53 protein-coding genes (1 of these 53 running past the window's edge) are annotated in these 56900 nt (G+C 71.3%); 25 read left to right on the top strand and 28 right to left on the bottom strand.

All coding sequences use genetic code 11. The annotated features are described in order from the left end of the window. From ADK66_RS09115 to ADK66_RS09130, 4 genes are all read right to left on the bottom strand, one after another. The coding region (locus ADK66_RS09115; RefSeq protein WP_197281467.1) for a lytic polysaccharide monooxygenase at positions 1 to 740 on the bottom strand (740 nt) is incomplete at its 3' end. Positions 741 to 862: 122 nt separating this feature from the next. Then, a complete protein-coding gene (locus ADK66_RS09120) occupies positions 863 to 1318 on the bottom strand; it encodes a GNAT family N-acetyltransferase (protein ID WP_053653493.1) in 456 nt (151 codons plus the stop codon). Between the two features lie 34 nt (positions 1319 to 1352). Next, positions 1353 to 2291, bottom strand: coding sequence for a DMT family transporter (locus ADK66_RS09125; protein ID WP_053653494.1), 939 nt, complete (start codon positions 2289 to 2291; stop codon positions 1353 to 1355). A 213-nt stretch (positions 2292 to 2504) separates the two neighbouring features. Continuing rightward, positions 2505 to 2765, bottom strand: coding sequence for a hypothetical protein (locus tag ADK66_RS09130; RefSeq protein ID WP_053653495.1), 261 nt, complete (start codon positions 2763 to 2765; stop codon positions 2505 to 2507). Between the two features lie 170 nt (positions 2766 to 2935). Here ADK66_RS09130 and ADK66_RS09135 point away from each other — a divergent pair, with 170 nt between their 5' ends. From ADK66_RS09135 to ADK66_RS09145, 3 genes are all read left to right on the top strand, one after another. Further along, positions 2936 to 3211 carry an isoamylase early set domain-containing protein gene (locus tag ADK66_RS09135; RefSeq protein WP_053653496.1) on the top strand — a complete coding sequence of 92 codons (276 nt, stop codon included), beginning with the start codon at positions 2936 to 2938 and terminating at the stop codon, positions 3209 to 3211. Positions 3212 to 3320: 109 nt separating this feature from the next. Continuing rightward, a complete protein-coding gene (locus ADK66_RS09140) occupies positions 3321 to 4067 on the top strand; it encodes a lytic polysaccharide monooxygenase (RefSeq protein ID WP_053653497.1) in 747 nt (248 codons plus the stop codon). A gap of 62 nt (positions 4068 to 4129) precedes the next feature. Then, a complete protein-coding gene (locus ADK66_RS09145; protein WP_053653498.1) occupies positions 4130 to 4738 on the top strand; it encodes a DUF305 domain-containing protein in 609 nt (202 codons plus the stop codon). On the opposite strand, the gene msrB is transcribed toward ADK66_RS09145, so the two are convergent. Continuing rightward, complete coding sequence (gene msrB, locus ADK66_RS09150; RefSeq protein WP_053653499.1) at positions 4704 to 5108, bottom strand: peptide-methionine (R)-S-oxide reductase MsrB; 405 nt, start codon at positions 5106 to 5108, stop codon at positions 4704 to 4706. The two genes, ADK66_RS09145 and msrB, sit on opposite strands and share 35 nt — an antisense overlap. Before the next feature lie 47 nt (positions 5109 to 5155). On the opposite strand from msrB, the gene ligD reads away from it, so the two are divergent. Beyond that, positions 5156 to 6190 (top strand): non-homologous end-joining DNA ligase, encoded by a 1035-nt coding sequence (gene ligD, locus ADK66_RS09155; protein ID WP_053653500.1) that lies wholly within the window; start codon positions 5156 to 5158, stop codon positions 6188 to 6190. 345 nt (positions 6191 to 6535) lie between these two features. Here the strand turns inward: ligD and ADK66_RS09160 are convergent, their stop codons facing one another. Next, complete coding sequence (locus ADK66_RS09160; protein WP_053653501.1) at positions 6536 to 7276, bottom strand: SDR family oxidoreductase; 741 nt, start codon at positions 7274 to 7276, stop codon at positions 6536 to 6538. A gap of 59 nt (positions 7277 to 7335) precedes the next feature. On the opposite strand from ADK66_RS09160, the gene ADK66_RS09165 reads away from it, so the two are divergent. After that, a complete protein-coding gene (locus ADK66_RS09165; protein ID WP_053653502.1) occupies positions 7336 to 7905 on the top strand; it encodes a TetR/AcrR family transcriptional regulator in 570 nt (189 codons plus the stop codon). A gap of 134 nt (positions 7906 to 8039) precedes the next feature. On the opposite strand, the gene ADK66_RS09170 is transcribed toward ADK66_RS09165, so the two are convergent. Together ADK66_RS09170 and ADK66_RS09175 are read right to left on the bottom strand one after the other, a co-directional pair. Continuing rightward, positions 8040 to 9122, bottom strand: coding sequence for a hypothetical protein (locus tag ADK66_RS09170; protein WP_053653503.1), 1083 nt, complete (start codon positions 9120 to 9122; stop codon positions 8040 to 8042). Next, on the bottom strand, positions 9122 to 9685 hold the full coding sequence (locus ADK66_RS09175) for an RNA polymerase sigma factor (protein ID WP_053653504.1): 564 nt from the start codon (positions 9683 to 9685) through the stop codon (positions 9122 to 9124). The genes ADK66_RS09170 and ADK66_RS09175 overlap by 1 nt, the downstream gene beginning before the upstream one ends. A 133-nt stretch (positions 9686 to 9818) precedes the next feature. Here ADK66_RS09175 and ADK66_RS09180 point away from each other — a divergent pair, with 133 nt between their 5' ends. The 7 genes from ADK66_RS09180 to ADK66_RS09210 all read left to right on the top strand — a co-directional run bounded on the left by ADK66_RS09180 (position 9819) and on the right by ADK66_RS09210 (position 18429). Next, complete coding sequence (locus ADK66_RS09180) at positions 9819 to 10298, top strand: DUF2975 domain-containing protein (RefSeq protein ID WP_053653505.1); 480 nt, start codon at positions 9819 to 9821, stop codon at positions 10296 to 10298. Then, a complete protein-coding gene (locus ADK66_RS09185) occupies positions 10298 to 10504 on the top strand; it encodes a helix-turn-helix transcriptional regulator (RefSeq protein WP_053653506.1) in 207 nt (68 codons plus the stop codon). Before ADK66_RS09180 ends, ADK66_RS09185 begins: the two co-directional genes overlap by 1 nt. Next, a complete protein-coding gene (locus tag ADK66_RS31825; protein WP_167945325.1) occupies positions 10501 to 10677 on the top strand; it encodes a hypothetical protein in 177 nt (58 codons plus the stop codon). The genes ADK66_RS09185 and ADK66_RS31825 overlap by 4 nt, the downstream gene beginning before the upstream one ends. Positions 10678 to 10804: 127 nt before the next feature. Continuing rightward, positions 10805 to 13990, top strand: coding sequence for an ABC transporter permease (locus ADK66_RS09195; RefSeq protein WP_053653508.1), 3186 nt, complete (start codon positions 10805 to 10807; stop codon positions 13988 to 13990). Beyond that, positions 13987 to 16695 carry an FtsX-like permease family protein gene (locus ADK66_RS09200; RefSeq protein WP_053653509.1) on the top strand — a complete coding sequence of 903 codons (2709 nt, stop codon included), beginning with the start codon at positions 13987 to 13989 and terminating at the stop codon, positions 16693 to 16695. Before ADK66_RS09195 ends, ADK66_RS09200 begins: the two co-directional genes overlap by 4 nt. Before the next feature lies 1 nt (position 16696). Beyond that, a complete protein-coding gene (locus ADK66_RS09205) occupies positions 16697 to 17692 on the top strand; it encodes an ABC transporter ATP-binding protein (RefSeq protein WP_053653510.1) in 996 nt (331 codons plus the stop codon). Between the two features lie 14 nt (positions 17693 to 17706). After that, positions 17707 to 18429 carry an ABC transporter ATP-binding protein gene (locus tag ADK66_RS09210; protein WP_157552369.1) on the top strand — a complete coding sequence of 241 codons (723 nt, stop codon included), beginning with the start codon at positions 17707 to 17709 and terminating at the stop codon, positions 18427 to 18429. 27 nt (positions 18430 to 18456) lie between these two features. Here the strand turns inward: ADK66_RS09210 and ADK66_RS09215 are convergent, their stop codons facing one another. The 3 genes from ADK66_RS09215 to ADK66_RS09225 form a co-directional block, all read right to left on the bottom strand. After that, positions 18457 to 18909, bottom strand: a complete 453-nt coding sequence (locus ADK66_RS09215; protein WP_053653511.1) for a GNAT family N-acetyltransferase — start codon at positions 18907 to 18909, stop codon at positions 18457 to 18459. Positions 18910 to 18931: 22 nt separating this feature from the next. Further along, on the bottom strand, positions 18932 to 20458 hold the full coding sequence (locus tag ADK66_RS09220) for an alpha/beta hydrolase (protein ID WP_157552371.1): 1527 nt from the start codon (positions 20456 to 20458) through the stop codon (positions 18932 to 18934). A gap of 103 nt (positions 20459 to 20561) precedes the next feature. After that, positions 20562 to 21677 carry an ATP-dependent DNA ligase gene (locus ADK66_RS09225; protein WP_053653513.1) on the bottom strand — a complete coding sequence of 372 codons (1116 nt, stop codon included), beginning with the start codon at positions 21675 to 21677 and terminating at the stop codon, positions 20562 to 20564. 135 nt (positions 21678 to 21812) lie between these two features. Between ADK66_RS09225 and ADK66_RS09230 the strand changes: the two genes are divergently transcribed. After that, positions 21813 to 22025 carry a hypothetical protein gene (locus ADK66_RS09230; protein WP_053653514.1) on the top strand — a complete coding sequence of 71 codons (213 nt, stop codon included), beginning with the start codon at positions 21813 to 21815 and terminating at the stop codon, positions 22023 to 22025. 112 nt (positions 22026 to 22137) lie between these two features. Then, positions 22138 to 22560, top strand: coding sequence for an SRPBCC family protein (locus tag ADK66_RS09235; RefSeq protein WP_053653515.1), 423 nt, complete (start codon positions 22138 to 22140; stop codon positions 22558 to 22560). Between the two features lie 25 nt (positions 22561 to 22585). Here the strand turns inward: ADK66_RS09235 and ADK66_RS09240 are convergent, their stop codons facing one another. The 10 genes from ADK66_RS09240 to ADK66_RS09285 all read right to left on the bottom strand — a co-directional run bounded on the left by ADK66_RS09240 (position 22586) and on the right by ADK66_RS09285 (position 34265). Continuing rightward, on the bottom strand, positions 22586 to 23506 hold the full coding sequence (locus ADK66_RS09240) for a DNA-3-methyladenine glycosylase (protein WP_053653516.1): 921 nt from the start codon (positions 23504 to 23506) through the stop codon (positions 22586 to 22588). Between the two features lie 129 nt (positions 23507 to 23635). After that, positions 23636 to 24283, bottom strand: a complete 648-nt coding sequence (locus ADK66_RS09245) for a hypothetical protein (protein ID WP_053653517.1) — start codon at positions 24281 to 24283, stop codon at positions 23636 to 23638. Positions 24284 to 24488: 205 nt separating this feature from the next. Further along, entirely contained in the window at positions 24489 to 25271 is a 783-nt protein-coding gene (locus ADK66_RS09250) for an anti-sigma factor (protein WP_053653518.1), read from the bottom strand. Beyond that, positions 25268 to 25960 carry a sigma-70 family RNA polymerase sigma factor gene (locus tag ADK66_RS09255; protein ID WP_053653658.1) on the bottom strand — a complete coding sequence of 231 codons (693 nt, stop codon included), beginning with the start codon at positions 25958 to 25960 and terminating at the stop codon, positions 25268 to 25270. Before ADK66_RS09255 ends, ADK66_RS09250 begins: the two co-directional genes overlap by 4 nt. Positions 25961 to 26074: 114 nt before the next feature. After that, positions 26075 to 26932, bottom strand: a complete 858-nt coding sequence (locus ADK66_RS09260) for a spermidine synthase (protein WP_053653519.1) — start codon at positions 26930 to 26932, stop codon at positions 26075 to 26077. Positions 26933 to 26947: 15 nt separating this feature from the next. Then, the gene (locus ADK66_RS09265) at positions 26948 to 27907 is read right to left on the bottom strand and encodes a hypothetical protein (protein WP_053653520.1); all 960 of its coding nucleotides are present in this window, start codon (positions 27905 to 27907) and stop codon (positions 26948 to 26950) included. 55 nt (positions 27908 to 27962) lie between these two features. Further along, positions 27963 to 30437, bottom strand: a complete 2475-nt coding sequence (locus ADK66_RS09270; RefSeq protein WP_053653521.1) for an AAA family ATPase — start codon at positions 30435 to 30437, stop codon at positions 27963 to 27965. Further along, the gene (locus tag ADK66_RS09275; RefSeq protein ID WP_053653522.1) at positions 30437 to 31585 is read right to left on the bottom strand and encodes an exonuclease SbcCD subunit D; all 1149 of its coding nucleotides are present in this window, start codon (positions 31583 to 31585) and stop codon (positions 30437 to 30439) included. The genes ADK66_RS09270 and ADK66_RS09275 overlap by 1 nt, the downstream gene beginning before the upstream one ends. 17 nt (positions 31586 to 31602) lie before the next feature. After that, complete coding sequence (locus ADK66_RS09280) at positions 31603 to 33354, bottom strand: ATP-binding protein (protein WP_053653523.1); 1752 nt, start codon at positions 33352 to 33354, stop codon at positions 31603 to 31605. Between the two features lie 164 nt (positions 33355 to 33518). Beyond that, a complete protein-coding gene (locus tag ADK66_RS09285; RefSeq protein ID WP_053653524.1) occupies positions 33519 to 34265 on the bottom strand; it encodes a pyrimidine reductase family protein in 747 nt (248 codons plus the stop codon). Positions 34266 to 34415: 150 nt separating this feature from the next. Between ADK66_RS09285 and ADK66_RS09290 the strand changes: the two genes are divergently transcribed. The 6 genes from ADK66_RS09290 (at position 34416) to ADK66_RS09315 (ending at position 41018) form a co-directional block, all read left to right on the top strand. Then, positions 34416 to 34961 (top strand): plasmid pRiA4b ORF-3 family protein, encoded by a 546-nt coding sequence (locus ADK66_RS09290; RefSeq protein WP_053653525.1) that lies wholly within the window; start codon positions 34416 to 34418, stop codon positions 34959 to 34961. A gap of 271 nt (positions 34962 to 35232) precedes the next feature. Beyond that, complete coding sequence (locus ADK66_RS09295) at positions 35233 to 36522, top strand: ABC transporter substrate-binding protein (protein WP_053653526.1); 1290 nt, start codon at positions 35233 to 35235, stop codon at positions 36520 to 36522. A 109-nt stretch (positions 36523 to 36631) separates the two neighbouring features. Beyond that, positions 36632 to 37606: a carbohydrate ABC transporter permease gene (locus tag ADK66_RS09300; protein WP_053653527.1), complete on the top strand. Its 975-nt coding sequence runs from the start codon at positions 36632 to 36634 to the stop codon at positions 37604 to 37606. 10 nt (positions 37607 to 37616) lie between these two features. Continuing rightward, entirely contained in the window at positions 37617 to 38459 is an 843-nt protein-coding gene (locus ADK66_RS09305; RefSeq protein ID WP_053653528.1) for a carbohydrate ABC transporter permease, read from the top strand. After that, on the top strand, positions 38456 to 39889 hold the full coding sequence (locus ADK66_RS09310) for a GH1 family beta-glucosidase (RefSeq protein ID WP_053653529.1): 1434 nt from the start codon (positions 38456 to 38458) through the stop codon (positions 39887 to 39889). The genes ADK66_RS09305 and ADK66_RS09310 overlap by 4 nt, the downstream gene beginning before the upstream one ends. A gap of 82 nt (positions 39890 to 39971) precedes the next feature. After that, a complete protein-coding gene (locus ADK66_RS09315; protein ID WP_053653530.1) occupies positions 39972 to 41018 on the top strand; it encodes a LacI family DNA-binding transcriptional regulator in 1047 nt (348 codons plus the stop codon). A 383-nt stretch (positions 41019 to 41401) separates the two neighbouring features. Here the strand turns inward: ADK66_RS09315 and ADK66_RS09320 are convergent, their stop codons facing one another. Both ADK66_RS09320 and ADK66_RS09325 read right to left on the bottom strand, forming a co-directional pair. After that, positions 41402 to 42622 (bottom strand): acyl-CoA dehydrogenase family protein, encoded by a 1221-nt coding sequence (locus ADK66_RS09320; protein ID WP_053653531.1) that lies wholly within the window; start codon positions 42620 to 42622, stop codon positions 41402 to 41404. After that, the gene (locus ADK66_RS09325) at positions 42622 to 43701 is read right to left on the bottom strand and encodes a phosphotransferase family protein (RefSeq protein WP_053653532.1); all 1080 of its coding nucleotides are present in this window, start codon (positions 43699 to 43701) and stop codon (positions 42622 to 42624) included. Before ADK66_RS09325 ends, ADK66_RS09320 begins: the two co-directional genes overlap by 1 nt. Before the next feature lie 144 nt (positions 43702 to 43845). On the opposite strand from ADK66_RS09325, the gene ADK66_RS09330 reads away from it, so the two are divergent. Both ADK66_RS09330 and ADK66_RS09335 read left to right on the top strand, forming a co-directional pair. Further along, positions 43846 to 44547 carry an amino acid-binding protein gene (locus ADK66_RS09330; RefSeq protein WP_053653660.1) on the top strand — a complete coding sequence of 234 codons (702 nt, stop codon included), beginning with the start codon at positions 43846 to 43848 and terminating at the stop codon, positions 44545 to 44547. Between the two features lie 88 nt (positions 44548 to 44635). Then, positions 44636 to 45700, top strand: coding sequence for a GNAT family N-acetyltransferase (locus ADK66_RS09335; protein WP_053653533.1), 1065 nt, complete (start codon positions 44636 to 44638; stop codon positions 45698 to 45700). A 41-nt stretch (positions 45701 to 45741) separates the two neighbouring features. On the opposite strand, the gene ADK66_RS09340 is transcribed toward ADK66_RS09335, so the two are convergent. Both ADK66_RS09340 and ADK66_RS09345 read right to left on the bottom strand, forming a co-directional pair. After that, on the bottom strand, positions 45742 to 46134 hold the full coding sequence (locus ADK66_RS09340) for a VOC family protein (RefSeq protein ID WP_053653662.1): 393 nt from the start codon (positions 46132 to 46134) through the stop codon (positions 45742 to 45744). A 94-nt stretch (positions 46135 to 46228) separates the two neighbouring features. Then, positions 46229 to 47794, bottom strand: coding sequence for an aldehyde dehydrogenase family protein (locus ADK66_RS09345; protein WP_053653534.1), 1566 nt, complete (start codon positions 47792 to 47794; stop codon positions 46229 to 46231). Positions 47795 to 48216: 422 nt separating this feature from the next. Between ADK66_RS09345 and ADK66_RS09350 the strand changes: the two genes are divergently transcribed. Both ADK66_RS09350 and ADK66_RS09355 read left to right on the top strand, forming a co-directional pair. Then, positions 48217 to 51114 carry a glycoside hydrolase family 9 protein gene (locus tag ADK66_RS09350; RefSeq protein WP_082377342.1) on the top strand — a complete coding sequence of 966 codons (2898 nt, stop codon included), beginning with the start codon at positions 48217 to 48219 and terminating at the stop codon, positions 51112 to 51114. A 198-nt stretch (positions 51115 to 51312) separates the two neighbouring features. After that, positions 51313 to 53778 carry a non-reducing end alpha-L-arabinofuranosidase family hydrolase gene (locus tag ADK66_RS09355; protein WP_053653535.1) on the top strand — a complete coding sequence of 822 codons (2466 nt, stop codon included), beginning with the start codon at positions 51313 to 51315 and terminating at the stop codon, positions 53776 to 53778. A gap of 193 nt (positions 53779 to 53971) precedes the next feature. Here ADK66_RS09355 and ADK66_RS09360 read toward each other — a convergent pair whose 3' ends face one another. Genes ADK66_RS09360 through bioB form a run of 3 tightly spaced genes read right to left on the bottom strand, consistent with a single transcriptional unit; the run spans position 53972 to position 55710 of the window. Then, positions 53972 to 54478 carry a GNAT family N-acetyltransferase gene (locus ADK66_RS09360; protein ID WP_053653536.1) on the bottom strand — a complete coding sequence of 169 codons (507 nt, stop codon included), beginning with the start codon at positions 54476 to 54478 and terminating at the stop codon, positions 53972 to 53974. 3 nt (positions 54479 to 54481) lie between these two features. Then, positions 54482 to 54691 carry a hypothetical protein gene (locus ADK66_RS09365; protein ID WP_053653537.1) on the bottom strand — a complete coding sequence of 70 codons (210 nt, stop codon included), beginning with the start codon at positions 54689 to 54691 and terminating at the stop codon, positions 54482 to 54484. 23 nt (positions 54692 to 54714) lie between these two features. Beyond that, positions 54715 to 55710 carry a biotin synthase BioB gene (gene bioB / locus ADK66_RS09370; protein WP_053653538.1) on the bottom strand — a complete coding sequence of 332 codons (996 nt, stop codon included), beginning with the start codon at positions 55708 to 55710 and terminating at the stop codon, positions 54715 to 54717. 197 nt (positions 55711 to 55907) lie between these two features. On the opposite strand from bioB, the gene ADK66_RS09375 reads away from it, so the two are divergent. Beyond that, positions 55908 to 56900, top strand: partial view of an 8-amino-7-oxononanoate synthase gene (locus tag ADK66_RS09375; protein WP_053653665.1) — the 5' portion only. It continues 144 nt past the right edge of the window; the window shows 993 of its 1137 coding nt (coding positions 1-993); its start codon is at positions 55908 to 55910; its stop codon lies beyond the right edge, outside the window.

Here is a 56900-nt window from a genome sequence, read left to right on the forward strand (position 1 = left end):
GTCGTGGGGGGCGGGGTCGTGGGGGGCGGGGTGCCGTTGCCTCCGCCGAAGTCGACGTCACTGCACAGGTAGTACGACTGGTCCAGGTGGCTGGCCTGCCAGATGGTGTAGACGATGTGGCGACCCGTACGTCCCGGCGCGCTCACCGGAATCTGGATGGAGACGCCACCGGTGTCCGGATTCCACTGCGAGGCAGGGGTGTTGCCGATCTGGCCGGCCAACTCAAGGTCGCTCCAGCCGAGCGGCTGCGTGGACGAGTTGAAGCCCTGCTTGGTCACGTACACCCGGATGTAGTCGGCGCCGTGACTGGCCTGGTCGAAGAAGCGGAGCCGGAAGTTGTTCGCCACCGAGGTGGTCTTCCACGCGCCGACGGTGTCCATTGCGTTGTAGCGACCGCTCTGGGTACGCCCGCCGCTGCACAGTTGCCCGTTGGGGATGGCGCCCTGGTGGTTACCGGCCACGCCCTCGCGGAACAGGCCGTTCCAGTTCCACATGGCGTTCGGGTCGGCCTGCCAGGCCTGCCAGCACATCGGGTCCTCGGTGGCCATCCGTGGGTTCTGGAAGTCGCCGCCCCAGCGCTGCCAGCAGCTGTAGCTGCGGGAGGGCGGGTCGACGACCGAGCCGTGCGCGGAGGCGGACCGGACCAGCATCGTGGTCAGGGCGGTGGTCAACAGGAGCGTGCAGGCAGTCGCGATGGCGAACAACCAGAGCACACGTCGTGATCGGGTGAGAGTGGACATGGAGCCCCCGGGGGGATGAGGTCGGACGGACGACGACACCCGGACTGCCGGGAGTTGCCCACTCCCGTGCCTATTCGCTGGCTCCCGCGATGGCTCTACCCGGCACAATGCCAGGCAAATCGTCAGGCGTCAATGGCAGCGCGGCGCATCGGGGTGTGCGGGATGCCGTCCTCGAGGTACTCCGGGCCGTTGACCTCGAAGCCGTGCCGGGCGTAGAAACCCACAAGGTGTGACTGGGCTTCCAGCACGCACGGCTGGTTGCCCACCACCTCAAGCGCCGCGGTCATCAGCCGGCCGGCGTGCCCGCCGCCGCGCGCCGTCGGGGCCACCACCACCCGACCGATCCGCGCGAGGCCGCCCGGGTCGGCGAGGATCCGCAGGTACGCCAGGGGGGCGTCGCCGTCGGTGAGCCAGAGGTGCCGGGTGCCGGGCTCCACGTCCCGCCCGTCGATGTCCGGGTACGGGCAGTTCTGCTCCACCACGAACACGTCGACGCGGAGCTTGAGCAGGTCGTGGAGGGTCCGGGCGTCCAGGTCGGCGAAGGAGGCCGTCCGAAGTTCGGTGGTCTGCTGTGGCACGGCACCGATGGTAGGCCCTCCCGAGCCGGGCCGGTCAGCGTGTCTCCGGTGGGCGGAGGTAGGTGGCGGCCACGGCGGTGAGCAGCAGCGCGCCGCCGACGAGCACCGGCAGTGGAAGCGGCTCGTGCAGCAGCGCTACTGCCAGCGCCGCAGCGGTCAGCGGTTCGAGCAGGGTCAGCACGGCGGCGACGCTGCCGGGGGTGGTGCGCAGCCCGGCGTAGAACAGCGCGTACGCCACGGCGGTGGTGACGACGCCGAGGTGCAGCAGCAGCGCCACTGTGGAGACGCGGGCCGGTACGCCGATGCCGGCGACCAGCGCGAACGGGGCGAGGGTCAGCGCGCCGACGACTGTGGAGACGGTGGTCAGCGTCATGGGTTCGGTGTGCTGCGACACCTGCCGGCTGATCAGCGTCGTCACCGCGTACCCGAGGCCGGAGCCGGCGGCCGCGAGCAGGCCGAACAGTGGGGCCGGCGCCGCCGTCGTGGGCTGCGCGCTGGCCGTGGTGATCAGGGCGAGGCCGGCCACGGCGGCGACCAGCGTGCCGAGCCGCAGCGGGCCGGGGATCCGGCGGGCGCGCGCCGACTCCCAGGCCGCGGCGAGCACCGGGGCGAGGCCCAGGCTGACCACGGTGGCCACGCTGACCCCGGCCAGCGCCACGGCGGCGAAGTAGAGCGCCTGGTAGAGGCCGAGGCCGACGCCGGTGATCAGCAGCGGCACGGGCGCCGCGCGCAGGGCGCCCACAAGCGTGCCGAGCCGGCCGGCGGTGCACGCCAGCAGGACGAGCGCGGCGATCGCCAAGCGGTGGAAGCCGATGCTCACCGGGCTGAGGCCGGTGCTCTCGCGCAGGAGTTGAACCGCCACGCCGGTGGTGCCCCACAGCACTCCGGTGACGGTGATCTGGATCAGGCCGGTGCGGGCCGCAAGGGCGGCCGGGGCCGGGACAGCCGGCGACGCGGTACGGGACGTGGACACGGATGCGCTCCGAAAGGTGAGCCGTTGACGAGGACGACGTCGACGGAGCGCGTACGGCGAGATGGCCGAGCGGGTGGGTCACCCGGTCGGCGTGAGGCGCGGCGCTCCGTTCAGGAGCGCGGCGGGGAAAGAACGCCCAGCAAAGGCCGCATGCGACGACCGTACCGCAGCGGGCCGCGGGGCGGTCAGGGCCGTGCGGTCAGGGCCATGCGGTCAGGCTGGGCGGGCGCCGACGGCGTCGCGGATCTCGGCACCTTCGGTGCGTTCGACCGAGCGGGCGCAGTGCCCGCAGCAGAAGAACCGGCCGTTGACCTCGACGCCGTGACCGACGATCTTGATTTCGCAGTGCTCGCAGATGGGTGCCATGCGGTGGATCGCGCACTCGAACGAGTCGAAGGTGTGGACGTCGCCGCTGACGGTGCGTACCTCGAACGCCATCCAGTAGTCGTTGCCGCAGACCTCGCAGGTTGCCATTCTAAAACCCTCCGTATCAGGACATGTGTCATCAGACTGCCCTGCTGCCTGGTGGCAGATGGGTCGAAATGCGGCCGGTCGACCGGTGGGGGCGGCGTGTCGGCTCCGGCGTGTCGTCCGTTATGCCGGATGAGACCGCCGTGACCCGCCGTACCGCTCGGAGGATCGCAATGATCAAGCGCAACAAGCTCTTCGGCAGCCTGACCCGGGTGACCTTCTGCCTGCCCCGGGACGTTCCGCCCGGCCCGGTCAGCGTGGTGGGCTGCTTCAACGAGTGGCAGCCCGGCCGGCACGAGTTGGTGGCCCGCCGCGACGGCACCCGGACGGTGACCATCAAGCTCGCGCCGGGGGAGTACCGCTTCCGCTACCTCGCCAGCGGCGGGGTCTGGCTCGACGACGAGTCGGCCGACCAGGTCGACGACAGCGGCGGTCTGCTCCGGCTCTGACCGAAGAATCGCCACCATCGATGGATTTATCGACAGGTCTCTTTACTGTTAACAAAGTTTAAATTACGTTGAGGGGCACCTCACCGCGCGTCACGAAGGAGCTGCCCCGATGCGTCGAAGAATCACCGTCCCGCTGGTGGCGGCGGGCGCTGTCGCCGCCACCCTCACCCTCGCCGCGCCCGCCCAGGCGCACGGCTACGTCTCCGCCCCACCGAGCCGGCAGGCGCTCTGCGCGCAGGGCCGGGTGCCCGACTGCGGGCAGATCAAGTACGAGCCGCAGAGCGTGGAGGGCCCCAAGGGCCTGCGTAGCTGCAACGCCGGGATCGCCCAGTTCGCCGTCCTCAACGACGACAACAGGGGCTGGCCGGCCACGTCGGTGGGCACCTCGCTGACCTTCACCTGGTTCAACACCGCCCGCCACTCCACAAGCAACTGGGAGTACTGGATCGGCAACAGCCGGGTCGCCGTGGTCAACGGCAACGGCCAGCAGCCCGGCGCCACCGTCTCGCACACCGTCAACCTCGGCGGATACTCGGGCCGGCAGAAGATCCTCGCGGTGTGGAACATCTCCGACACCGCAAACGCCTTCTACTCCTGCATCGACGTGCAGATCGGCGGCGGGGGAGGCGGCACCACGCCCACCCCCACTCCGACCGCCTCGCCCACGCCACGACCCACCCCCACCGCCACGCCGACGACCACGCCCGCACCGGGTGGCAGTTGGACGGCCGGACGGGCGTACCAGGTCGGCGACCAGGTCACCTACGGCGGCCGCACGTACCGCTGCCGGCAGGCGCACACGGCGATCCTCGGCTGGGAGCCGCCGAACGTACCGGCGCTCTGGCAACAGGTCTGACCGTACGGGCGCGGTCCCGGCCGCGCCCGTGTCGCCGCCCTCGCGTGATCGGAGCCCTCGCCATGCCTCGCGTGACCCCGCTGGCGTCCCTGGTCGCCGCGCTGCTGCTCGCCGCCGCCTGCGCCGGGCCGCCCGCGTCGACACCACCCGGGCCTGCGGCTGCCCCGTCCCCGGCGGGATCCTCCACCGGGGACGCCATGAGCGGCATCGACGTCGTCTTCCTGAGCACGATGATCGGGCACAGCGAACGCACCCTGCAGATCGTCAGGCTGGCCGGGAGCCGGTTGCGTGACAACTCGCTGCGTACCCTGGCCGCCGCCATCGAGGCGACCGAGGCCGACGAGTTGGCCGAGATGCGCGGCTGGCTGCCAACCGCCGGGCCGGGCGCCGGCACGGCCGGGCACGACCACGCCGGGCACGGCGACGACGACGCGCTGGACCGGCTGCGGGCCGCCACCGACGCCGACGTCGACCGGGTGCTGCGCGAGGTGCTCGCCGACCACCAGCGGGCGGCGGCCGACCTGGCCCGGGCCCAGGTCGGCGTCGGCCGCGACGAGCGGGTCCGCGACCTGGCCCGGCGCATCGAGCGGTCCCGGACCGCCGAGGTCGAGCTGATCCAGGGGTACGCGGCTCAGATCAGTTCGGCTCCAGCCGGACCGAGATCGAGTTGACGCAGTGCCTGGTGTCCTTCGGGGTGAAGCCCTCGCCGTGGAAGACGTGCCCGAGGTGGCTGTCGCAGCGGGCGCAGCGGATCTCCGTACGGGCCATGCCGAGGCTGCGGTCCTCGATCTCCTTGACCCGGCCCGGGATGGCGTCGTCGAAGCTCGGCCACCCGCAGTGCGAGTCGAACTTCGTGTCGCTGGAGAACAGTTCCAACCCGCAGGCGCGGCAGTGGTAGACGCCCTGGGTCTTCGTGTCCACGTACTCGCCGGTCCACGGGCGTTCGGTGCCGGCCTCCCGCAGGACGTGGAACTCCTCGGGGGTCAACCGGACGCGCCACTCGTCCTCGGTCTGGGGCAGCTCGTTGTCGTCAAGACTCACCCCTCAACGGTACGTCGAACGTCGGGGGTGTGGCATAAGGTCGCGGGATGGGTGGCACCAAGGCAGCGGTCACCGAGGTCGAGGTGGCCGGGCACAGCGTACGGCTGAGCAGTCCGGACCGGGTGATCTTCCCGCAGCGGGGTTTCACCAAGGCGGACGTCTTCCACTACTACCTCGCGGTCGGCGACGGCATCATGCGCGCCCTGCGGGACCGGCCCACCACGCTGCAACGCTTCCCCGAGGGCATCGAGGGTGAGGCGTTCTTCCAGAAGCGGGTGCCCACCCGGGGCGTCCCACCGTGGGTGACGACCGCGCAGATCACCTTTCCGAGCGGCCGGAGCGCGGCCGAGCTCTGCCCGGTCGACCTGGCGCACGTGGCCTGGGCCGCGCAGATGGGCACCATCGTGTTCCACCCGTGGCCGGTGCGCGCCGCCGACACCGACAGCCCCGACGAGCTGCGCATCGACCTGGACCCACAGCCCGGCACCGACTTCGCCGACGCGGCCCGCGCCGCCGGGGAGGTCCGCGCGGTCCTTGACGAACTGGGCGCCACCGGCTGGCCGAAAACCTCCGGTGGCCGGGGCGTGCACGTCTACCTGCGCATCCAGCCCCGGTGGACCTTCACCGAGGTACGCCGGGCCACCATCGCGCTGGCCCGGGAGGTGGAACGCCGTCAGCCCGACCTGATCACCACCGCCTGGTGGAAGGAAGAGCGCGGCAGCCGCGTCTTCGTCGACTACAACCAGATGGCGCGCGACCGGACGATCGCCTGCGCGTACTCGCTGCGAGCCACCGCACGGGCCACCGTCTCCACCCCGGTCGCCTGGGACGAGCTGCCCGACGTCGACCCGGACGACTTCGACCTGCGCAGCGTCCCCGCCCGGTTGGCCGAGCGCGGCGACCCACACGCCGAAATCGACGACTCCCCGTACGACATCACCCCGCTACTGGAATGGGCCGAACGAGACGCCGCCGCCGGCCAGGGCGACCTGCCGTACCCCCCGGACCACCCCAAGATGCCCGGCGAGCCCAAGCGGGTCCAGCCCAGCCGCGCCAAGCGCTCCCCGGAAGACGACGCCTGACCTGGCCTTGCCGTAAGCGGACGGCGCGCGTAACCCAGGCACCCGGTGGGTGAAGGCCTCGCGCTGCCCGCTCCGATCCGCGCCGTGGGCGTCAACGCGATGCGCAACGCCGAGGGCGTCGCGAGGATTGCTCGGTGGCCTCAGTGGCTTGGTGTGCGGGCAGTTGGCCGGGGCGCTCAGTGGCTCAACGGATCGATTGGTGTTAGGCCCCGTGGCGCGGCAGCGCCAGCGAGCCGGAGACATCCGGGGCCGCCGCGCCAGTTGGGCTACGACCGCTTCGATGGCTGCTTGGCAGTGTCTACCTCAATCCATCACCTGGCCGTTCCACAGTGGATTGTGTTTCGTTCAGCCCTGGCGAGTTGGTCGGATGGTCAGGTCTCCGATCTCGACGTCGTCGGGTTGATCGATCACGAAGGCGATCGCGCGGGCGACCGCTACGGGGTCGATGCCGAGATCGCTCATGTTCTGCCTGGCCTGCTCGCGTACGGCGGGATCGTCGACTGCGTTGTCGATGAGTTCGGTCTTGACGTAGCCGGGGGAGATCGACGTCGTCCGCAGAGCCCCGGTGGTGCTCTCCTGCCGCAGTCCCTCCAGCAGGGTGCGGACCGCGTTCTTCGTGCCGGCGTACACCGCCTGGGTGGGGACGATCTTCAGGCCGGAGGTCGAGACGACCGTGACGAGGTGACCGCTGCCCTGGCGGTTGAACACGGGCAGCGCGGCGGCGATCCCGTGCAGGATGCCCTTGAGGTTCACGTCGACCATCGCCGACCAGCCCTCGACGTCCAAGTCGGCCATCAGGCTGATCCTGCTGACCCCGGCGTTGCCCACCAGGACGTCCAGGCGACCGAAGCGTTCGACGGCGAGGGCGACCAGCGACTGCAGGTCCTCGGGCGTCGTGACGTCCACCCGGGTGGCGGCCGCCGTACCGCCGGTGCTTTCGATCTCGGCGACCAGGCGGTCGAGCCGGTCGGTTCGACGGGCGCCGAGGACGACGGACGCCCCGAGTGAAGCGAGGTGACGAGCTGTTGCCGCACCGATTCCGCTGCTGGCACCGGTGATCGCGACGACCTTGCCGTGGATGGTCATGGGGATCCTCACGCTAGACTGGACACATGTCCGGTTACGGTGGCGATGATAGCGGACACGTGTCCGCTTCTGTCAAAGGTGTCGGGGCGCCACGTGCCGACGCACGGCGCAACCGCGAACGGATCCTCCGCGCGGCCCGCGAGTTGGTGCACGAGCCGGGTGAGCTGAGGCTCAACGCCGTCGCGAAGGCGTGCGGCATCGGGCAGGGCACGCTGTACCGGCACTTCCCGACCCGGGAGGACCTTCTCGCCGAGGTGTACCGCCGCGAGGTGGACGACCTGGTCGCCGCGGCCCCCGATCTGTTGGCGGCCCGCCCGCCGCTGGAGGCGTTGGCGGCATGGTTCGACCGGGTGGCCGCCTACGCCCGCGTCAAACGCGACGTGTTCGCCGCGGTCGAGGCGGCGACATGGCGTGACCTCGCCGCCCACAGTCTCGGCCCGATCGGTGAGGCGGTGGAAGTGCTGCTGGCAGCCGGCCGCTCCGACGGCAGCATCCGCGTCGATGCCGAAGCCCGCGACGTCATCGTGCTCATCAGTTGGCTGTCGCGACTGGACGACACCGAACTTGACGCCCGAGGACCGCGACTACTGTCGATCATCGTCGACGGTCTGCGCGTCAACCGCCCCTGACGCTGGCGATGGTCAGGGGCGGCTGGCGCGCTGGTTGGTCCGCCGTTGCGGTCGGCGTGGATCGGTATGGGCGCGTCGGCCACCCGCGAACCAGCCGGCAGCCGAATGCCGAACCGAGAAGGGCGGTGTCAGCCCTACTCGCAGCCGAGCGATTCCCGGTACCTGGGCGGCGGGTTGCCGGCGACCACCTTGTCGGCGGTCTCCCAGAACACCTCCGACCAGTCGCCCTCTTTGCTCATCTCCTGGAGCACCGGCCACCTGTGGCTGCTGCGCAGCGCGTCGCTTGCCCGCTGGAGAGCGGCATCGTCGCCTGCCTTCTTGGCCCGCAGCCACTCGCTGATCCAGGCGCAGCCGACGCGACTCGTCACGCGGGCGCCGAACTGGTACGCGTCGTTGGGGCCCAGATCGGTAAGTGCGGTGACGTCGAAGCCCGGGGGGAGCGGCACGTCGGTGAGTATCTTGGCGGCCTGCTCCTTCGCCCGTTCCGGCTTGACGATCTCAGCCGGCAGCGCGGCCAGCCAGGTGCGGGCGTCGACGCGGACCACACGGGTGAGGATCTTGTCGAACGCCGAGCGCGTCCACGCGCCTCCCGTCCGGAGTTCCACGAAGGAACCTTCGCGGGGCGCGAGCATGACCGCGAAGTCGCCCGCGTTGTACGTGAACAGCTCGGCCGGCCAGCCGTCGACCTTCACCGGTTCCGGCTTGCTGACGCTGAGCCGGTCCTCGTGGAAGCTGCCGTACACGTTGGCCGGATACCAGTTCATCTCCAGTTCCTGGTCGCCCTTGCTGAAGCTGATCGTGCCCGAATCCTCCAGGAAGCCGTAGACGGTGGTCGCCTTCCAGCCGGGCTGGTCGATCAGCAGTCGCGGGTTTTCCTCGGCGGCCTTGAGCACCATCGCCCAGTCGGTGATCGGCTTGTTTCCCGCTGGGGTGTCCGCCGGGGCGGATTCGCGGTCCTGCGATCCACCCACGTTCATGGCCGAGCCTGTGAAGATCACGGCGAGGACGGCTGCGGCGACACCCGCGCTGGCGAGGCCGCTGAGCAGCGTACGGCGGGTCCGTGGGCGTTTGGCCGGCGGTTCGGCGACCGGTTCGAGGGTCGGCGTGGACATGATCTCCTCCAGGAGGTGCTGCGCGGCCCCGTCGAGGTGCTGAACGGCGTGGGGTCGGTACGGGTCGGCGTCTCGGACCATCCGGTCGAGGTGCTCGTCAGTCATCAGCCCTCCTTCGGTGCGCGTACGGCCAGGACGTCGAATACATGTCCGGGTGGACCGGAGTCGTCACCGACGAGGTGTCGCAGCCGGCCCCGTGCGCGCGACAGCCGGGTGCGGACAGCGGCCGGGCTGATGCCCAGAACCTCGGCGGCCTCGCGCGGCTCCAGACCCTCCCAGAAGGTCAGCATCAACAGCTCCCGGTCCTGGTCGCTGAGTCGGGCCAGCGCGGCCCGGACAGTGAGCCGTTCGGGCACCTCGTTGCCGGGGTCGGCGACGATGACGGCCCTGAGTCGTTGGCGCAGCCGGTCGCCGAGTCGCCCCCGGCGCAGTCCGCTGCGGTGGTGGTTGGCGAGCACCCGTCGGGCGACGCCGTACAGCCACGGACGTACCTCCGTGTCGGGCGGCATCTGGTGACTGCGCCGCCAGGCGACGAGGAAGGTTTCGGCCACCACGTCGGCCGCGTCCTCGGGTTGCTCGACACGTCGCACGGCGTACGCCAGCAGCGGCGCGAAGTTGGCCGCGTAGACACGCCGGAATCGATCCTCGTGCTCGGTCGTGGAGCTCACGTCTACTCCATGTCCGGTTCGGCGGCGGGCGTGACGGGTTCGGAGCGGAAAAAACCACGCTAGCGGGCGGGGCGGGCTGCCGGAGATACGACAACCGATTGACATTCGATAGGTAGCAAGCGAGGATCGATACATGGTTGTCGAGTATCGAGCGGTAGCCGCTCTCCGCGTGTTCCTCGTGCTGCTGTTTCTGGTCCTGATTCCGTTCGAGACGCTCTCCCTGCCGGGGCAGTTCGCGCACATGGCGCAGGAATCGCCGCAGGACGCGTACCTCCGCTGGCCGGCCACGGCCGTGGCCGTCTTCTGGGTGGTGTGCGTCCAGGTGGTGATCGTGTGCACCTGGCAGTTGCTCAACCTGGTCAAGAAGGACCGCATCTTCACCGAGGCGTCCCTGAAGTGGGTGGACACCATCGTCTGGGCCATCGCCGCCGCCTGGGCGGTGCTGGTCGCCGTCTTCGTCTACGTCGTGTTGAACGCGGACGATCCCGGGCTGCCGGTCCTGCTGTTCCTGCTGACAGTGGGGGTCACAGTGGCCGGGCTCCTGATGGTCGTGCTGCGTGCGCTGCTGCGGCAGGCCACCACGCTGCGGACCGACATGGAAGCGGTGATCTGATGCCCATCATCGTCCGCATCGACGTCGAGTTGGCCAAGCGCAAGATGAGCGTCGGCGAGTTCGCCGAACGGGTCGGGCTCACCCCGGCGAACGTGGCGGTGCTGAAGAACGGCCGCGCCAAGGCCGTCCGTTTCAGCACATTGGAAGCGATGTGCCGGGTGCTCGACTGCCAGCCCGGCGACCTCCTCGAATGGGTCGACGAATGACGTACCTCATTGCTCTCCTGGCCGCAGCCCTCGGCGTCGCCGGCATCGTGCACGGCGAGGCCGACGACTCTCCCGGCCTGCAACTCCTGGGTGCCGCGCTCGTCGTGGGCGCTGTCGTCTTCGGGGTACGGATGATCCGGCACGGAAGGCGCAGGCTCGGGCGCGACAGTTAGCCCACGGCCGAGCCGCACGAGTCGAACCGGCTTCCCGGAGTAACGATCATGTAACGGGCGCGAACCTTTCCCGGTGGATGACCTGTCTTGAAGGTCGTCGGCCCGCCAGGGCCAGGGGAGGCGTCGGATGAAGCTGGTGTGGAGGCGGGCCCGCGAGGCGCGAGGTCTGCTGGTTGCCGCGGTGATCGCCGCCCTGGTCGCCGTCGCGTTGGTCACCGGACTGTCCGACTACAACCGCCGCGCGGTGGACGCCGGGCAGCGGGCGCTGGTGAAAGCCGCGCCGGCCGAGGAACGCGGCCTGCTGGTCGGCGGCTCCGGCGGGCGCGACGCCGCCGAGTTCGCCACCCGCGACCAGGCGGTGCGTGCCGAGTTGGTCGACGGGCTCGCCGGGGTGCCGGTCACCGTCTCCGCCGCCCGGTACGGCACGGGCCGGGAGCTGACAGGCGACCTCGGGTCCGTGCCCCGCGCCGGCGACGAGCCGATCTTCGCGAACCTGGCCACCCTCGACGACCTGGCCGGGCACGCCGAGCTGACAAGCGGAGCGTGGCCCCGTGCCGGCGCGACGCCGGTCCAGGTCAGCCTGCCGGAACGGGTCGCCACCGCACTGGGCCTGGCAGTCGGGGAGCGGATCCCGCTGCGCGACCGTGCCACCGAGCGGGCCAGCCAACTGGTACTCGCCGGCACCTGGCGGCCCCGCGACCCCACCGAGGCGTACTGGCTGCTGGCCCCCGGTGTGGGCGCGGGCAGCGCCGGCTCGGGCACCTCGTACGGGCCGTTCGCGCTGGACCCGGCCGACTTCGCGGCCACCTTCCCGGGCTCGGTGTCGGCGGCCTGGCTGGCCGAACCGGACCTCGGCGGCATCGACGCCGCTGACCTGCCGGCGGTGCGGGCGGCCATGACGGAGGCCGTGACTGCGGTGCCCGAGGCGGCGCAGTTGGGCACGTCGGCGCAGTCGTTGACCAAGATGGATCAGCTGCTGGACCGGATCGCCCGTGCCGACCTGGTCGGCCGGTCCGCGCTGGCCACCCCGCTACTGCTCATCCTGGTGCTCGGCGGGTACGCGCTGGTGCTTGTCGCCGCCCTGCTGCACGAGGACCGCCGCCCTCAGACCGCGCTGCTGCGCGCCCGTGGCGCCGCACGCCGGCAACTGGCAGGCCTTGCCGCCCGGGAGGCGACCCTGGTGATCGCCCCGGCGGCCCTGCTCGGGCCGGTGATCGCCGGGGAGGCGCTGCGCTTCGTCAAACCCGGCGGGGCAGCCGAACTGTCCTCTGCCGGCGGAAACACCACACTGATCTGGGCGGCTGCCGCGGCGACCGCCGCCGGCTGCCTGGTGGCAATGGTCGCGCCCACGCTGCGCGGCGCCGGCACCTACGTGGCCGACATGGCCGCCAGGTCCCGACCGAACCGGGCGGCGAGCGTCCAGCGGGCAAGCGTCGACCTGGTACTGGTGGCGCTCGCCCTGCTGGCCTGGGTGCAGCTGCGCCAGTACGCGTCACCACTGGCCGGCTCGGGCGCCAGCCTCGGGCTCGATCCACTGCTGGTGGCCGCGCCCACGCTCGGCGTGCTGGCCGGCGCCGTGCTGGCGCTGCGGGTGCTCCCACCGGTCACCCGGTTCGCCGAGCGGTTCGTCGACCCGCGGCCCTGGACGGCCACCATGCTCGGCATGTGGCAGGCCGGCCGGCGTCCACACGCCGGACCGGTGCTGCTCCTCGCCCTCGCCGTCGGCGGCAGCACCCTCGCCTGGTCCCTGGTCAGCACCGGTGAGCGGTCCCAGGTCGAGCAGGCCAGCCACACCGTCGGCGCGGACCTGCGGGTGACCGAGCGGACCGGTTCCGCCCCGCCCACCCGGGCCGGCGAACTCGCCGCGCTGCCCGGCGTGGTCCAGGCGCTGCCGGCGTGGCGCGACGAGGTGCGGGTCGGCCGGCAGAACCTGCCCACCACGGTGATCGGCATCGACCCCGCCGGGGCGCCCGGCGTCGTCCTGCTCGCCGACCGCCTCACCGACGGGTCGGCGTCGGAGAGCTACAAGCGGATGCTCCAGGCACGCGGCGCTCCCGTCGGGATCGAACTGCCCGCCGGCACCCGCGCGGTCACCGGTACGGTCCGCACCCCCGTCGAAGGGGCCTTCCGACCCCATCGGATCGCGGTGGCGCTGCTGTTCACAAGCGCCGACGGGCTGGCCCTACGTCTGCCGGCGGTCGAGGCCACGAGTGACGGGCGGTCCGCCACGTTCACAGTGACACTGCCCGACGTCGGAGGGGCACCGCTGAGGCTGGCCGGCTTCGAGGCCGACGGAGGACGGGCGGCCGGCGATTCGTACCGGCTCGACGTGGAAGGGTTGGCCCTCGTCGGCGCGGACGGCACCGCCCGGCCGGCCAACCTGACCGGCAACTGGATGGCGACGACGGGGGACGGGCCGGGCCACCGGGCGACGTCCACCGGCACCCGTGTCCTCGCCGACCGCCCGGTGGACGTGATCCCCGGAGGGCAGTTCGCGTACCAACCGTCCACCCGCTTCGCCATCGTGCCCGCCGGGGTGGCCGAGCCCGTGCCGGTCCTGATGACCGCCGGAGTACGCGACGCGCTGAGCCTGCGCACCGGCGACACCGTCACCCTTGCCCTCTCCGGCGTGTCCGTGCTGACGCGGCTGGTCGGCGAACTGGAATCCGTGCCCACCACCACCGGCGAGGGCGTGCTGCTCGACCTGCCCGCCGCGGTGAACGCCCTGATCCGTGACGGCGGAACGATCCGGTCGGTGCCGGAGTGGTGGCTCGGCACCGACGACGCGTCGGCTGCCGCCAGCGCCGCCGCCGACCTGCCCGGGGTGACAGTCCTGGAACGCCGGACAGTGGCCGAGGCCGCTGCCGACGACCCGTACTGGCGGGGGTCACGCACGGGAATGCTCGCCGCCGCGCTCGGTGCGGTGCTGCTCGCCCTTGTCGGTCTCATGGTCGACGTGTGGGCCACCGCCAGACGCCGGCTCGGCGAGTTCGCGGTGCTGCACACCCTCGGTGCGACACCTCGGCTGCTGGCCCGGGCGATGCTTGCCGAACAGACATTCCTCGCCGGCATCGGCGTGGGGGTCGGGCTGCTGCTCGGTGCCGTGGTGGGGGCCACCATGGCTCCCCTTGTCATCCTCACCCCGGCCGCCGGCCGACCGGTGCCTTCGGCGGCGTTCGTGCTGCCCTGGGTGCCGGTCGGGTTGACCGCGGCCGGACTGCTGCTGGCGGCGCTCGCCTTCAGCGCGTTCATCGCCACCGGCATCCGCAAGCGGGTGGCGGCGGTGCAGCTGCGAATCGGGGGAGAACGATGAGCATCGGCGCGGTCGTCCGCCGGGTCCGGGCGTACGGCGGGCAGTTCCTGCTCCTGGCGGTGCTGACCCTTGTGGTCACGCTGCTTGTCAGCGGAGTTCCCCGGCTCGTCAACCGGCTCGCCGAACAGGGCCTACGGGCGCAACTGAACAGTGAGCCGGCCGCCCGCCGGGATCTCTCGTACGCCACCGGCGAGGCGCCTTTCACCTCGGTCAAGACCGCTACGGGAGCCGCCCGTGAGCGGTTCGACGCCTTGGCGAAGGAGATGCCGCCGCAGGTGCGCTCGGTGGTGACCGAGCGGTGGCACAGCGTGGAGACGATGCCGGGCCGGGTCACCGGCCCGGACCTCGCGGCCCGCAAGCTGCTTGTCGACCTGGGTCTGCGGGTCATGCCCGACGTCCAGGACAACAGCACTCTCGTCGACGGGGCGTGGCCGAGCGAAACGTACATTCCGGAGCGGCCGATCGAAGTGGCGCTCGACGCCGACGTGGCCGGCAAGCTCAACCTGCGGCCCGGCAGCCAACTGCGCATCGGCAACGTCGACGACAAGGGCGCAATGATCGACCCCGTCCCGGTGGCGGTGTCCGGGCTGTTCCGCCCCACCGACCGGGCGAGCGGCATGTGGGACGGACTGCCGCCGGCGCTGCGAATCACCGAACCGCTCGGCGACGGTCAGCCGCTGATCGTCGTCGGCGTGGTCGCCCAGTCCACATTCAACAAGCGGGCCGCGGAGGGCTGGCCGATCCGGTCCGACTGGCGCTACCGGCTGGGCGTCAACTCCATCGACGCACGCAACCTGGACCAGTTGATCGACGGCCTACAGACGATGCAGCGCAGCACTCCGCCGGACCTCACACTGACCCAGGGGGTCGACGTTCCGCTGCGGGCGTTCGCCGCCCAGTTGAACGCCGCCCGGACCCTGCTCGCGGTGATCGCGGCGGGCGTGCTTGCCACCCTGGCCGGGCTGATCGTGCTCGCGGCCACCCTCGCCACCAGGCGGCGTCGCGCGGAGTACGTGCTGCTGCGCGCCCGAGGAGGTGCGGCCACCGCCGGCGCCCGGCGCAGCCTCGCCGAGTCACTGCTTGTGGTGCCGGTCGCCGCGGCGCTGGGCTGGTGGCTGGGCACCCTGTTCCCCGGCGCACCGGACCCGACCGCGCCGTACGCCGCCGCTGTGACGGTGCTGGTCACCCTCGCGCTGCCGTTGGCGACGCTTGCGGTGCCGACCGGTGGGGCGGCCCGCCGCGACCTGGTCCGGCTCCGCCCCTCGGCACGCCGACTCACAATCGAGGTCTCCCTGCTGCTGCTTGCCGGGCTCGCGGCGGTGCTGCTGCGTCGACGCGGCCTCACCCTCGGCGAGGTGGACCCGCTGCTGGTGTCGGTGCCGGTGCTGCTCGCTGTCGCCGCGGCGGTGCTGGCGCTGCGCGCGTACCCCTGGCCCTTGCGGTTGGTGAGCCGGCTCGCCGCGCGGACCAGGGGCAGCGTGACGTTCCTCGGCACCGCGCGGGCCGGCCGCTCCGCTGTCGCCGCCCCCCTTGTGGTCGTGGTACTGGCGATCGGCACCGCGGCGTTCTGCGCTGTCGTCGCCGCCGGTGTCGACGCCAGCAGGGATCGGGCCGTCGAGCGGACAGTCCCGGCCGACGCGATTGTCCGCGGCGAACGTCTCGCCCCGGACACCCTCGACGCGGTGAGTCAGCTGCCCGGCGTCAGCGCCGTCACCCGGGTGGCGGACGAGCCGGACCAGCGATTGGCCGCCGACGCCCTCGGCACCGACGCGCGGGTCGGGCCGGTGCAGGTGCTGCTTGTGGACGGTTCGGGCCTGAGCACGGTCAGCCGGGAGTCCGGTGTGGTCGTGCCGCTACCGGCCGTGCTGCGCAGCGCCGAGCAGGCGTCCGGGCCACTGCCGGCCATCGTCTCCCCGGCGGTCGCCGCCGACCTGACCCGGGTGGGTCTGGACCGTTCGGCGTTCGTCTCGGTGCAGGGCGAGCGGTACGAGTTCCGTATCGCCGGTTCGCAGGACACCTTCCCGCTGCTGTCGGAGGGTGCCGGCCGGTTCGTGATCCTGCCCTGGCAGGCGCTGCCGGCCCGCACCACCGAGCCGGTGCCCACAAGCCTGCTGGTCGCCGGGGACCGGCTGGACGCAGAGGCGTTGCGCCAGGCCGGCGACCAGGGGCAGGAGCGCTACCTGCGCGACGGAACGGTGACTGGCCGGGAACGGTTCCTCGGGGCGACTGTCGACACCCGCGACGGTGTCCGGCGGGATCTTGGCGACGGTGGCGCGAACGGCGTGCTGGCCTTCGGATTCGTCGCCGGCGCGGTCGGCGGCACCGTGCTCGGGCTGCTCGCCATCGCGTTCACAGTGCTGGCCGGCGCGCGAGACCGGGGTCAGGTGCTGTCCCGGCTGCGCACCCTCGGCCTGTCCCGCAGGCAGTGGCGAGGACTGCTGCTTGTCGAGTTGACCCCGCTGGTCGGCACGTCGGTGCTGACCGGCGCGCTCGTCGGGGCGCTACTGCCCCTGCTGCTCAACCCGGTGCTCGGCCTGTCCGCGTTCACCGGTGGCGTACCTGTCCGGGTGGCCTTCGAGCCCGGCCTCGTCGCCGCTGTGTTCGCGCTCGGGGCGGTCGCCCTCGGCTTCGCGGTCACCGTCGAAGCGCTTAACAACCGCCGGTTGCGCCTCGGTGAGGTGCTCCGGCTCGGAGAGGAGAGCTGAGATGACCGCTACCGCACAGACCGAACCCATGCCGGACCTGGCCGCCCTTCAGCGGCGGGCCGCGCAACGTGCCGCCGAACGGGCCGGTGGCGAGGACCGGCTGCGCGGCCACATCGTCTGCGACGGCCTGGTGCGCATCTTCAAGACCGAGGGGGTGGAGGTCGTCGCCCTCCAGGGTCTCGACCTGGTGATCGACAGGGGTGAACTGCTGGCGATCGTTGGCGCGTCCGGCTCGGGCAAGTCCACTCTGCTCAACATCCTCTCCGGCCTGGACACGCCCACCGCAGGCATCGCCCGGGTGGCCGACTACGACCTGCTCTCGCTGTCGGCCAAGCGGCGGTTGAGTTACCGGCGCGAGCTTGTCGGGTTCGTCTGGCAGCAGACCGGCCGCAACCTGCTGCCGTACCTGACCGCCCTGGAGAACGTCGAGCTGCCGATGCAGTTGGCCGGCAAGCGGTCCCGCAAGGCCCGCCGGGCACGGGCTCGGGAACTGCTCGACATGGTCGGCGTGGGCTACTGCGCCGACCGGCGGCCCGGTCAGCTCAGCGGCGGCGAGCAGCAGCGGTGCGCAGTTGCCGTGGCGGTTGCCAACGACCCCGAGGTGCTCTTCGCCGACGAACCCACAGGTGAGCTGGACGAGGCGACCGGCGCTGAGGTCTTCGCGGCGTTGCGCACCATCAACGCCGAGCTGGGCGTCACCATCGTCGTCGTCACCCACGACCACGCCGTGGCCAGCCAGGTCCGCCGGACCGTCGCGATCCGCGACGGTCGAACCGCCTCCGAGGTACGCCGGACCGCGCGTGTCGGCGCGGACGGCAACACCGAGCTGATCAGCGAGGAGTACGCGGTGCTGGACCGCAACGGCCGGATGCAGTTGCCCGCGGCGTTCGTCGACGCGCTGTCGCTGAAGGAGCGGGTCCGGCTCGATCTGGAGCCCGACCATGTGCAGGTACGGCCCGGTGACCGGGCGTCGGAGGAACGGGAGGCACGGGCGTGAGCCGTCGGGACATGATGGTGACGGGAGCGGCCCCGCTCGGCGGTGCGCCCGGGGGGCACTCTGACGAACTGGTCCGGGTCAGCGGTGTGAGCCGGACCTTCGGTCGCGGTGAGCACGCCGTGCACGCGGTGCGGGACGTCTCGTTCCGCGCCAACCGTGGCGAGTTGGTAGCCATTCGCGGCCGATCCGGCGCGGGCAAGACGACGCTGCTGAACATTATCGGCGGGCTGGACCAGCCGGACAGCGGTCAGGTGGTGGTGGCCGGGCACGAGGTGAGCGCGGCCGGCGAGGCGGAGCTGCTGCGGCTGCGCCGGGGCACCGTCGGGTTCGTGTTCCAGACCTTCGGGTTGGTGCCGATCCTCTCCGCAGCCGAGAACGTCGGCGTGCCGCTGCGGCTCGCGCAGGTGCCGGCCGCCGAACGGGAGCAGCGGGTCGCGGTGCTGCTGGAACTTGTCGGCCTGGGCGGGCACGCGGCGCAGCGCCCCTACGAACTCTCCGGAGGGCAGCAGCAGCGGGTGGCGGTCGCCCGCGCCCTCGCCAACGAGCCGGACCTGCTCATCGCCGACGAACCCACCGGCCAGCTGGACTCGGAGACCGGACGGTCCATCATGGACCTGCTGCGCGCCGTCGTACACGCCAGGGGGATGACGGCACTGGTTGCCACGCACGACCCGGCCCTGATCGACCTCGCCGACCGCGTACTCGTCTTGCGGGATGGTCGCCTGGTGGACAGCTGACCCGCGTACGGCGGCCGGCCACGTGGGTCAGAGCGCGAGCTTCATGCCCTCGTGGCTGGCCACGAAACCGAGGCCCAGGTAGAAGCGGTGCGCGTCGGCGCGGGTCTTGTCGGCGGTGAGCTGCACCAGCGCGCAGCCGCGCTGCCGGGCCTGGCCGATCGCCCAGGTCATCAGGTCCCGGCCCAGCCCTTGCCCACGCCGGTCGGAGCGGACCCGGACCGACTCGATCAGGGACCGCTCGGCACCGTGCCGGCTGAGGCCTGGGATATAGGTGATCTGGAGGCAGCCGACCAGGTCACCGTCCTGCTCCGCGACGATCAGCTGGTTGCGCGGGTCCGCGTCGATGGCCGCGAACGCCCTCTCGTACGCCTCGTCGACAGCGGTGAAGTCGCGGGCCCTGCCCAGGACGTCGTCGGCGAGCAGGGCGATGACGGCGGGCAGGTCGGCCCGGGTCGCCTCCCGGAAGATCATGTCGCTCATGCCGGTGAGCCTGCCACACCATTCAGCGCGCCGGGCAGCGCAGGCCCTCCCGCGGGACGGTCAGGTCGAGCAGGTACGCGTCCACCGCGTCGGTGATGCAGGCGGTCTGCGGGTAGGCGGTGTGCCCCTCGCCCTCCCAGGTGAGGACCCGGCCCACGCCAAGCATCGACGCGAGGCGCGGGGTCTGCTCGTAGGGCGTCGCCGGGTCGCCGGTGGTGCCGACCACCACGATCGGTGGTGCGCCGTCGGCCTTCCCGGTCGGGTACGGGTCACGGCCGCCCGGCCACTCCACGCAACTCAACATGCCCACCGCGAGCGCAGGACCGAACAGCGGATACTTCGTGCGCCACTGCGACTGCAACTGGCGGATCTCGTCGCGGCTCGGCTTCTCGGTCTCGTCGGCGCAGTTGATCGCGAGGTTGGCGTCGAACAGGTTCGAGTAGTGCCCGTCGCTCTCCCGGCCGGCGTACGAGTCGGCGAGCCGGAACACGTCCTTCGGGTCGCCCTCGGCCAGCCGGTCGATGGCCTGGGCCAACTGCTGCCAGCCCGACTCGGTGTAGAGCGACGAGATGACCGCGTAGAACACCCAGCCGGCGGTGGCCTCGCGCCCGTCGTCGCCGCGTACCGGGGAGACCTTGGCCTTGTCGATGGCCGAGGTGACAGCGGCGCGGGCGTCCGGGGCGATCGGGCAGCGGGCGGCGTTCGCGGCGCACCAACGGGCGAAGTTGTCGAAGGCACGCTCGAAGCCACGGGCCTGGCTCTCCGAGCCGGCAATCAGCCGCTGCTGCGGGTCGACAGCGCCGTCGAGTACAAGCGCGCGCACCCGCTGAGGGTAGAGCTGGGCGTAGATGGCGCCGAGCAGGGTGCCGTAGGAGTAGCCCAGGTAGGTGAGCTTGTCGTCGCCAACTGCCGCGCGGACCGCGTCCATGTCCCGGGCGGCCTGCTCGCTGCCGTACAGCGGCAACTGGTCGCCGTAACGGTCGCCGCAGCCGCGCCCGATCCGCTGGCTCAGCCCGACGAACCCGTCGAACGACGCCTGGCTCGCCGGATCGGGGTCGTAGCCGAAGCTGGCGTCCAGGTCGGCGTCGGAGATGCACTTCACCGGGCTGGACCGGGCCACCCCGCGCGGGTCGAAGCCGACGATGTCGAAACGTTCGGTGATCGAGCTGGGCAGCCCACCGAACTGGGTGCCGAAGGAGAGGTAGACGGCGGTGTCCACACCGGACCCACCCGGCCCGCCGGGGTTGACGACGAGTGAGCCGATCCGGTCGCGCTGCTTGCTGGACCGTGCCCGCAACAGGGCGATCTCGAAGGTCTCGCCGGCGCCCGGCCCAGCGGTCGCTCCGGTGCCGTTGCCCCAGTCCCGGGGGACCGCGATCCGGGCGCACTCGTAGCGCATGTCCGGCGCGCCCCGGCCGACCAGATCCTCGGCCACCTCCGGGCAGGGCCGCCAGGTCGCCGAACTGCCGGCCGGTGCCGCCTCGCCCGCCACGTCGGTGCGCGGCGCGAACGCCGGCAATGTGCAGCCGGCGGTCAGCAGGGCAGCCACGACGAAAACGGCAAGACAGCGACGGACCCGGCGGTTGGTCGCCCTCCACGGCTGGTCGGCGGTGCGGGTCACGTGATCCTCCGGTGTCGAGTCGACGGCCAGGCTACGCCGGGCCGGTGGCGGCCCTGTCCACGGTGGCGGTCGGGTCGCCGCGCAGCACCTCGTCCACGTCGTAGCGGATCGGGCGGTCGAGCTGGTCGTACCGGCAGGAGCGGGGATCGCGGTCCGGACGCCAACGGACGAACCGGGCGGTGTGCCGGAAACGGTCACCTTCCATCGCGTCGTATGCCACCTCGACCACCAGCTCCGGACGGAGCGGCTCCCACTCAAGGTTCTTCGTGCCGGTCCACCGGCTCACCCCGCCCGGGATGCGCTGGCCGCGCTCGTGGTCGCCGTGCACCCACGGATGCTCGCCGCCGGTGTCCCGGTAGGGCGCCAACTCGTCGAGCAACTCGGCACGGCGGGCCATGCTGAACGACGCGCTCACCCCGACGTGGTGCAGGACGCCCGCGTCGTCGTAGAGGCCGAGCAGCAGCGAGCCCACCACCGGGCCGGACTTGTGCCAGCGGAAGCCGGCCACCACAGCGTCCGCCGTGCGGGCGTGTTTGACCTTGAACATCAACCGCTTGCCCGGCTCGTACGGCAGGTCGGCCGGCTTGACGATCAGGCCGTCCAGACCGGCGCCCTCGAAGACGTCGAACCAGCGCTGCGCGGTCTCCGGATCGGTGGTGACCTGGGTGACGTGCACCGGCGGGCGTACGCCTGCCAACGCCTCGACCAGCCGCTCCCTGCGGCGCGGGTAGGGCTGGTCCAGCAGGGCCTCGTCACCGATCGCCAGCAGGTCGAACGCCACGAAGTCGGCGGGAGTGGTCTCGGCCAGCATCTTCACCCGGGACGCCGCCGGATGGACGCGCTGGGCCAGCAGCTCGAAATCCAACCGGGGCTGGCCGCCCGGCCCGTCGCGCCGGATCACGATCAGCTCCCCGTCGACGGCGCACCGCTGCGGCAACTGTCGGCGGGCCTGCTCGACCACCTCGGGGAAGTAACGGGTCATCGACTTGCCACCCCGGCTGGACAGTTCGACTTCGTCGCCGTCGCGGAACACGATGCACCGGAACCCGTCCCACTTGGGCTCGTAGGTCAGCCCGGCGGTGGTGGGCAGCTTGGGAACGCTCTTGGCCAGCATCGGCTCGACCGGCGGGTTGATCGGCAGGTCCACGGCGACCAGTCAATCAGACGGTGCCGACAGTCGTGAGGCACATCACGGTGGAGGCGAGGGCGGCGTGTCCGTCCGAGCGCCGCTCGTCCCGACCGGGCGAATCAGATAACCGCAGGTCAGAGCTACTTTCGCGAGATGTCCGAGTGGGTCTGTGACTGCTGCGGGCGGTGGCGGGTGAGCGTCGAGCTGATCCGGGGCCGCTACCGGTACCGGCTGACCCGCCGATACCCGGAGCGGTTCGGCGGTGGCCGCAACGTGCTGGGCGAGGTCGGATCGGTACCGGAGCTTGAGGAGTTGCTCGCCCGGCGTACCCCGCTGAGCCTTGCCGATCTGCGCGAGGCCGCCTGACCGACGCCGCGCGCCCTGGCCGGGCGTCGGACGCCCGTGTCACGATTCGCCGCGTCGGCTCGTCTCCCTCGCGCAGCGGCGCCGGGCGGCGCCGCGCGGGGGAGGACGAGAGATGCGGTTCGAAGCGGGTACGGACATCGCCGCCGACGCCAAGCGGGTCTGGGAGGTGCTTGCCGACGTGCAGCGGTGGCCAGAGTGGACGGCCTCGGCCAGCCGCGTCGAGCGGGGCGAGCAGGGGCCGCTCGCCGTCGGCGCGACAGCCCGGCTGACCCAGCCGAAGCTCCGGCCGGCGGTGTGGCGGGTCACCGAGCTGACCGAGGGGCGGAGCTTCACCTGGGTCTCCGACACCCCAGGTGTGCACACCAGTGGGGAACACCTGCTGTCGCCGCTGCCGGGCGGCGGCACCCGGGTCGAGCTGGCCATCGTCCAGTCCGGGCCGCTGGCCGGGCCGGTGGGCTTGCTGTACGGCGGTCTGCTCCGGCGCTACCTGCGGCTGGAGACCGAGGGCCTCAAGCGTCGAAGCGAGCAGGGCTGACGCTGAGCGGGCTGCGACGGCGTGGTCAGAACCGGGCGAACGAGCGGATCGGGGCGCGCGGGCCGTACTTCGGCGCCTGGATGCCGGCGGCCTCCAGCAGCACGCAGACCCGACCCCGGTGGCCCCGGAACGGCTCCAGCAGGGCAAGCATCCGGGCATCGTCGCCGCGCGCCTCCCCGGCGAGCGCCCAGGCCACAGTGTTCGGGATGTGGTAGTCGCCGACGCTCACCGCGTCCGGGTCGCCGTAGGCGATCCGGACCACCTCGGCGGCGGTCCACGGGCCGATACCGGGAATGGCGGTCAGCCGGCGGGTCGCCTCGGTGGCGTCGGCGCAGCGCTCCAACCTGTCGGCCAGCGCGGCGGCGCGACGCAGCGTGTCGGCGCGGCGCTGCTCGACGCCGAACGGGTGGAACACCCAGTACGGGGTGGCGGCCACCGCTGCGGCCTCCGGCGGGAGCAGTAGCGGTTGCAGTGGGCCGGGCGCCGGCTCACGGAAGTGCCGCACCGTCGCCGAGTACGCCCGGTAGGCCTCCTTGCCGGTGACCTTCTGCTCGAACACGGCGCGCAGCAGCCGGGGAAAGACCTGCCCGGTGGTGGGCATCCGCAGGCCCCGGTGCTCCCGGGCCAGCCGGGTGACGAGCGGGTGCGCCGCCGCCAGTTCGGCGAATCCGGTCAGGTCGTCGCGTAGCCCGGCGATCGCGTCGGCGCGAGCCACCACCTGCTCGGCGCCCGGCCCGTAGCCCTCGGCGATCAGGTCACCACCGGCCGGGCGCAGGGCGAGCGTGGCCGGGCCGTCCGAGGTGCGGGTGGCCCACCAGAAGGTGCCCGCCGCGATGCGCGCGCACGGGTCGTACGGGCTGAAGGTCAGGGCGCGGACCGACGCGGTCAGCCGGTAGCCGACCGGCGGGTGCAGCACCCGGGTCGCGGCGGGCTCGGTCTCGGTCACCCCGCCACTCTGCCAGGTGGGGCTCCGGCCCGGGTCACCGCCGCTCCCAGCGGACCCCGCGCACACGACGATGGTCGGTCGCGCCCTCCCCGGCGACGACCGACCATCGAGCCCTTCATGCGTACGGGATCAGTACGTGCTGCCGCCACCGGAGTCGCTCGCTCCGCTGTCCGCCGGCGGGGCGACAGCCTTCGGCGTGGAGGTGGGCAGGCAGCTCAGGTTCTTCTTGCCGTCCGGCTGGACCACGAACCAGGTGCCGCCGACGGCCTGGCCCTTCCACTGGCCGGGCTTCTTGTCGCCGATGTAGCGGTAGACCGGCCAGCCGGCGATGGTGAGCTGACGGGTGCCGTCCTGCCGGGTCACGCTGCCCACCTTGTCGTCGGAGACCCCGGTGAGCTCCGGGTTTCCGTCGGTCAGGGCCGGCGGCCAGACCTGCGCGCACTTGTCGACGCAGTTCGACGCGGGCGGGTCGGCGGTGTCCTTGTCGAAGCGGTACAGGATCCAGCCGTCCTGGTCGGTGACGACGCTGCCCATCCGGGCGACCTTCTTACCGATCAACTTCTCGGTCAGGTCCACGTCCGCGGGCGGCGGCGCATCGGCGACTGGCGCGTCCGGGGTTGCCGACGCCTCGGGTTCAGCCGCCGCGGTGGGCTCGGCCGCGGCGACGGCGACCGGCTCGGCCGCGCTCGTGTTCGCCCCGTCGTAACCCGCGGGAGCGCAGGCCGTTAGTGCGACCATCGCGCTCACCAGGATGACGGTCCGCTTCATCTGTGCCACGTGCCCTCCTCATTCTTGGCAGTTCACCCATAGGTACGGAGTGCGGGCTGTCAAGGTTGAAGTAGTAACAGTGGTCAATTTCACTCAAATTGGTTGAACCGAATGGGACGGTCATCCGTACGCCCCTACGCGGGACCTCTCCGCCACCACAAACAGATCGGCGCCGGTCATTGGAAAATGACCGGCGCCGACAGGGTACGCGACCTTACATGGGCACCGTGACCAGCGGGCTTGCCACACCATGACTGTCGACCGACTGCACCTGGAGCTGCTTGATCTCGCTCGACCGCGCCGACGTCGAAGCGCTCAGTTCGAGACCCTGCGGACGATTGTTGGTGCCATATCCGCCCTCGGGAACCGACCACGTCGAGATCACCTCGGTGGTGGAGTTTTTACGCACCACCACCAACCGGCAGGTACGCGGCCCAGGCAGTTTCCGCAGACTGAAGTTGATGCGGGTGCCGTACTCCCGATCCACAAGGAACATCGTCGTCTGCACGCCCGTCGTCGGATCGGTGGCGTCGACCTGATCGCCCTCCTCCTCGGTGCCGCCGACGCCGGGGCCACTCGGCGGTGCCGTCGGCGCGCTCGTCGGGGGATCGTTCACCACCGGGCTCGGCGCCGGCTCCGCGACGATCCCCGGAGAGTCGTCCCCGGCCACGCTCACGAAGCCGTACCCGGTCAGGCCGCCGAACACCACCACCGCCGCCGCAGTGGCGAGCAACTGACGAAACCGCGTACGCCGACGGTCGGTCCGGACTGCCACCAACGTCCGATCCAACAGGGCCGGATCGGTGGCGGTCTGCTCCATCGCCATCATCGTCTCGCCGTCGATGTCGGAGAGCAGGCCCACCACCGGCACCATCGTCTCCAACTCGGCCGCGCACGCCCAGCACGCGGCGAGATGTTCCTCGAACCGCTCGGTGTCCTGCTCGTCGAGCACGCCGAGCGCGTACGCCGCGACGTCCATGTGATCCGGTCGGCTCATTCTGTCACCCCCCGCTCCTGCAGAGCCGTGCGCAGCGCGCGCAGCGCGTAGTAGACCCGCGACTTGGCGGTGCCCAACGGAAGCCCCAACTCCTCGGCGGCCTCCGGCACCGTCCGCCCCCTGAAGTACGTCGAGATCAGGATCTCCCGGTGCGACTGACTGAGCGTACGCAGTGCGTCCGCCACAGTCATCGTGCGTAGCACCCGGTCGGTGCTGTCCGCCTCGGCGAACGCCGTCAGGTCCCGGTCGTACGTCTCCGGCGGCCGGGCCTCCTGGCTGCGATGCTCGTCGATGGCGATCCGGCGTGCCACAGTGACCAGCCAGGGCCGCAACGACCCCTGCCCCTGCGTGCCGAGGCGATGCGCGTTGCGCCAGGCCCGCAGCAGCGTCTCCTGCACGATGTCCTCCGCGCGCTGCCGGTCCCCCCCGGTGAGCCGCATGACGAACATCAGCAACGGGCCAGCGTGTTCCGCGTACAGCAGCCGGATCAACTGGTCAGAGTGGCTGGCCTCGGAGGTCGTCGCCTGGTGGCGCCCGGGCGCCGATCGGGGCGTCACCGGACCATTCTGGCGAGACGACGCCCGGGCGTCGACCCCACGGGCAGACGAAGTCGGCCTCGACGACGACCGCGCCGACAACCAGTCAGCGCGAACCGCGTCCCCATGCCAACCGGCCGCCACCGCATGCATGCAGACCTCCGGGATGTCCGTTACCACCGCCGCCCCCACAAGGCGAGCCGCCCGGTGGTACGCACCGGGGAGGCGAGCGGATCAACAATCCGGGGAAAAAGTTCTGCGGCGACGTCAGCGACGGACGGAGAACAGGCCCGGCGGCGGCGGATCCGAGCCTGTCGCGTCGGCATCACGCACCACCTGTGCGCCACCGACGAAACGGTCCAGGTCGTCGCCGGCCACCACCCGACCGGGAAACCAGTCACCCGCCGCCCGCCGGGTCAACTCGGGCACCGGGGGAGTGGACCGGCCCGCCACCAGCACCAGATTGCCGTACCGGCGGCCACGCAGCACCGCCGCGTCCCCGACCAGGCACGCCTGCGGCAGCACCGCGCGGACCGTGGCGACCTGACCACGGGCGTGCCGCAGCGGCGGGCCGTCGGCAAGGTTCGCCAGATACCAGCCCGCCGGGCTGAGCACACGGGCCACCTCGGCGGCGTACTCCACAGAGGTGAGATGCGCCGGGGTACGGGCACCGGCGAAGACGTCGGCGACCACCACGTCGTAGCTGGCGTCCCGCGTCGAGGCCAACACGGCCCGCGCATCCTCCACGCGCACCCGCAGCCGGGCATCGGCCGGCCAGGGCAACGCTCGACGCACCAACTCCACGAGCGAACCGTCCACCTCGGACACCCGCTGCGTGGATTTCGGTCGGGTCGCGGCGACGTACCGGGGCAGGGTCAGCGCACCGCCACCGAGGTGCAGCACCCGCAGCGGCTGGCCGGCAGGCGCGATCAGGTCCAGTGCGGCGGCCAGCCGCCGGACGTACTCGAACTCCAGATGTGTGGGGTCGGTCAGATCGACGTGCGACTGCGGCGCGCCGTCCAGCAGCAGCGTCCACGAACCCGCCCGATCCGGGTCCGGAACAAGCTCCGCCTGCCCGGTGTCCACCTGCTCCACCAGCCGGTCAGTCGCCCGCTTACGCCCCACAGTGACCAGACCCGATCAACGGCCGACGCGGGCCGCGGCGGTCAACGCGCGGTGCAGCAGCCGGGAATCACCGAGCAGCGCCCGCAGGCGGCGCTCCAGCCCGGCGATCGGGACCAGGTTCTGCGGGGCCCGCGGATCCTTGTACGGCGTGGACGCGAACCGGGGCAGGGTGACAAGCGACAGGTCGGCCAGCTCGATCGCCGCCTCCACGGGAAGGTCGGCCGAACACTCCACCCGCACGATGCCCGCCCACGGCGCCCCGAGCGCCACCGGCAGCCGCAAATACCACGACCAGCCGCCCCAGGCCGTGCCGAGCCGGAACACCGGCGAACGCTCACCCGACGCCAGACCGGTCACCACCGCCGTCAACCGGGCATCCAGGTACTGGCTGTGCTGGGTCTTGATGTAACCCAACGTGCGCGGCAACTGCCGGCGGCTCCGCAGCGGGCCGTCCACCACCAGCAGGTCCCCGTCGACCCGGGCGGCGTCGGACACCGCCACCTCCAGCGCCGTCAACGGGCCCTGCACGGCCGCAGGCAGCTTCGCCAGCTCACCAGTGCCACCCACCCGGTGCACCGGATAGCGGATCGCCCCCGCCACCACGTCCTGCGCCGACGGGCTCGCCGTGAACAAACCCCGACCGACCCGGGTCCCGGCCAGCTGCGCCGCACCCCGACCCAGATCGCAGCGGACCACCCCCGCCGCGTACGAGGCGGCCAACCCCGGGAACGACCCCCCGTCGGCCTCGGCCGTCCAGATGCTCGCGTCGATCCGGCGGACCCCGTCGACAAGCAGCACCACGTCCGGTGACCGCACGCCCGCGCGTACCCCGATCGCCCGCCAGTCCACGGCGGGCAACTCCACGTCCGCGTCTACCTGCGCGCTGCTCGGCGCGGCCGGCCCCGACGCGGACGCCTCGAACGACGCGCCGTAGGCCGGATCCCACGAGTCGACGAAGAAAGCCGCGTCGCTCACCGGGCCAGCCTTTCGTTCGCGACTGCGGGGCTCCGCTGCGCTGCGCTCCTCGCGCTCACCGGCCCGTCCGCTCGACCCGCGCCGAACGGGCATCCTTGCGCACCTCGAAGCGGACCGGGATGCGTTCGGCAAGCGCCGGGACGTGCGTGACCACGCCGACCATCCGGTCACCCCGGGCGGCCAGGTTTTCCAGGGTCGCGGCCACCGTGTCCAAAGTGGCAGCGTCCAAGGTGCCGAAACCCTCGTCCAGGACGATCGACTCCAGGCTCGCCGCTGTCGTCGACATGCCGGCCAACTGCTCGGAGAGCGCGAGGGCCAACGCCAGCGACGCCTGGAACGTCTCACCGCCGGACAGGGTGCGTACACCGCGACGCAGTCCGGCGTCGTGCTGGTCGACCACGAAGAACTCGCCCTTGTCGTGCACCAGCTCGTACTGGCCGGAGGACAACTCCCGCAGGATGCCCGACGCGCCGTCGACAAGCAGATCCAACGCCTCGGCCAGCAGCCACCGCTCGAAGTTGTTGGCCCGCAGGTGCCCGGCGAGAGCGCGCGCCACCTGAGCCTCCCGCTCGTGACCGGCCCGCTGCTCCCGCAGCGCCCCGGCCTGCTCGCGCCGCTCGGCCAGCCGACGCCTGTCACCCTCGGCCCGCTCCACCGCAACCGTCGCCGCACGCACCGGATCGTCGGCGACCGGCACGTCGGCCGTCGCGAAGATGGCGGCGATGCCCTGCTGCACCGCGTCGGCAGCCGCCTCGGCCTCCGCGACGACACCGGCCCGAGCGGCCCGGTCGGCACGTCGGCGCTCCACCTCGGTGCTCGCCCAACCCGTCAGCGCCGTCCACGCGGCGGCCACGTCGTCCCTGTCGGTGGCGGGCGGTCCGAACCGGGCCAGCCCGTCGCGGGCGGCGTCGAAGGCCCGCCAGGAAGCGCGCAACCGCTCCTCGGCGGCGTCCACCCCGGCACGGGCCTGGCGGGCGCTGTCCCGGCCGGCCCGCACGGCGGTCGCCGCCTCGTCCAGGGCGCGCCGCAGCCGGGCGTGCTCGGCCAACTCCCGGTGCAGCACCGCCGGCTCGGCCGCGCCGGCGAGTTGCCCGTCGAGGTCGGCCAGCCGGGCGTCCACCTGCTCCTGCCGGGCACGGGCCTGCACCAACAACCGCTCCAGGTCGCGCGCCGCCGCGTCCCGCTGCTGCACGGTCGCCTGGGCGGCCTTGGTGGCGGCCCGCGCCGCTTTGCCCGCCGCCGTAGCGGCGGCCACCGCCGAGTCGGCCGGCACCGCAGGCACCTGCGCCACCGGCTGCTCGCAGACCGGGCACGGCGCGCCCGGATGCAGGTGCGTCCGCAGGCTCACCGCCAGGTCGGTGGCCTTCGCCTCCTCGTGCGCCCGGAACGCCGCCTCCAACTCGGCGTCGGCCCGTTCGGCGTCCACGCGGGCGGCGGCCAGCGCGGCCACCGCCGCCGTGTGCTCGTCGTGCGCCGCGCGCACCGTCGCCCGGACCGTCTCGGCCTCGCCGGTCAGTCGGTCCCGATCGTCGTACGCCCGCAGCAGCATTCGCAGCGCGCTCTCGTCCCCGGCGCGGGCCAACTCGCCGCGCAGTTTCTCCTCGCGCTCCTCGGCAAGCGACACGGCGGTGGCTGCAGCCTCGGCCTCGGCCCGCGCCGCACTCACCGCGCGGGCCACCTCGGCCACCCCGCGCGGTGCCTTGATCCCGGTCAGCACTGTCAGCTCGTCGTCAAGCGCGGTCAGGGCTGCCGCCGCCTCCTGAGCCCTCGCCCGGGCCGCCGCCAACTCCGGCACCGCTGCGGTCACCGCGCCTGCCAACTCGACCATGCGGTCGACCCGGGCGTCGGCCTCGGCCAACGCCTCGTCGTCCACACCCGTCAGGCCGGCGAGCAACTGGTCGACCGCGTCCAGCCGGGCCTCCGCCTGCGCGGCACGCGCCGAAGCCCTCTTCTGGACGTCCTCGTAGACGCCCAGGCCGAGCAGGTTGACCAGGATCTGCTGCCGGGTCGCCGGCTTGGCGTGCAGGAAATCGGCGAACTGGCCCTGCGGCAGCACCACGCAGCTGGTGAACTGCTCGTACGGCAGCCCCACCGCCTCCAGCACCGCCTGCTCCATCTCGGCTGGCGTACCGGCCACCACCTCGCCGAGGTCGTCCGGGCTCAAGCCGGTGTCCAGCTTCGTCACGTCGAACCCGGCCGGCATCAGCTGCAATCCGGCGTTCGCGGTCTTGACGTTGCCCCGACCGTCCCGGCGCACCACCCGGGTCGCCACGTAGCGGGCGCCGCCGGACTCGAACACCAGCCGCACCCGGGCCTCGGCGGCCGACGGCGCGAGCGCGTTGGCAAGCCCTCGCGGGCCACCCCAGCGGGGCACCATGCCGTAGAGGGCGAAGCAGATGGCATCGAGCACAGTGGACTTACCCGAGCCGGTCGGGCCGATCAGGGCGAAGAAATCGGCATCGGTGAAGTCGACTGTCGTCTCGTCCCGGAAGACCGTGAAACCGGCCATGTCCAACCGCATCGGACGCATCAGTGCTCGACCTCCTCGAAGAGTTCGTCGAAGAGTTCCCGGACGCCCTCGTCGGAGTGCCCCCGGCTGTCCAGGTAGTCGGCGAACAACTCCCGTGGCGAGCGCCCCGAGCGCTGCGCGATGCGGGCGCCACTGCCCGGCGTGGCGAGCATCTCCGGATCGATCCGGATCTCCAACGCCCGGGGGAGCAACTCCTGGATCTCCTCGCGCAGGCCGGCGCGGGGCTGCTCCCGCACGAACACGCGCAGCCATGCGTCGGGCGCCTCGATCTCGGCGAGCTGGGCCAGGGTGCCCCGCACGGTGCGCAGCGCGCTCGCCGCCGTCACCGGCACCTCCCGGATCCGGGCGGCGGTGGTGGCGCTGACGTCGACCAACGTCACCGAGGGGACATTCTCCTGCTCGCCGAAGTCGACAGCGAGCGGGCTGCCGCTGTAGCGCACCGGGCAGGGACCCTCGACGCGCTGCGCCCGGTGCAGATGGCCCAGCGCCACATAGTGCGCGTTGGCCGGAAAGACGGTCGCCGGCACCGCGTAGCCGAGCACCGTGTGCGCGTCCCGCTCGCCGCCACCGGCAGCCGCCCCGGTCACCGTCACGTGCGCCGTGACCAGGTGCACCCGGTCCGGCTCGGTGAAACCCTCGGTGAGTCGGGCCAACACCCGACCCAGGTGGTCGGCGTACGTCTGGTTGGCCTCCGCGGCGGTCAGCTCGTACATCTCCAGCGCGCGGATCGCGTACCGCTGGGACAGGAACGGCAGCGCGGCGAGCTGCCACCGCTCCCCGTCGGCGGTGGTGCCGTCGATCACGTGCTCGTCCGGATTTTCCCGTACGCCGCCACGGAGCGTGATGCCGGCGGCCTCGGCCCATGGCCGCAGCGCGTCCAGCGCCGGACCGTTGTCGTGGTTGCCGCCGATCGCCACCACGTCCGCGCCGGTACGCCGCAGCGCCGTCAACGCCCGGGTGACCAGGCGGGTCGCCTCCGAGGTGGGCGCGGCCGTGTCGTAGAGGTCACCGGCGACGATCACCAGGTCCGGCTGCTCGGCACGGGCGATGTCGATCACCCCGGCCAGCACGGCCTTGTGCTCCTCGGCCCGGGACTGCCCCTTGAGCACCTTTCCCACGTGCCAGTCGGAGGTGTGCAGGATCTTCACAGTTGCACCGGCCCTACCTAGAACGGGATGTCGTCGTCGGTGCCGCCGCCGGAGCCCACCACGGCGAACGGGTCGGCGGACTGGGTGATCGAACGCAACGTCTCCGATGGTGCCCGGCCCGCCTCGGAGACCCGGGTCGCCCATGCCGGGAACGGGAACTCGAGGCACAGCGGCACCGGGATGTCCGGCTGGTTGACGAACATGGTGCCCGGCTTGGCCAGCAACGCCCGCTGCCGCTGGGCGGGCGGGAGGAACCCGTACTCCGGGCGGGACGCCTCGGCCGGGTCGAGCCGGCCGACCACCCGGATCGCCGAGTTGGTGACGATGCGCCGCTCCACCTCGCTCGCCGTCTGCTGCGCGCCGATCAGAATCACCCCGAGGGAGCGGCCCCGCTCGGCGATGTCGAGCAGCACCTCCTTGATGGGGGAGGAGCCTTCCCTGGGGGCGTACTTGTTGAGCTCGTCCAGGACGACGAAGAGCAACGGCTTGGCGGTGCCCGACTTCTCCTTGCGCTCGAACTCGCTCTTGAGCGTCACACCGACCACGAAACGCTGCGCGCGGTCCGGCAGGTTGTGCAGGTCGACAACTGTGACCTGCGCCGACTCGCTCGTGTTGATCGAGTGCGGGCGGCGCGTGGCCAGGTCGCCGCGGATCAGCCGGGCCAGGTCCTTCTTACTGCCGATCAACCGCCGGGCGAATGCGTTGACGGTGCCCAGGCCGACCGCGCTGCCCGCCCAGTCGGAGCGGGTCTCGTCGTCGTTGAGCTGGTCGACGATGTGGTCGACCAGATCGCCGTAGGAGCCGAGCCGCACGCCGTCGATGCTCACCCCGCCGTCGGCCGGCTGCGCGTAGCGGGCCAGGTGCGCGGTGACCGAGTGGACCACCATCGTGTACTGCTGGCGTTCGTCGTCGGCGTCGGCGAACACGTACGGCAGGAGGCGGTCGGCGCAGAACTCGCTGAGCGTCCAGTAGAAGCTGTCGACGCCGGTGAGCCGGCTGCTCACGTCGGGGGTGCCCGACGAGTCGCCGGGGCGCGGCGGGGCGTAGACCCGGACGTCGGGGAACGCGCCGGCGCTCAACCCCAGCTTCGCGTACGCCGCGCGGGTCGGCTCGTCCAGGCGGGTGTTGGGGTGGTCCAGGAAGAGCAGGTCCTCGCCCTTGACGTTGAAGATCAGCGCCTTGGCGTTGACCGCGTCGCCGCCCAGCACCCCGGAGCGGAACACCGAGTAGAGCAGGAAGGTGGCGAAGCTGGTCTTGGTGGCCACCCCGGAGATGCCGGAGATCGAGACGTGCGCGCCGCGGCTGCCGTCGAGGAAGTCGGCGTTGAGGTAGACCGGCACACCGTCGCGGCCCATGCCCATCGGGATGCGCCGTTCCATCCGGTCGAAGTGCAGCGCGCGTGCGCGGGCGTCGCCCTCGGCCCGGTGCACCACAGCGCCAGGGGTCGGCGGCACGTAGAGCTCGGGGTCGACACGGGTGGTGGTGACCTCGGCCGCCTCCTGCACCTGCGCCGGCAGCGTGCCGTCGGCGATGGCGAACACGTCCGAGTCGAACTGGGCGCCCTCGTGGCGGGCGCGGACCTGGGTGACCACCCCGGCGATCGTCACCGGCTCCCGGTTGGGCAGCTCGCGCCGGGTGACCACCACGTCGTCGAGCTGGAGGTAACTGCCGGGCGCCACGGCCGTCCAGAACTGCAACGGGGTGGCGTCGGCGGTGCCCAGCACCCGGCCGACCGCCTCGCCCGGACTGTCGAGGTCGCGGTCGGTCATCGGGCGAGGTGGGTCGGTCGGGCAACACGGTCGGCGCGCATGACGTGCATCCTGCCCGAGGAGTACGACAGGTCGCCACGCGACGCGGCGGACGACACGATGCCCCGTCACACTCATGACAGGGGGTGTGCAGCCGGCGACAACCCGTGCCCGCTGCTCCGTTCCTACGGGCGGGCGTGGCGGAGCATGAGGACGCCGTCGTCGGCGGCGAGCACGTGCCGCAGCGGCAGGTGCCGGGGCGCGCTGGCGTCGCCGGCGGTGATCCGGCCGGCGCCGGGGCCGGCGAGCAGCGGCGCGACGGTGAGGCACAGTTCGTCGACCAGGTCGGCGGCGGTGAGCGCGCCGAGCAGGTGCGGGCCACCCTCGCAGAGCACCTGGGTCAGCCCTCGCCCGTGCAGTTCGGCGAGGCCGGCGGCCAGGTCGACGCGGCCGGTACCGCAGCGCAGCAGGTCGGCGACGTCGGTCAGGCCGGGCGGCGGCTCGGCGTCGGAGTGGGTGAGCACGATCGGCCGGACCGGCGCGTCGGCGAAGGCCGCCTGCGCCGGGTCCAGGTCCAGCGAGCCGGAAACGACAACGAGCGTGGGGTACGCGGCCAGCCCGTTCGCCTGACGCCAGGCGCGGCGGGTCTCGTTGAGTCGGACGGCCCGGTAGCCCTCGTGGCGGAGTGTGCCGGCGGCCACCACCAGCGCGTCGCAGAGCATCCGCAGCAGGCCGAACACCCGCTTGTCCGGCGCACCGGAGAGCCCTGCGGAGTAGCCGTCCACGGTGACTGCCCCGTCGAGGCTGGACACGAAGTTGACACGCAGTCGGGGTTGGTCGGCGCGGCCGTACAGGGCGGTCAGCGCGGCGTCGTCGAGCGGCTCGGTCGACGGCTCGGGCCAGAGCCGTCGAATCGGAATTCCGACCGTCATTCGCCGGCCGGACCAGTGACCGGAGGGGTCGGTTGGGCGGTACGGTGCTGGCAGTCGCACCAGTTCCGGCCCGGGCAGTCGTCGTGTCGCCGGGCCCGGCACGCTCGGCAGATCATGCTGGCAGCCTAAGCCGCGGGAGGACAGGACAGCATGCCGCGTCAGATCTTCCAGCTGAAGATGTCCGTCGCAGGCGTCCGCCCGCCGGTGTGGCGCCGGGTGCTCGTGCCGGCCGGCTACACGCTGGACCGGCTGCACCGGGTGGTGCAGCACGCGATGGGTTGGCGGGACTGCCACCTGCACTCGTTCGAGATCGACGCCGTGCAGTACGGCGAGCCCGACCCGGACGGCGACCTGGTGCTGCACGACGAGTTGGACGTGCGGCTGGACGCGGTGCTCGGCAAGGGCAGCCGGTTCTCCTACACGTACGACTTCGGGGACTGGTGGGAGCACGACCTCGTCGTGGAGGACGCGCTGACCGCCGATCCCGACGAGCGGTATCCGATCTGCCTGGACGGCGAGTGGGCCTGCCCGCCGGAGGGCATCGGTGGCCCGGTGGGCTACCACGCGTTGCTGGCTGCCCTGTCGGATCCGACGCATCCGGAGCGGGTCATGCTCAGCGACTGGGTCGCCGACGGCTTCGACCCCACGTTCTTCGACCCCGCCGTCACCACGACGTTGCTGCGTCGCTTCTGCTGACGGTCCCTGGGACGGCCTCGCCAGGGTGTGCACGGCCCTTGATCAGCCCTGCGAGTGCCCGCCTGAAACAGGGCGGTAACGATCTGGGAACGCTCCCAACGGTCTATTGACACCCCCGGACCGCGCCGGCAATCTCATGGGAGCGCTCCCGGAGTGGTGCGGGTCACCCGCCGCGCGCCGGGTGCGATCCGTGGCAGCGCCCACCGGGATTCGCCACCAGCACCCCCACCACACCCGACTGAAAGCCTCACCACCGAAAGAGGGGTTACAGATGCGCCTCACCACGCGGCGTACCCGCCTGGCGGTCGCTGCCCTGGCCGCGATCACCGCCGTCAGCGGTCTTACGGCATGCGGCAAGGACGACGACAAGCCGGCGGCCGGCGAGAAGCCGGCCAAGCTGGTTGTCGACACCTTCGGCGAGATGGGCTACGACGAGCTCGTCAAGCAGTACGAGAAGGACACCGGCATCAAGGTCGAGCTGCGCAAGACCGCGCAGCTCGGTGACTACCGGCCGAAGCTGGTCCGCTACCTGGCCACCGGCAAGGGCGCGGCGGACGTCACCGCCCTGGAAGAGGGCATCCTCAACGAGTTCAAGCCCAACGCGCGCAACTGGGAAGACCTCGCGCCGCTGGTCGCCGACCACTCGAAGGAATACCTGCCCTGGAAGTGGGAGCTGGGCAAGGCGCCGGACGGCCGGCTGATCGGCCTGCCGACCGACGTCGGCAGCCTCGCCGTCTGCTACCGCAAGGACCTGTTCGAGGCGGCTGGCCTGCCCACCGAGCGCGACCAGGTGTCGGCGCTCTGGCAGGACTGGAAGGGCTTCCACGACGCCGGTCTGAAGTACAAGCAGGGCAGCGGCGGCAAGGCGTTCATCGACTCGATCACCGCCGTCTCCAACGGTGTGCTCTTCCAGGGCAACGGGGACCTGTTCTACGACAAGGAAGACAACATCATCGCGGACACCAGCCCCGCGGTGAAGAACGCCTGGGACACCGCCACCTCGATGGTGGACATCTCCGCCAAGGCGTCCACCTGGTCGCCCGAGTGGTCGGGTGGCTTCAAGCAGGGCACCTTCGCGGCCACCTTCTGCCCGTCCTGGATGCTCGGCATCGTGTCGGACAACTCCGGTCCGGCCAACAAGGGCAAGTGGGATGTCGCGTCTGTTCCGGGCGGCGGCGGCAACTGGGGCGGCTCGTGGCTCGCGGTTCCGGCGCAGAGCAAGTACCCGAAGGAGGCGGCGAAGCTCGCCGAGTACCTGACCAACGCGAAGAGCCAGGTGGAGGCCTTCAAGGCCAAGGGCCCGCTGCCCACCAACCTGGAGGCGCTGAAGGACCCGGCGTTCCTCGGCTACACCAACGAGTACTTCAGCAACGCGCCGACCGGCAAGATCTTCGGGGAGAGCGTCGCCAAGATCCAGCCGATCCACCTGGGTCCGAAGCACCAGGCGGTGAAGGAGAACGCGCTCGAGCCGGCTCTGCGGGCGTTCGAGAACGGGCAGGCCGACAAGGCGAAGGCCTGGGAGCAGTTCACGAAGGACGCAAAGACTCAGGGTGCCTTCTGAGTGATTCCCTGTCGGTGGCGTCCGGGGCTTCCCGGACGCCACCGGCCGGTCCCCTCCGCGTAGCACCCTGCGCGAGGGCCCCCGGGCCTCGCCGGAAAAGGAAATTCGCATGAGCCTGTCGGCCACGACGGCGCCGCCGTCGCCAGCAGCACCTCCTCCTTCTCGCGACGTCTCCTCACGACGTCGCCGGGGAAGGTTGCTCAACCGTCTCGACGTCAAGTACTCGCCGTACCTCTACATCGCCCCGTTCTTCCTGATCTTCGGCACGTTCGGGCTGTACCCGATGGTGCGTACCGCCTGGATGTCCCTGCACGACTGGGACATGATCGGCGACCACTCGTTCATCGGCTTCGACAACTACACCCGGTTGATGTCCGACGAGTACTTCTGGAACGCGCTGGTCAACACGTTCGGCATCTTCGCACTGTCGACCATCCCGCAGTTGCTGCTCGCCCTCTTCCTGGCGAACCTGCTCAACCGGACCCTCCTGCGCGCCAAGACCTTCTTCCGGATGGCCATCTTCATGCCGAACGTGGTGTCGGTGGCCGCCGTCGCGATCGTCTTCGGGATGCTGTTCCAGCGGGAGTTCGGCCTGTTCAACTGGCTGCTCAGCTTCGTCGGTGTCGACCCGGTCGACTGGGACGGGCAGCGGTGGAGTTCCTGGTTCGCCATCTCCTCCATGGTCAACTGGCGGTGGACCGGGTACAACACCCTGATCCTGCTCGCCGGCATGCAGGCCATCCCGAAGGACCTCTACGAGGCCGCGGCGATCGACGGCGCCAGCCCGTGGCGGCAGTTCTGGCAGATCACCCTGCCCATGCTCAAGCCCACCTTCATCTTCGTGGTCATCCTGTCCACGATCGGCGGCATGCAGCTCTTCACCGAGCCCCTGCTCTTCGGCAACGGCAACATCATCGGCGGCAACCAGCGGGAGTTCCAGACGCTGGCCATGTACATGTACGAGATGGGCATCGTGAACCTGAACACCGCCGGCTACGGAGCCGCGGTCGCCTGGGCGATCTTCATGATCATCGTCGTGGTGTCGCTGTTCAACTTCCTACTCGTCCGCCGCTCGGCGAAGTGAGGAGAGATCGATGATCTCGGCTTCCCAGCGCCTGTGGCGCACCAGCCCGCTGACCTACATGGCGCTCGTCCTGGCGGCGCTGCTGTCGATCTACCCGTTCTACTACATGCTGGTGATCGGCAGCCGCAGCCTGGACAACATCAACGACGTGCCGCCGCCGCTGACCCCCGGCGGGGCGTTCGGTGACAACTTCGGGCGGGTGCTCGACAACGACGCCGCCAACTTCCTCACCGGCATGATGAACTCGATCATCGTCTCCTCGGTGGTCACCGTGTCGGTGGTGCTCACCGGTTCGCTGGCCGGGTTCGCCTTCGCCAAACTGCGGTTCCGGGGCAGCAACGCCCTCCTGCTGGCGATCATCGTCACCATGATGATCCCGACCCAGATGGGCCTCATCCCGCTCTGGGGCATGATGCAGGACCTGGGCTGGTACGACACCCTCTACGCGGTCACCGTGCCGTTCCTGGTCAGCGCCTTCGGCGTGTTCATGATGCGGCAGTACGCCAGCCAGGCCATCTCCGACGAGCTGATCGAGGCCGGCCGCGTCGACGGGGCGAGCACGTTCCGGATCTACTGGAGCATCGTGCTGCCCGCGCTGCGTCCCGCCGCCGGCGTCCTCGGTCTGCTGACCTTCATGGAGACCTGGAACTCGTTCCTCTGGCCGTACGCCATCCTCTCTCCGGAGAACCCGACCCTTCAGGTCTCGCTCTCCTTCCTCTCGTACGCCTACTACACCGACTATTCCCAGGTGTTCGCCGCCACGGCGATCGGCACCATCCCCCTGGTGATCGTCTTTCTCGTGTTTGGCCGCCAGATCATTGGCGGGATCATGGAAGGTGCCGTCAAGTCGTGAGCAACCCCGCCAGCCCACCCGCCGTCGACGTCCTCGACGAACGCCCGGGGCTGACCTTTCCACCCGGTTTCCTGTGGGGTGCCGCGACCGCGGCATACCAGATCGAAGGGGCTGCGGCCGACGACGGCCGTACCCCCTCGATCTGGGACACGTTCAGCCACACCGACGGCCTGGTGGTCGCCGGGCACACCGGCGACGTGGCGTGCGACCACTACCACCGGCTCGGCGGCGACGTCGCGCTGATGGCGGAGATGGGCCTCAAGTCGTACCGTTTCTCGGTCTCCTGGCCCCGGGTGCAGCCCGGCGGTACGGGCGCTGCCAACCGGCAGGGCCTGGACTTCTACAAGCGCCTCGTCGACGAGTTGCTCGCCAACGGCATCGAGCCGTGGCTCACCCTCTACCACTGGGACCTTCCCCAGGAGTTGGAGGACGCCGGTGGCTGGCCGTCGCGGGACACCGCCGCCCGGTTCGCCGACTACACGACGCTGATGGCGGACGCGCTCGGTGACCGGGTGCGCTACTGGACGACGCTGAACGAGCCGTGGTGCTCGGCGTTCCTGGGCTACGGCTCGGGCGTGCACGCGCCGGGCCGGTCGAACGGGGCGGACGCGGTCCGCGCCGGACACCACCTGATGCTCGGGCACGGGCTTGCCGTGCAGGCGCTGCGGGCGGCACGGCCCACTGCCGAGGTGGGTGTGACCGTCAACCTCTACCCGGTCGACCCGGCCAGCGACGCCCCCGCCGACGTGGACGCGGCCCGGCGGATCGACGGGCTGGCCAACCGCTTCTTCCTCGACCCGCTGCTGCGCGGGTCGTACCCGGCGGATCTGGTGTCCGACCTCAGTACGGTGACTGACTTCGATCACGTGCACGACGGCGACCTGGCGATCATCTCCACGCCGCTGGACCTGGTCGGGATCAACTACTACAGCCGGCACGTCGTCGCGGCTCCTGCCGAGGGCGCCGAGCCGGAGCCGTACTGGCGGGCACCGTCCTGCTGGCCGGGCAGCGAAGACGTCCGGTTCGTCAGCCGGGGCTTCCCGGTCACCGACATGGGCTGGGAGATCGACGCCCCGGGCCTTGTCGAGACGCTGCGTCGGGTGCACGAGGACTACACCGACCTGCCGCTCTACGTCACCGAGAACGGCTCCGCGTTCGTCGACGAGGTCGTCGACGGGCAGGTCGACGACGTCGACCGGCTGGGCTACTTCGACGCCCACCTACGCGCCGCGCACGAGGCAATCGATGCAGGGGTGCCCCTGAAGGGCTACTTCGCCTGGTCGCTGATGGATAATTTCGAATGGGCCTGGGGTTACACAAAGCGTTTCGGCATGATCCATGTCGACTACGACACCCAGACCCGGATCCCCAAGTCCAGCGCCAGGTGGTACGCCTCGGTGATCCGACGCAACGGTCTGGCCGCACAATAGGCTCGGGCCAGCCATCAGGGCGGTCCTGGTGTCCACCTCCCGCAGGTGGCGCCAGGCCCGCCCGCCGTCGGAGGAGCAGACGATGACAACGCAGCGCACCCGGTCGCTCGGGCGCCCGACCCTCGACGCGGTCGCGGCGCGCGCCGGCGTGGGTCGGGGCACGGTCTCCCGCGTGGTCAACGGCTCGCCTCAGGTCAGCCCGGAGGCCCGGGCCGCGGTCCAACAGGCGATCGCCGAGCTGGGGTACGTCCCGAACAGGGCGGCCCGCGCACTGGTCACCCAACGAACCGACTCCGTGGCGCTGGTGGTGTCCGAATCCGGCGAGCGGGTCTTCACCGAGCCGTTCTTCGCAGGCATCGTGCGGGGGATCAGCTCCGGGCTGCTGGAGACGCCCATGCAGCTCTGGCTGGCGATGGCCCAGTCACCGGTGGAGCGCGAGCGCGTCGAGCACCACCTGACCAACCAGCACGTCGACGGCGTACTCCTGTTGTCGTTGCACGACTCGGACCCGCTGCCGACCCTGCTGGAGGAGCGGAACCTGCCCGCCGTGCTCGGCGGCCGGCCGGCCCGGATGCTGCAACCCGGCGCGCAGCCGGCCTGGTTCGTCGATGTGGACAACGTTGGCGGAGCGCGGCAGGCGGTGGAGTACCTCACCGGCCAGGGCCGCCGTCGGATCGCCACAATCGCCGGCCCGCAGGACATGGGGGTGGGCCTGGCCCGGTTGGCCGGCTACACCGAGGCGGTCAAGGCCACCGGGTCCGGCGTCAACCCGGACCTGATCGCGTACGGCGACTTCAGCGAGGGCAGCGGCGCGACAAGCATGCGCCGGCTGCTGAACGCCTGCCCGGATCTGGACGCGGTGTTCGTCGCGTCCGACCTGATGGCGTTCGGTGCGCTGCGTACCCTGCGGGAGTTCGGCCGAAGGGTCCCCGAGGACGTCGCGGTGATCGGCTTCGACGACGCGCCGGTCGCCCGGCAGGCCGACCCGCCGCTGTCAACGGTCTTCCAGCCGGTGGAGGAGATGGGCCGGCAGATGGCCCGCCTGCTGGTGGCCCGCATCCGTGGCGAAGACATCCCCGCCCAACACATCCTCCTGGACACCCAGCTGATCCACCGAGCCTCCGCCTGACCCACCTCGCCCTGCGCTGCCCCGCCCTCGCGCTGCCCCGTCTCGCCCTCACCCTCGCGCTGCCCGCGCTGCACTGCCCCGCCCGGCCCCACCGCTCGGGTGATCATGAGGTTAGCGGGAGCGTTTCGGGCAAAACGTCCCGTCAACCTCATGATCGTCGGGGTGGGGGCGGCGTGATCGTGCTCGATCCTTGTTGTAGTGATGTTGGGGGTGGGGGAGGCCACTACATCCAGGATCGTGCGCGGCGCGGGCGGCACGCGCGATCGTGCGCGGCACGGGCGGCGCGGGCGATCGTGCGCGGCGCGTGCGGCAGGGGTGGCTCGGGCTGCGCGCTTGGCACGTGGGTGTGCGGCAGGCGGCGGGCTGCGTTTGGGTGCGCGGGATTAGGCGGGGGTGGGGGTCCAGCGGCGGAGTTCGCGTTTGGCTAGGGAGTTGCGGTGGACCTCGTCGGGGCCGTCGGCCAGGCGTAGGGTGCGTGCCTGCGCCCACAGGGCGGCCAGCGGGGTGTCCTGGCTGACGCCCGCGCCGCCGTACCCCTGGATGGCCTTGTCGATCACCCACTCCGCCATCGCCGGCGTGCCGATCTTGATGGCCTGGATCTCGGTGTGGGCGCCCTTGTTGCCGACGGTGTCCATCAGCCACGCCGTCTTGAGCACCAGCAGGCGGGCCTGTTCGATGCGGACCCGCGACTCGGCGATCCACTCCCGGACGACGCCCTGCTCCGCGAGGGGTCGGCCGAACGCGATCCGCTCGTTGGCCCGGCGGCAGAGCAGTTCCAGTGCCCGTTCGGCCATGCCGATCAGCCGCATGCAGTGGTGGATGCGGCCCGGTCCGAGGCGGGCCTGGGCGATGGCGAAGCCGGTGCCCTCGGCGCCGATGAGGTTCTCCGCGGGCACCCGCACGTCGGTGAAGTCGATCTCGGCGTGCCCGCCGTGCGAGCCGTCGGTGTAGCCGAAGACGTGCATTCCCCGGCGCACCGTCACCCCTGGGGTGTCCCGCGGGACCAGCACCATGCTCTGCTGGCGGTGCCGCTCGGCTGCGGGGTCGGTCTTGCCCATCACGATGAAGATCTCGCAGCGCGGGTCCATCGCCCCGGACGACCACCACTTGCGTCCGTTGATCACGTACTCGTTGCCGTCGCGGGTGATCCGGGTGGCGATGTTCGTGGCGTCGGAGGACGCGACGTCCGGCTCGGTCATGCAGAACGCGGAGCGGATCTCGCCCTCCAGCAGCGGCATGAGCCACCGCTCCCGCTGCGCCTCGGAACCGAACTCGGCGAGCAACTCCATGTTGCCGGTGTCCGGTGCCGCGCAGTTGACAGCCTCCGGCGCCAGGTGCGGGCTGCGGCCGGTCAGCTCGGCCAGCGGCGCGTACTGGAGGTTGGTGAGGCCGGCCCCGTAGCGCGGGTCGGGCAGGAACAGGTTCCACAGGCCGCGCCTGCGGGCCTCCGCCTTCAGCTCGGCCAGCACCGGGGTACGCGACCACGGATCGCCGGCTGCCACCTGCTCGGCGTGTACGGCCTCGGCCGGGTAGACGTGCTCGGTCAGGAACCGGGTCAGCTCGTCGCGCAGCTCCTCGGTCCGGGCGTCGTACGAGAAGTCCATCACCGCTCCCTGGCGGCGGTCAGCCCGTGCGCGACCAGCGGTGCCACCATGTCGCCGATCCGGTCGAAGCCCTCGCCGAGGGTCTGGCCGAGCGTGTGCCGGTAGTGGATGCCCTCGCAGATGACAGCGAGCTTGAAACAGCCCAACGCCACGTGCCAGTGCAGGGGGCCGACGTCGACGTCGCTGCGGCCGGCGTACCTGTCGATCAGCTCGGCGCCGGTGGGGAACCCGGCGTGCGGGCCGAGCCCGTCGGCGACCGGGTTGCCGGCGGCCTTCTCGCTGCCACCCAGCACGTCCCAGTACGTCAGCAGCAGCCCCAGGTCGGCGAGGGGGTCCCCGAGGGTGGCCATCTCCCAGTCGAGGACGGCGTGCACGGCCACCGGGTCGGCCGAGGCGAGGAGGTTGTCGAGCCGGTAGTCGCCGTGCACGATCCGGCCGGCGTTGGCGCCCTCCGGTGCGGTCGCCGCCAACAGGTCCCGCAGTTCGTCGATGCCGGGCAGGTCGCGGCTGCGCGAGCGGTCGAGCTGCCCGGCCCAGCGGCGGATCTGCCGGGCCAGGTAGCCGTCCGGGCGGCCGAAGTCGTCAAGCCCGACGGCAGCGGGTTCGACGGTGTGCAGCGCGGCGAGCGTGTCCATCATCGCCATGGCAAGTGCGCGGCGTCGGTCGTCGCCGAGCGGGTCGGTCTGTGCGCGGGTGCGGAACACCTCGCCGGGCACCCGTTCCATCAGATAGAACGGTGCGCCGATCACGTCGGGGTCGGTGCAGAGCAGCAGCGCCTCGGGCACCGGCACCGCGGTCGGGGCCAGCGCCGAGATGACCCGGAACTCGCGGCCCATGTCGTGGGCGGTCGCCAGCACGTGCCCCAGCGGGGGTCGGCGGAGCACCACCTCGCGGTCGCCGAGGCGCAGCAGGTAGGTGAGGTTGGATTTGCCGCCGGCGATCAGTCGGGCCTGCAACGGCCCCGCCGCCAACCCGGGTCGGTGCTCCGCCAGGTAGCCGGCGAGTCGATCGAGAGCAAGGCCGGTGGGGGAGGCCGGAACCGCGCCCGTCCGGAGCGCGTCGACGGACGGATCGGTCATCCGACTAGTTGATGGCAGCTCGCTCGCGTTGTCAAGGTCAGATTTTCCCCCGGGACATGCCCCTGCAACAGGGGCGAAATGGTCACCGAACAGGCTGTGACCAGCCTGCCGGCCCTCGCCGGCCCGCCGAGCGGAGGGACAGACATGTTGCTGCGAGTTCGGGTCACACTGCCGGACCGTCCGGGCACCCTCGGCCAGGTTGCCCGCACGCTGGGTGTCTCCGGCGCGGACATCGTCCAGGTGGTGGTCCTCGAACGCCTCGGCGGGCGCGCGGTGGACGACTTCACAGTCGTCTGGCCGGGCGCGGCCCGGGTCGAGCGGCTGCTGGCCGGTCTCGCGGCGATCCCCGGCGTACGGGTGGACGGTGTGTGGCGGGCGATCGGCGCGCCCACCACCACCGGGCAGGACGCGGAGCTGCTGGCCCAGGTAGCGGCCAACCCGGCCGACGGTCTCGCGACCCTTGTCGACGCGGTGCCGGGGCTGCTGGCGGCGGACTGGGCGGTGGCCGCCGTGGTGCCTGTTGACTGGGCTTCGCGGACGGGAGGCGGCGGTGCCACCGTGGGGCACGCGAGTTGGCGTGCGCCCGTACCCCCGCGGTTGCCGGAGGTGACGCCGCTGCGCGGCCGGTCGGTGACCACGCCCGACGGCACCCACCACGCGATCACGCCGTTCGGCCGGGCCGGCCTGGTGCTGGTGGTGGCCCGGGAGTACAGCGAGACGCTCTGCGCCGCGAACTTCCACAGCACTGAGGTCGACCGGCTCACCCAGCTCGTCCGGGCCAGTGCGGTGATCCTCGGCGACCGGCTGGACCTGGTGGGCGCGCCGCCGGTGGTCGCCGGCCCCTGACCGTCGGAGATTTCCGGGCTCGACACCGCCGGGCAATCGGGCGGCAACAGCCGGGGACGAGGCTCTGACGTGGGGAAGGGAGCCAACCATGACGTTGTGGCGGATCAGGGCCACCGTGGACGACCGGCCGGGTTACCTGTCGGTCCTCACGGCGAGCCTGGCGCTGCGTGGGGTCAACATCCTCACCGTGCAGGTGCAGCCCACCGAACAGGGTGCGGTGGACGATTTCCTCGTCGACGCACCGGACACGCTCGACGAGGCCGGGCTGATCGCCGCCGTCGAGCGGGGTCGCGGCCGGCACTGCTGGGTGGCGCGCAGCGAGGCGCGCGGCCTTGTCGACCAGCCCACCCGGATGCTCGGGCTGGCCAACCGCCTGGTACGCGACCCGGACGCGGCAGGCGAGGCGCTGCGGACCTTGCTCGGTGCCGACTCGGTCAGCTGGCGGCCGGCGTCGGCAAGCGCCGAGCGGGGCATCGTCGACGCGACAATGCTGCTGGCCGACCCGGCGGGCGGCTCGTTCACGTTGCGGCGGGCGGCACCGGCCTTCACCCCGGCGGAGTACGCGCGGGCGCAGGCTTTGGTCGAGCTGGCCGCGACAGTGGCGCGGCGGTCCGCCGAGCAGGTCACACTGGTCTTGCCCGACGGCGCCGAGGTGGCCGTCCGGCCGGCCTGCGCGGACGACCTGCCCGGCGTGCTGGAGTTGCACGAGGGCTGTTCCCCGCGAAGCCGGCAGCGGCGTTACCTGGGCGGAGCGTCGCTGCCCCAGCCGGCCCGGCTGCGTCGGGTCCTGGAGCCGAACCGAGGGCTGACACTGCTGGCCACGGCGGCGGCCTCCGACGGTGCGGCGGAGTCCGTTGTCGCCATGGCCAACCTGCTCGGCGAAGGTGACGAGGCCGAGGTGGCGCTGCTGGTACGCGACGACTGGCAGCGGCGTGGGCTCGGTTCGGCGCTGCTGCGCCGGCTGGCCCGGCACGCCGACGCGGCCGGTTACGAGGCGCTCGTGCTGCACGTGCAGGCCGAGAACACCCCGATGCTGCGTACGCTGCGGCGGCTGGACCGCCCCACGGTGACCGAACGCGACGGCACCCTGCTCAACCTCACAGTGCCACTGGCCGCAGAAAGGAAGGGCACCCTTTTAACGCCTGGTGCATAGGAAGGGCCCCTTGTTAACCGCCGGGGCGGCTTACGGCCGGGTCAACGCGCGGAGGGCTCGCGGCGGCCCGACAGGCAGAACCGGTTGCCCTCCGGGTCGGCGAGGACCACGTACGGCGGTTCGGTCGGGTGGGGATCCGTGGGGTAGTGGCGCCAGTCCACCCGCTGGGCGCCGAGCGCGAGTAGCCGGTCGAGCTCCTCGTCGAGGCTGCGTTCGCCAGCGTCCAGGTCGATGTGAAGCCGAGGAAACTCCTGCGCCGCGCTCTCGCTGAGGTCCATGGCGATGGCCGTGCCCGACGTTCCTGGCGGCGGCTCCAGCACTATCCACTCGTCACCGTCATATCGAGGTGCCCGGCGGCGGTAGCCGAGGGCTGCGGCCCAGAACCGTCCCGCGCGCTCGGGGTCGGACACGCCCAGGGAGAGCTGTTCGATCATCGCCACCGCTCGACGGTACGCGACGCTGCGCTGTTAATAAGGACCCCCTGCTCTACATCAGGCGTTAACAGGGGGCCCTTCCTTGCAAAGCTGGTCAGGTGGCGGGGTAGCTGTTGTAGTCGGGGAAGTTGCCGTACAGCCGGTTGTCGCCGCCCACCGTGACCGCCTGCACCAGCAGGTCGCCGCCGACGAACGCGCCCTTCCAGGACGCGCCCCGACCGCCGAACGGCTCGTCCCGGTCGCCGCGCGAGCGTGGCTTGTTGATGCCCACCTTGAACGCCTGGAGGTCCACGGCGAGCTTGCCGGCCTCGTCGGTGTCGTCGCAGGCCAGTGAGGCGACGAGCGCGCCGTTGGAGGCGTTCATCGCGGCCAGCAGCTCGTCGGTGGTGTCCACGACGACGATCGTGTCGACAGGCCCGAACGGTTCGGCGTGCATCAGCCGGGACCGGCCGGGCGGGGCGAGCAGCACCGACGGCGCGACGTACGCGGAGGTGTCCTGACCCGGCAGGAACGGCGCGCCGGTCAACTTGCCCCGGTGCAGGGGCACAGCCCCGCCGCGGACCGCCTCGTCGACCTTGCGGTGCAGCTCGTCGGCCTTTGCGGCGCTGATCAGCGGCCCGAAGTCCAGCTCGGGCAGCGGGTCGCCGGCGGTCCAGTCGTCGCCGACGGCAAGCGGGTGGCCGAAGCGCACCGAGCGTACGACCGGCAGGTACATGTCGAGGAACTCGTCGACCAGGTCGCGCTGGACCACGAACCGTGGGTACGCGGTGCAGCGCTGCTTGCCGTACTCGAAGCCCTTCTTGAGGTGCGTGGCGAGCAGGTCCCACTGGGAGAAGTTCCAGATGCCCCAGGCGTTGAGGCCCTCCTGCTCGATGAAGTGGCGCTTGTCGCTGTCGAGCAGCGCGGCGGCGACCTTGCCGCCGTTGGAGCGGCCGCCGACGAAGGCCACAGCGCCGATCTCGGGTGCGCGGACCAGCACTTCGGACAGTTCCTCGCCGCCGCCGGAGACGAGGGTGGCGGGCAGCCCGGCCCGGCGCATCAGCGCGTGCGCGACGGTCAGGCAGACAGCGCCGCCCTGCGACGGGGTCTTGGCGATGACGGCGTTGCCGGCCAGCAGCTGCACCAACTCGGCGTGCACCAGGACGCTCATCGGGTAGTTCCACGAAGCGATGTTGCTGACCGGTCCGGGCAGCGGCTCGCGGCCGTCGGCGAGCATCCGGTCGATCTCTTCGGCGTACCAGCGGACGCCGTCGAGTGCCCGGTCCACGTCGGCGCAGGCCAGCCGCCACGGCTTGCCGATCTCCCAGACCAGCAGCAGGGCGAGCAGGTCGCGGTGCGCGGTGAGGGCCTCCAGCGCGTCGGCGACGCGGGCCTTGCGGTCGGCCAGCGGGGTCGCGGCCCAGGCCCGGTGGGCGTCGGCGGCGTACGCGACGGCGGCGCGGGCGCTGTCGGCGTCGAGCCGGGGCAGGTTGATGATGACCGTGTTGTCCACAGGCGTACGGGCGGGTGCGGGGCGACCCACTGCCCGCCAGTCGCCCTCGATGAGGTTGTGCAGCGTGGTGACGCCGTCGACGTCGGCGCCGAACGCCTCGGGAGTGGCGGCCACCGCGCGGGCGAGGACGTCGGACCAGGCAGTGCCCTCGGCGAGTCGTAGTGCCATCGCGTTCTCCTCTGGTTGCCGGGGAGCGGCGGCGTCGATGGCACCGCTGGTGATCGGTACTGTCTCGCGGCGAGTAGCGGGTCAGCAACAGTACGTTCGTATGGCAGAGGTTCGATGGCCTGCGTGCCCGCGCAATCGAGGTGGGCGGATGGCCTCCGACCTGCGGCCCTAATCAGTAACTTATCGATGGGCATCGATGATGTGAGATAGCTCAGGGTGACTGTCAGCGGTTACCCATGAGTACGAGAAACGGGGCCGCTTCCCAACTGGCCACGCGCCCGATACATTGTCGCTTATCCATGGGAGCGCTTCCACGGCTGCCCGTGGTCACACCGCCACCCCCGCTGTCGCCGGTGGCCGTGCCGCCCCACGCCGTCCCGCGTTGGTGCGACCACCGGCGGCGCCTCCGACAGGAGCCTGCCATGCGTCACCTGACAGGGCCGTCCACCGGCCACCCCGGCCGGTCTCCGGTCGCCGATCAGCCCTGGCCCCGGCGGCTGCTGGCCGCCGGTGTCGCACTGCTCACCGGGCTGTCCCTCGCTGTCGCCGCGCCACCGGCCGGCCCGGCGTCCGCCGCGCCGGCGTTCAACTACGCCGAGGCGTTGCAGAAGTCGCTGCTCTTCTACGAGGCGCAGCAGTCCGGCCGGCTGCCCGACTGGAACCGGGTCTCCTGGCGAGGCGACAGCGCGCTGACCGACGGCGCCGACGCGGGGCTCGACCTCACCGGCGGCTGGTACGACGCCGGTGACCACGTCAAGTTCGGCTTCCCCATGGCGTTCAGCGCAACGATGCTGGCGTGGGGCGCGGTGGAGTACCGCAGCGGCTACACGTCCTCCGGGCAACTGCCGCACCTGCTCAACAACCTGCGGTTCGTCAACGACTACTTCATCAAGGCGCACCCGTCGGCGAACGTCCTCTACGGGCAGGTCGGCAAGGGCGACGACGACCACAAGTGGTGGGGTCCGGCAGAGGTCATGCCGATGGCGCGACCCGCGTACAAGATCGATGCGAGCTGCGGCGGCGCGGACCTGGCCGGCGAGACGGCGGCCGCGATGGCCGCCTCCTCGATGGTGTTCCGGCCCACCGACGTCGCCTACGCGGACAAGCTGCTCACGCACGCCCGGCAGCTCTACACGTTCGCCGACACGGTGCGGAAGTCCTACCACGAGTGCATCACCGACGCGACGAGCTTCTACCGCTCGTGGAGCGGCTGGCAGGACGAGCTGGTGTGGGGTGCCATCTGGCTGTACCGGGCCACCGGCGACGCCACCTACCTCGCCAAGGCCGAGAGCGAGTACGACAAGCTCGGCACCGAGAACCAGACCACCACCCGCTCCTACAAGTGGACGATCGCCTGGGACAACAAGCAGTTCGGCGCGTACGTGCTGCTGGCCAACCTGACCGGCAAGCAGAAGTACGTCGACGACGCCAACCGCTGGCTGGACTACTGGACCGTCGGGGTCAACGGCCAGCGCGTGCCGTACTCGCCCGGCGGGATGGCGGTGCTCGACTCCTGGGGTGCACTGCGCTACGCCGCCAACACCTCCTTCGCCGCGCTCGTCTACAGCGACAAGACCACCGACACCACGCGCAAGACGCGCTACCACGACTTCGCCGTCCGGCAGATCAACTACGCGCTCGGTGACAACCCGCGCAGCTCCAGCTACGTCATCGGGTTCGGCGCCAACTCGCCGCGCAACCCGCACCACCGCACCGCGCACGGCTCCTGGTGGGACAGCCAGACCGTGCCCGTCGAGACCCGGCACACCCTCTACGGCGCGCTCGTCGGCGGCCCGTCCTCGCCCAACGACGCGTACAGCGACAGCCGGTCGGACTACGTGATGAACGAGGTCGCCACCGACTACAACGCCGGCTTCACGTCCGCGCTGGTCCGGCTGACCTCCGAGTACGGCGGCACGCCGCTTGCCAACTTCCCGGTCGCCGAGACGCCCGACATCGACGAGCTGACAGTGGAGACCACCGTCATGCAGGCCGAGCCCCGGGCCACCGGGCTCAAGGCGATCGTCTACAACAAGTCGGCGTTCCCGGCCCGCGCGCTTACCGACGGGAAGTTCCGGTACTACTTCCGGCCCGACGGCACCGGCCCGGTGCAGGTCACCGCCGGCTACACCCAGGGCTGCCCGTCCCCGACCACCGCCAAGCAGTTCAGCGGCGACATCTGGTACGTCGAGGTGGACTGCACCGGGCACACCATCGCACCGGCCGGGCAGTCGCAGCACCGGATGGAGGTCCAGTTCAAGATCGGTGTGCCCGAGGGTGGCACCTGGGACCCGACGAACGACCCGTCGTACCAGGCCACCGCAGGGCCGAACCGTAAGGTGCCGCTCTACTCCGGCACCACCCGCGTCTGGGGCGACGAGCCGGGGCCGGTCGTACCGGACACCGCAGCGCCGAGCGTGCCCGGCACGCCCGTCGCGTCCGCCGTCACGTCGAGCGGGCTCACGCTGACCTGGGCCGCGTCCACCGACACCGGCGGCAGCGGCCTGGCCGGCTACGAGATCACCCAGTCGCAGACGGGCAGCGACGCGCTTGTGCTGCGTACCGCCACCACGAACACGCTCGCCGTGACCGGGCTGCTGCCGGAGCGGACGTACCAGTTCACAGTGCGGGCCCTCGACGGCGCCGGCAACCGGTCCGCGTCGTCGGCTGCCGTCAGCGTCACCACCCCGGCCGGACCGGCGCCGGACACGACAGCGCCCACCGCGCCCGGCACCCCGGTCGCCTCGGCGGTCACCGCCACCGGGCTCACCCTGACCTGGGCAGCGTCGACCGACAACGTCGGCGTCACCGGCTACCGGGTCTACCGCGAGGCCGGCGCCACCGACGCGCTGGTCGGCTCACCGACCGGGACCACGGCGGCGGTGACCGGCCTGACCGCCTCGACGGCGTACCAGTTCTACGTGGTGGCCGTCGACGCGGCCGGCAACACCTCCGCGGCGTCCGCGCCGGTTTCGGTGACCACCGCGCCCCCGCCGGTCGGCGGCACCTGCTCGGTGGGGTACGTCACGAACGACTGGAGCACCGGCTTCACCGCCACTGTGACGATCACCAACACCGGCACCACAGCGCTCAACGGCTGGGCGCTGCGGTGGAGCTTCACCGGTGGGCAGACCGTCAGCCAGGGCTGGTCTGCGACGGTCAGCCAGAGCGGCGCGGCGGTCACCGCCACGAACCTCTCCTACAACGGCGCGCTCGCGCCCGGAGCGTCGGTGAGTTTCGGCTTCAACGGCAACCACAGCGGCAGCAACCCGAAGCCGACGGCCTTCACCGTCAACAACACCGCCTGCACCATCGCCTGACTCAACGACGCGGCGTGGCCGGTTGCCGCGACCAACCAGGCCACGCCGCGTAACGCCAACACATTTCCGAAACTTTTCCGAAACCTCGCTGGCCGGACCGGCCGCGTGGTATAAACATCGATTGAGCTAAATATTCTACTGAGACGTCCGGTCGTCCCGCCTCGGCGTTCCGGGTGTTGGCCAAGTAGGGAGGCCAAAATGCAAACGAGCCCACCCGTTCATCCCGGCAGAACTCGGCGACGGCGATCGCATGTCGTCCGAGCGCTGCTCGCCGGCACGTTCAGCGTCGTGACCGTGGCCGCCGTCGCGGTGATGATGCCCTCGGCGAACGCCGCTGCGTCCACGCTCGGCGCGGCCGCCGCACAGTCGGGCCGGTACTTCGGCACCGCCATCGCGGCGGGCCGGCTCGGCGACTCGACGTACAGCACGATCGCGGCACGTGAGTTCAACATGATCACCGCCGAGAACGAGATGAAGCCGGACGCGACGCAGCCCCAGCGGGGCCAGTTCAACTTCAACTCCGGTGACCAGATCTACAACTGGGCGACCCAGCGTGGCCTTAAGGTCCGTGGGCACACCCTGGCCTGGCACGCGCAGCAGCCGCCGTGGATGCAGAGCCTGAGCGGCAGCACCCTGCGGCAGGCGATGATCGACCACATCAACGGAGTGATGGGCCACTACCGGGGCAAGCTCGCCGCGTGGGACGTGGTCAACGAGGCGTTCAACGAGGACGGCAGCCGCCGCAGCTCCAACCTCCAGGGCACCGGCAACGACTGGATCGAGGTGGCGTTCCGCACCGCGCGGGCGGCCGACCCGTCGGTCAAACTCTGCTACAACGACTACAACATCGAGAACTGGTCGTACGGCAAGACACAGGGCGTCTACCGCATGATCCAGGACTTCAAGTCCCGCGGCGTGCCGATCGACTGCGTCGGGTTGCAGACCCACTTCACCGGCGGCAGCTCGCTGCCGAGCAACTTCCAGACCACGCTGTCCAGCTTCGCCGCGCTCGGCGTGGATGTGGCGCTGACCGAGGTCGACGTCACCAACGCCTCCACCACCCAGTACGCCGGGCTTACCCAGGCGTGCCTGAACGTGCCGCGCTGCATCGGCATCACCGTCTGGGGCGTACGCGACAGCGACTCCTGGCGCTCGAACGAGAGCCCGCTGCTCTTCGACGGCGGCGGCAACAAGAAGGCCGCCTACAACTCCGTCCTCAACGCGCTCAACGCGGCCACGCCGACGACGAGCCCGACGACGAGCCCGACGGTGACCCCGACGGTGACCCCGACGACGACCCCACCGCCGAGTGGTGGCGCCGGCCGGATCGTCGGGGTGCAGTCGGGCCGGTGCATCGACGTGCCCAACGCCACGCAGACAAACGGCACCCGGGTCCAGCTCTACGACTGCCACGGTCAGTCGAACCAGCAGTGGACGTACACCGCGAACAAGCAGCTGCGGGTCTACGGCAGCAAGTGCCTGGACGCGAACGGCGCGGCCACCGCCAACGGCACCGGCATCATCATCTGGGACTGCAACAGCGGGGCGAACCAGCAGTGGAACATCAACTCCAACGGCACCATCAGCGGCGTCCAGTCCGGCCGGTGCCTGGACGTCTGGGGCACCGGCAACGGCCAGCAGGTCCAGCTGTACGACTGCCACGGGCAGACCAACCAGCAGTGGCGGACCGACTTCGGCGGCACCACGCCGACGTCGACGCCGACTCCGCCGCCGACCACCACGCCGCCGCCGAGCGGCTGCGCGCTGCCGTCGACCTACCGGTGGTCGTCGACCGGCGCGTTGGCCAACCCGCAGAACGGCTGGGTCTCACTCAAGGACTTCACCAACGTGGTCTACAACGGCAAGCACCTGGTCTACGGGTCGTACGTCAACAGCAGCGGTCAGTACAGCTCGATGAACTTCACCTCGTTCACCAACTGGTCCGACATGGCCTCGGCCGGCCAGAACGGGATGAGCCAGGGCACCGTGGCGCCCACCCTGCTGTACTTCGCCCCGAAGAACATCTGGGTGCTGGCGTACCAGTGGGGACCGACCTCGTTCAGCTACAAGACGTCGAGCGACCCGACGAACGCCAACGGCTGGTCCTCGGCGCAGACGCTGTCCACCGCCACCCTGCCCGACGCCCCGTACGGCGTCATCGACCAGACGCTCATCGGTGACGACCAGAACATGTACCTGTTCTTCGCCGGGGACAACGGCAAGATCTACCGGTCGAGCATGCCGCTCGGGAACTTCCCGGGCAGCTTCGGCTCGACCTACACGACGATCATGACGGACACGACGAACAACCTGTTCGAGGGCGTCGAGGTCTACAAGGTGGCCGGCCAGAACCAGTACCTGATGATCGTCGAGGCGATCGGGAGCCAGGGACGCTACTTCCGGTCGTTCACGTCGAACAGCCTGAGCGGCTCGTGGACCCCGCAGGCCGCCACCGAGAGCAACCCGTTCGCCGGCAAGGCCAACAGTGGCGCGACGTGGACCAACGACATCAGCCACGGTGACCTGGTCCGCACCAACCCCGACCAGACCAAGACCGTCGACGCCTGCAACCTGCAGTTGCTGTACCAGGGCAAGAACCCGAGTGCGGGGGGCGACTACAACCTGCTGCCGTGGCGGCCGGGTGTACTGACCCTCCAGCGATAGGTATCACTGGATTCGCAGCACAGTGGCGTGCCCGGCACCGCACGGTGCCGGGCACGCCCGCCCGGGATCTGCGCTGCCCCTCGGCGTGCCAGCCTGCGCACCCCGAAGTGCGAAGTGGCGCTCCCACCAGCCCGCCGACGTTGCCCGCCGGCTCCCCGACGGACACCCGTGCCGGGACGGCTGACGCGCCCGCTCACTCCACGAGATCGTCGGCGAGCAGGTCCATCAGCAGGGCGTCGTGCCAGCGGCCATCCGCGCCGCGCTCGTAGCGCCGCATGATGCCCACCGGACGGAAACCGACCTTCGCGTACGCGCGGATCGCCGCGCTGTTCGCCGCCGCCGGGTCGATCGTGAACCGGTGGTGGCCGTACTCGTCGATCAGGTGCCGGGCCAGGGTGCGGATGGCGTCCACACCGAGCCCCGCGCCGCGTACCGCCGGATCGAGGAAGATGTCCAGGCTGGCGTGCCGGTAGTCCGGGTCGGATTCGGCGTACCACTGGATCGCGCCGATCACCCGGCCGTCGTGCTCGATGGCGTACAACGTCAGATCGTCGTCGGCCAGGTCGGCGCGGACGGAGTCGGCCAGGTCGTCACCGCCGCGCCACCACCGGCGTACCTCCGGATCGGCCCGGACCGCCGCGAGGGCCGGCACGTCGTCGTCGGTCACCGGACGCAACGTCACCGCTCGCCCCCGCAGCACGCCTCAGCCCCGGATCTCGCCGTGCTCGACGCAGACCGCCGACCATCCGACCGGAAGCACCTGCACCTTCATCCGACGGCGGCAGTGCGCGCAGTAGCGCGGCGGCTCCAACGCCCGGGCCGCCGCGCACGGCTCGTGCCCACCGGCCGCCGCGTCCTCACCACACCTGTCGCACCAGCGGGGTGCCGTCACCGTCTCGACAAGCTCGGTCACGTCGTCCTTCCCGGATGTCGTTCCTACAGCGTCGCGGACAGCGCCTTCACCGGCATCTTCAGCTCGTCGAGCAGCTCAAGGTCGGCGTTCGCCGATCGACCCAGCGTCGTCAGGTAGTTGCCGACGATCACCGCGTTGATGCCGCCGAGCAGGCCGGCCCGCGTACCCAGGTCACCGAGGGTGATCTCGCGGCCACCCGCGTACCGGAGGATGGTGCGCGGCATGGCCAGCCGGAACGCGGCGATGGCCCGCAGCGCGTCCTTGCCCTCGACCACCTGGCGGTCACCGAGCGGGGTGCCGGGGCGGGGGTTGAGGAAGTTCAGGGGCACCTCGTGCGGGTTGATCTCGGCGAGCTGCGCGGCGAACTCCGCCCGCTGCTCGACGGTCTCGCCGAGGCCGAGGATGCCGCCGCAGCACACCTCCATGCCGGAGTCGCGGACCATCCGCAGCGTCTCCCAACGCTCCTCCCACGAGTGCGTGGTGACCACGTTGGGGAAGTACGACCGGCAGGTCTCCAGGTTGTGGTTGTAGCGGTGCACGCCCATGTCGACAAGGTCGTCGACCTGCTCCTGGGTGAGCATGCCCAGCGACGCGGCGACCTGGATGTCGACCTCGGCCTTGATGGCGGCGACGCCCTCGCGCATCTGCTTCATCAGGCGGGCGTCCGGGCCACGGACGGCGGCCACGATGCAGAACTCCGTCGCACCTGTCTTCGCGGTCTGCTTCGCGGCCTCGACAAGCGACGGGATGTCCAGCAGGACCGAGCGCACCGGGGAGGTGAACAGGCCGGACTGGGAACAGAAGTGGCAGTCTTCCGGGCAGCCGCCGGTCTTCAGCGAGACGATGCCCTCGACCTCGACCTCCGGGCCGCACCAGCGCATCCGCACATCGTGGGCGAGCTGGAGGGCGGCGGGCAGGTGCTCGTCGGGCAGGTTCAGCACGGCGAGGACGCCGGCCTCGTCGAGACCGACACCGTCACCCAGGACCTGGGTACGGGCCTGGTCGAGGATCTCTGGCATGGCTCGTACCCTACAAGGCGCCCCGGTCAGCCGGAATGGCCCGCTCGCCGGTCGCTCCCAGGGCCCGGCGGTACCCGCCCGGCAGGTGGCCGCGCAGGTCGGCGATGGGTGGATCCGTCGAGTTGGTGGGGACGGGTGGTAATTTCGCCCGGCGGGTGTCGGCGTGGCCGGCACCGGACGGCGGCGAAGGGGTGACGGTGGCGGACTGGCTGGCGGCGCTCGACCGCCGCGCGGAGTTGCGGGCCAAGGCCGGCCTGACCCGGCGACTGCATCCGCGTCCCGCCGACGACGGAATGACCGATCTGGCCGGCAACGACTACCTCGGCCTGGCCACCCACCCGGAGGTCACGGCCGCGGCGGCGGCGGCGCTGTCGGCGTACGGGCTGGGAGCGACCGGGTCGCGCCTGGTACGCGGCTCGACCGACGCGCACCAGGCGTTGGAGGACGAGCTGGCGCAGTGGCTGGGCGCCGACAAAGCTCTCGTCTTCTCCTCCGGATACCTGGCGAACCTCGGTGCGCTGCGGGCCCTCGTCCAACCTCGCACGCTGCTCGTGTCCGACGCGCACAACCACGCGTCGCTGATCGACGGCTGCCGGATCTCCGGCGCGGAGACTGTCGTGGCCGCGCACGCCGACGTGACGGCCGTGGCCGCAGCCCTCGCGGTGGCGCCGGGCCGCCCGGCGGTGGTGGTCACCGAGTCGGTGTTCTCGGTCGACGGTGATCTCGCCCCGCTGGCCGAGTTGCACGCGGTGGCCCGCCGCTACGGCGCGCTGCTGCTCGTCGACGACGCGCACGGGCTCGGCGTGACCGGGCCGTCCGGCGCGGGCGCGGTGGCCGCCGCTGGGCTGGCCGGGGAGCCGGACGTGGTGGTCACCGCCACCCTGTCCAAGGCGCTCGGCGGCGCGGGTGGGGTGGTGGCCGGGCCGGCCGAGTTCGTCAGGCACCTTGTCGAGACCGGCCGTACGTTCATCTTCGACACCGCGTTGCCGCCGGCGGTCGCTGCCGGTGTGCACGCGGCGCTGCGGCTGGCCCGCGACGGCGACGACCTGCGGGCCGAGTTGGCCGACCGGGTGGCGTTGGCGGTGGGCCGGTTGCGGGCGGCGGGGCTGACGGTCTCCACGCCGGACGGGGCTGTGGTCTCGGTGACCGCTCCCGGCCCGGAGGCGGCGACGGCCTGGGCCGCTGACTGC

Source organism: Micromonospora sp. NRRL B-16802, from assembly GCF_001279555.1.
GTDB classification, from domain to species: domain Bacteria; phylum Actinomycetota; class Actinomycetes; order Mycobacteriales; family Micromonosporaceae; genus Micromonospora; species Micromonospora profundi.

Coding starts and splice junctions, on each gene's coding strand:
- ADK66_RS09130 (WP_053653495.1), bottom strand. CDS start 2,765: ATGGCAACCTGCGAGGTCTGCGGCAACGACTACTGGATGGCGTTCGAG.
- ADK66_RS09135 (WP_053653496.1), top strand. CDS start 2,936: ATGATCAAGCGCAACAAGCTCTTCGGCAGCCTGACCCGGGTGACCTTC.
- ADK66_RS09140 (WP_053653497.1), top strand. CDS start 3,321: ATGCGTCGAAGAATCACCGTCCCGCTGGTGGCGGCGGGCGCTGTCGCC.
- ADK66_RS09145 (WP_053653498.1), top strand. CDS start 4,130: ATGCCTCGCGTGACCCCGCTGGCGTCCCTGGTCGCCGCGCTGCTGCTC.
- ligD (WP_053653500.1), top strand. CDS start 5,156: ATGGGTGGCACCAAGGCAGCGGTCACCGAGGTCGAGGTGGCCGGGCAC.
- ADK66_RS09160 (WP_053653501.1), bottom strand. CDS start 7,276: ATGACCATCCACGGCAAGGTCGTCGCGATCACCGGTGCCAGCAGCGGA.
- ADK66_RS09170 (WP_053653503.1), bottom strand. CDS start 9,122: ATGACTGACGAGCACCTCGACCGGATGGTCCGAGACGCCGACCCGTAC.
- ADK66_RS09180 (WP_053653505.1), top strand. CDS start 9,819: ATGGTTGTCGAGTATCGAGCGGTAGCCGCTCTCCGCGTGTTCCTCGTG.
- ADK66_RS09185 (WP_053653506.1), top strand. CDS start 10,298: ATGCCCATCATCGTCCGCATCGACGTCGAGTTGGCCAAGCGCAAGATG.
- ADK66_RS31825 (WP_167945325.1), top strand. CDS start 10,501: ATGACGTACCTCATTGCTCTCCTGGCCGCAGCCCTCGGCGTCGCCGGC.
- ADK66_RS09195 (WP_053653508.1), top strand. CDS start 10,805: ATGAAGCTGGTGTGGAGGCGGGCCCGCGAGGCGCGAGGTCTGCTGGTT.
- ADK66_RS09200 (WP_053653509.1), top strand. CDS start 13,987: ATGAGCATCGGCGCGGTCGTCCGCCGGGTCCGGGCGTACGGCGGGCAG.
- ADK66_RS09205 (WP_053653510.1), top strand. CDS start 16,697: ATGACCGCTACCGCACAGACCGAACCCATGCCGGACCTGGCCGCCCTT.
- ADK66_RS09210 (WP_157552369.1), top strand. CDS start 17,707: ATGGTGACGGGAGCGGCCCCGCTCGGCGGTGCGCCCGGGGGGCACTCT.
- ADK66_RS09215 (WP_053653511.1), bottom strand. CDS start 18,909: ATGAGCGACATGATCTTCCGGGAGGCGACCCGGGCCGACCTGCCCGCC.
- ADK66_RS09230 (WP_053653514.1), top strand. CDS start 21,813: ATGTCCGAGTGGGTCTGTGACTGCTGCGGGCGGTGGCGGGTGAGCGTC.
- ADK66_RS09235 (WP_053653515.1), top strand. CDS start 22,138: ATGCGGTTCGAAGCGGGTACGGACATCGCCGCCGACGCCAAGCGGGTC.
- ADK66_RS09250 (WP_053653518.1), bottom strand. CDS start 25,271: ATGAGCCGACCGGATCACATGGACGTCGCGGCGTACGCGCTCGGCGTG.
- ADK66_RS09255 (WP_053653658.1), bottom strand. CDS start 25,960: ATGCATGCGGTGGCGGCCGGTTGGCATGGGGACGCGGTTCGCGCTGAC.
- ADK66_RS09270 (WP_053653521.1), bottom strand. CDS start 30,437: ATGCGTCCGATGCGGTTGGACATGGCCGGTTTCACGGTCTTCCGGGAC.
- ADK66_RS09280 (WP_053653523.1), bottom strand. CDS start 33,354: ATGACCGACCGCGACCTCGACAGTCCGGGCGAGGCGGTCGGCCGGGTG.
- ADK66_RS09285 (WP_053653524.1), bottom strand. CDS start 34,265: ATGACGGTCGGAATTCCGATTCGACGGCTCTGGCCCGAGCCGTCGACC.
- ADK66_RS09290 (WP_053653525.1), top strand. CDS start 34,416: ATGCCGCGTCAGATCTTCCAGCTGAAGATGTCCGTCGCAGGCGTCCGC.
- ADK66_RS09295 (WP_053653526.1), top strand. CDS start 35,233: ATGCGCCTCACCACGCGGCGTACCCGCCTGGCGGTCGCTGCCCTGGCC.
- ADK66_RS09300 (WP_053653527.1), top strand. CDS start 36,632: ATGAGCCTGTCGGCCACGACGGCGCCGCCGTCGCCAGCAGCACCTCCT.
- ADK66_RS09305 (WP_053653528.1), top strand. CDS start 37,617: ATGATCTCGGCTTCCCAGCGCCTGTGGCGCACCAGCCCGCTGACCTAC.
- ADK66_RS09315 (WP_053653530.1), top strand. CDS start 39,972: ATGACAACGCAGCGCACCCGGTCGCTCGGGCGCCCGACCCTCGACGCG.
- ADK66_RS09320 (WP_053653531.1), bottom strand. CDS start 42,622: ATGGACTTCTCGTACGACGCCCGGACCGAGGAGCTGCGCGACGAGCTG.
- ADK66_RS09325 (WP_053653532.1), bottom strand. CDS start 43,701: ATGACCGATCCGTCCGTCGACGCGCTCCGGACGGGCGCGGTTCCGGCC.
- ADK66_RS09330 (WP_053653660.1), top strand. CDS start 43,846: ATGTTGCTGCGAGTTCGGGTCACACTGCCGGACCGTCCGGGCACCCTC.
- ADK66_RS09335 (WP_053653533.1), top strand. CDS start 44,636: ATGACGTTGTGGCGGATCAGGGCCACCGTGGACGACCGGCCGGGTTAC.
- ADK66_RS09340 (WP_053653662.1), bottom strand. CDS start 46,134: ATGATCGAACAGCTCTCCCTGGGCGTGTCCGACCCCGAGCGCGCGGGA.
- ADK66_RS09345 (WP_053653534.1), bottom strand. CDS start 47,794: ATGGCACTACGACTCGCCGAGGGCACTGCCTGGTCCGACGTCCTCGCC.
- ADK66_RS09350 (WP_082377342.1), top strand. CDS start 48,217: ATGCGTCACCTGACAGGGCCGTCCACCGGCCACCCCGGCCGGTCTCCG.
- ADK66_RS09355 (WP_053653535.1), top strand. CDS start 51,313: ATGCAAACGAGCCCACCCGTTCATCCCGGCAGAACTCGGCGACGGCGA.
- bioB (WP_053653538.1), bottom strand. CDS start 55,710: ATGCCAGAGATCCTCGACCAGGCCCGTACCCAGGTCCTGGGTGACGGT.